Source organism: Methylorubrum salsuginis, from assembly GCF_900114375.1.
Classification (GTDB): Bacteria; Pseudomonadota; Alphaproteobacteria; order Rhizobiales; family Beijerinckiaceae; genus Methylobacterium; species Methylobacterium salsuginis.
Map to the genome: position 1 here is coordinate 55,562 of NZ_FOSV01000017.1, position 47,863 is coordinate 103,424.

At 69.3% G+C, this 47,863-nt stretch carries 53 protein-coding genes; 15 read left to right on the forward strand and 38 right to left on the reverse strand.

The window, feature by feature from the left end; all coding sequences use genetic code 11:
* Positions 1-298 precede the first annotated feature (298 nt).
* The 3 genes from eutC to BM140_RS18185 all read right to left on the reverse strand — a co-directional run bounded on the left by eutC (position 299) and on the right by BM140_RS18185 (position 3,395).
* Positions 299-1,078, reverse strand: a complete 780-nt coding sequence (gene eutC, locus BM140_RS18175) for an ethanolamine ammonia-lyase subunit EutC (protein WP_091949661.1) — start codon at positions 1,076-1,078, stop codon at positions 299-301.
* Positions 1,075-2,457, reverse strand: a complete 1,383-nt coding sequence (locus BM140_RS18180) for an ethanolamine ammonia-lyase subunit EutB (protein ID WP_091949665.1) — start codon at positions 2,455-2,457, stop codon at positions 1,075-1,077. The genes eutC and BM140_RS18180 overlap by 4 nt, the downstream gene beginning before the upstream one ends.
* A 77-nt stretch (positions 2,458-2,534) precedes the next feature.
* On the reverse strand, positions 2,535-3,395 hold the full coding sequence (locus BM140_RS18185; RefSeq protein WP_091949668.1) for a transglutaminase-like domain-containing protein: 861 nt from the start codon (positions 3,393-3,395) through the stop codon (positions 2,535-2,537).
* 252 nt (positions 3,396-3,647) lie between these two features.
* Between BM140_RS18185 and BM140_RS18190 the strand changes: the two genes are divergently transcribed.
* Positions 3,648-4,124: a hypothetical protein gene (locus tag BM140_RS18190; protein ID WP_091949671.1), complete on the forward strand. Its 477-nt coding sequence runs from the start codon at positions 3,648-3,650 to the stop codon at positions 4,122-4,124.
* A gap of 50 nt (positions 4,125-4,174) precedes the next feature.
* On the opposite strand, the gene BM140_RS18195 is transcribed toward BM140_RS18190, so the two are convergent.
* The 6 genes from BM140_RS18195 to BM140_RS18220 all read right to left on the reverse strand — a co-directional run bounded on the left by BM140_RS18195 (position 4,175) and on the right by BM140_RS18220 (position 8,759).
* Complete coding sequence (locus BM140_RS18195; protein ID WP_091949675.1) at positions 4,175-4,783, reverse strand: LutC/YkgG family protein; 609 nt, start codon at positions 4,781-4,783, stop codon at positions 4,175-4,177.
* Complete coding sequence (locus BM140_RS18200) at positions 4,780-6,345, reverse strand: lactate utilization protein B (RefSeq protein WP_091949678.1); 1,566 nt, start codon at positions 6,343-6,345, stop codon at positions 4,780-4,782. The genes BM140_RS18195 and BM140_RS18200 overlap by 4 nt, the downstream gene beginning before the upstream one ends.
* A complete protein-coding gene (locus BM140_RS18205) occupies positions 6,342-7,085 on the reverse strand; it encodes a (Fe-S)-binding protein (RefSeq protein WP_091949681.1) in 744 nt (247 codons plus the stop codon). Before BM140_RS18205 ends, BM140_RS18200 begins: the two co-directional genes overlap by 4 nt.
* Positions 7,086-7,208: 123 nt before the next feature.
* Positions 7,209-7,808, reverse strand: coding sequence for a DsbE family thiol:disulfide interchange protein (locus BM140_RS18210; RefSeq protein ID WP_091949684.1), 600 nt, complete (start codon positions 7,806-7,808; stop codon positions 7,209-7,211).
* Positions 7,805-7,948: a heme exporter protein CcmD gene (gene ccmD / locus BM140_RS18215; protein WP_091949687.1), complete on the reverse strand. Its 144-nt coding sequence runs from the start codon at positions 7,946-7,948 to the stop codon at positions 7,805-7,807. Before ccmD ends, BM140_RS18210 begins: the two co-directional genes overlap by 4 nt.
* Before the next feature lie 10 nt (positions 7,949-7,958).
* The gene (locus BM140_RS18220; protein WP_091949690.1) at positions 7,959-8,759 is read right to left on the reverse strand and encodes a heme ABC transporter permease; all 801 of its coding nucleotides are present in this window, start codon (positions 8,757-8,759) and stop codon (positions 7,959-7,961) included.
* Between the two features lie 266 nt (positions 8,760-9,025).
* Between BM140_RS18220 and BM140_RS18225 the strand changes: the two genes are divergently transcribed.
* Positions 9,026-9,865, forward strand: coding sequence for a transglutaminase-like domain-containing protein (locus BM140_RS18225; protein ID WP_091949693.1), 840 nt, complete (start codon positions 9,026-9,028; stop codon positions 9,863-9,865).
* 132 nt (positions 9,866-9,997) lie between these two features.
* On the opposite strand, the gene ilvD is transcribed toward BM140_RS18225, so the two are convergent.
* Together ilvD and BM140_RS18235 are read right to left on the reverse strand one after the other, a co-directional pair.
* On the reverse strand, positions 9,998-11,833 hold the full coding sequence (ilvD, locus tag BM140_RS18230) for a dihydroxy-acid dehydratase (RefSeq protein WP_091949696.1): 1,836 nt from the start codon (positions 11,831-11,833) through the stop codon (positions 9,998-10,000).
* Positions 11,834-11,990: 157 nt separating this feature from the next.
* A complete protein-coding gene (locus BM140_RS18235; protein WP_091949699.1) occupies positions 11,991-13,547 on the reverse strand; it encodes a 2-isopropylmalate synthase in 1,557 nt (518 codons plus the stop codon).
* Positions 13,548-13,939: 392 nt separating this feature from the next.
* Between BM140_RS18235 and BM140_RS18240 the strand changes: the two genes are divergently transcribed.
* On the forward strand, positions 13,940-14,269 hold the full coding sequence (locus BM140_RS18240) for a hypothetical protein (protein WP_091949702.1): 330 nt from the start codon (positions 13,940-13,942) through the stop codon (positions 14,267-14,269).
* 1 nt (position 14,270) lies between these two features.
* Here the strand turns inward: BM140_RS18240 and BM140_RS18245 are convergent, their stop codons facing one another.
* From BM140_RS18245 to pdxY, 3 genes are read right to left on the reverse strand one after another with little or no spacing between them, the layout of a single operon-like run.
* Positions 14,271-15,002 carry an NUDIX hydrolase gene (locus tag BM140_RS18245; protein ID WP_091949705.1) on the reverse strand — a complete coding sequence of 244 codons (732 nt, stop codon included), beginning with the start codon at positions 15,000-15,002 and terminating at the stop codon, positions 14,271-14,273.
* Complete coding sequence (locus BM140_RS18250) at positions 14,992-15,909, reverse strand: PhzF family phenazine biosynthesis protein (RefSeq protein ID WP_091949708.1); 918 nt, start codon at positions 15,907-15,909, stop codon at positions 14,992-14,994. Before BM140_RS18250 ends, BM140_RS18245 begins: the two co-directional genes overlap by 11 nt.
* Before the next feature lie 13 nt (positions 15,910-15,922).
* A complete protein-coding gene (gene pdxY / locus BM140_RS18255; RefSeq protein WP_091949711.1) occupies positions 15,923-16,774 on the reverse strand; it encodes a pyridoxal kinase PdxY in 852 nt (283 codons plus the stop codon).
* A 119-nt stretch (positions 16,775-16,893) separates the two neighbouring features.
* On the opposite strand from pdxY, the gene BM140_RS18260 reads away from it, so the two are divergent.
* The 3 genes from BM140_RS18260 (at position 16,894) to BM140_RS18270 (ending at position 18,840) form a co-directional block, all read left to right on the forward strand.
* On the forward strand, positions 16,894-17,415 hold the full coding sequence (locus BM140_RS18260) for a DedA family protein (protein WP_091949714.1): 522 nt from the start codon (positions 16,894-16,896) through the stop codon (positions 17,413-17,415).
* A 62-nt stretch (positions 17,416-17,477) separates the two neighbouring features.
* Positions 17,478-18,254 (forward strand): cobalamin-binding protein, encoded by a 777-nt coding sequence (locus tag BM140_RS18265; RefSeq protein ID WP_091949717.1) that lies wholly within the window; start codon positions 17,478-17,480, stop codon positions 18,252-18,254.
* Positions 18,255-18,339: 85 nt separating this feature from the next.
* Positions 18,340-18,840, forward strand: coding sequence for an MmcB family DNA repair protein (locus tag BM140_RS18270; protein ID WP_091949720.1), 501 nt, complete (start codon positions 18,340-18,342; stop codon positions 18,838-18,840).
* 63 nt (positions 18,841-18,903) lie between these two features.
* On the opposite strand, the gene BM140_RS18275 is transcribed toward BM140_RS18270, so the two are convergent.
* From BM140_RS18275 to fumC, 4 genes are all read right to left on the reverse strand, one after another.
* The gene (locus BM140_RS18275) at positions 18,904-19,236 is read right to left on the reverse strand and encodes a hypothetical protein (protein ID WP_091949723.1); all 333 of its coding nucleotides are present in this window, start codon (positions 19,234-19,236) and stop codon (positions 18,904-18,906) included.
* Positions 19,237-19,416: 180 nt separating this feature from the next.
* Positions 19,417-19,659 carry a ribbon-helix-helix domain-containing protein gene (locus BM140_RS18280; protein WP_091949726.1) on the reverse strand — a complete coding sequence of 81 codons (243 nt, stop codon included), beginning with the start codon at positions 19,657-19,659 and terminating at the stop codon, positions 19,417-19,419.
* A complete protein-coding gene (locus tag BM140_RS18285; RefSeq protein ID WP_091949728.1) occupies positions 19,656-19,844 on the reverse strand; it encodes a DUF4169 family protein in 189 nt (62 codons plus the stop codon). Before BM140_RS18285 ends, BM140_RS18280 begins: the two co-directional genes overlap by 4 nt.
* A gap of 64 nt (positions 19,845-19,908) precedes the next feature.
* A complete protein-coding gene (gene fumC, locus BM140_RS18290) occupies positions 19,909-21,339 on the reverse strand; it encodes a class II fumarate hydratase (protein ID WP_091949730.1) in 1,431 nt (476 codons plus the stop codon).
* Between the two features lie 123 nt (positions 21,340-21,462).
* Here fumC and BM140_RS18295 point away from each other — a divergent pair, with 123 nt between their 5' ends.
* The 5 genes from BM140_RS18295 (at position 21,463) to BM140_RS18315 (ending at position 27,133) form a co-directional block, all read left to right on the forward strand.
* Positions 21,463-22,854, forward strand: coding sequence for a cytochrome P450 (locus BM140_RS18295; protein WP_091949733.1), 1,392 nt, complete (start codon positions 21,463-21,465; stop codon positions 22,852-22,854).
* 25 nt (positions 22,855-22,879) lie between these two features.
* Positions 22,880-23,263 carry a CopM family metallochaperone gene (gene copM, locus BM140_RS18300; RefSeq protein WP_091949736.1) on the forward strand — a complete coding sequence of 128 codons (384 nt, stop codon included), beginning with the start codon at positions 22,880-22,882 and terminating at the stop codon, positions 23,261-23,263.
* Positions 23,264-23,362: 99 nt separating this feature from the next.
* Positions 23,363-23,854: a (2Fe-2S)-binding protein gene (locus BM140_RS18305; RefSeq protein WP_091949811.1), complete on the forward strand. Its 492-nt coding sequence runs from the start codon at positions 23,363-23,365 to the stop codon at positions 23,852-23,854.
* Positions 23,851-24,897, forward strand: coding sequence for an FAD binding domain-containing protein (locus tag BM140_RS18310; protein ID WP_091949739.1), 1,047 nt, complete (start codon positions 23,851-23,853; stop codon positions 24,895-24,897). Before BM140_RS18305 ends, BM140_RS18310 begins: the two co-directional genes overlap by 4 nt.
* Positions 24,890-27,133 (forward strand): xanthine dehydrogenase family protein molybdopterin-binding subunit, encoded by a 2,244-nt coding sequence (locus tag BM140_RS18315; protein WP_091949742.1) that lies wholly within the window; start codon positions 24,890-24,892, stop codon positions 27,131-27,133. The genes BM140_RS18310 and BM140_RS18315 overlap by 8 nt, the downstream gene beginning before the upstream one ends.
* 108 nt (positions 27,134-27,241) lie before the next feature.
* On the opposite strand, the gene BM140_RS18320 is transcribed toward BM140_RS18315, so the two are convergent.
* Positions 27,242-27,907: a hypothetical protein gene (locus tag BM140_RS18320; RefSeq protein WP_091949746.1), complete on the reverse strand. Its 666-nt coding sequence runs from the start codon at positions 27,905-27,907 to the stop codon at positions 27,242-27,244.
* 195 nt (positions 27,908-28,102) lie between these two features.
* Here BM140_RS18320 and cysC point away from each other — a divergent pair, with 195 nt between their 5' ends.
* Positions 28,103-28,744, forward strand: a complete 642-nt coding sequence (cysC, locus tag BM140_RS18325) for an adenylyl-sulfate kinase (protein ID WP_091949813.1) — start codon at positions 28,103-28,105, stop codon at positions 28,742-28,744.
* Here cysC and BM140_RS18330 read toward each other — a convergent pair.
* The 8 genes from BM140_RS18330 to BM140_RS18365 form a co-directional block, all read right to left on the reverse strand.
* Positions 28,704-29,699 (reverse strand): MaoC family dehydratase, encoded by a 996-nt coding sequence (locus tag BM140_RS18330; protein ID WP_091949748.1) that lies wholly within the window; start codon positions 29,697-29,699, stop codon positions 28,704-28,706. The two genes, cysC and BM140_RS18330, sit on opposite strands and share 41 nt — an antisense overlap.
* A gap of 233 nt (positions 29,700-29,932) precedes the next feature.
* Positions 29,933-30,379 carry a hypothetical protein gene (locus BM140_RS18335; protein ID WP_091949753.1) on the reverse strand — a complete coding sequence of 149 codons (447 nt, stop codon included), beginning with the start codon at positions 30,377-30,379 and terminating at the stop codon, positions 29,933-29,935.
* Positions 30,380-30,385: 6 nt separating this feature from the next.
* The gene (locus BM140_RS18340) at positions 30,386-30,715 is read right to left on the reverse strand and encodes a flagellar protein FlgN (RefSeq protein WP_091949756.1); all 330 of its coding nucleotides are present in this window, start codon (positions 30,713-30,715) and stop codon (positions 30,386-30,388) included.
* A gap of 2 nt (positions 30,716-30,717) precedes the next feature.
* The gene (locus BM140_RS18345; RefSeq protein ID WP_091949759.1) at positions 30,718-31,194 is read right to left on the reverse strand and encodes a rod-binding protein; all 477 of its coding nucleotides are present in this window, start codon (positions 31,192-31,194) and stop codon (positions 30,718-30,720) included.
* 74 nt (positions 31,195-31,268) lie between these two features.
* Positions 31,269-31,682 carry a hypothetical protein gene (locus BM140_RS18350; RefSeq protein WP_091949762.1) on the reverse strand — a complete coding sequence of 138 codons (414 nt, stop codon included), beginning with the start codon at positions 31,680-31,682 and terminating at the stop codon, positions 31,269-31,271.
* A gap of 3 nt (positions 31,683-31,685) precedes the next feature.
* On the reverse strand, positions 31,686-32,456 hold the full coding sequence (gene fliR, locus BM140_RS18355; protein WP_091949765.1) for a flagellar biosynthesis protein FliR: 771 nt from the start codon (positions 32,454-32,456) through the stop codon (positions 31,686-31,688).
* Positions 32,453-34,534 carry a flagellar biosynthesis protein FlhA gene (gene flhA, locus BM140_RS18360; RefSeq protein WP_091949768.1) on the reverse strand — a complete coding sequence of 694 codons (2,082 nt, stop codon included), beginning with the start codon at positions 34,532-34,534 and terminating at the stop codon, positions 32,453-32,455. The genes fliR and flhA overlap by 4 nt, the downstream gene beginning before the upstream one ends.
* A 76-nt stretch (positions 34,535-34,610) precedes the next feature.
* Entirely contained in the window at positions 34,611-35,513 is a 903-nt protein-coding gene (locus tag BM140_RS18365; protein ID WP_091949772.1) for a LysR family transcriptional regulator, read from the reverse strand.
* Between the two features lie 97 nt (positions 35,514-35,610).
* Between BM140_RS18365 and BM140_RS18370 the strand changes: the two genes are divergently transcribed.
* Complete coding sequence (locus BM140_RS18370) at positions 35,611-36,555, forward strand: alpha/beta fold hydrolase (protein ID WP_091949775.1); 945 nt, start codon at positions 35,611-35,613, stop codon at positions 36,553-36,555.
* A gap of 269 nt (positions 36,556-36,824) precedes the next feature.
* On the opposite strand, the gene BM140_RS18375 is transcribed toward BM140_RS18370, so the two are convergent.
* The 11 genes from BM140_RS18375 to BM140_RS18425 form a co-directional block, all read right to left on the reverse strand.
* Complete coding sequence (locus BM140_RS18375; RefSeq protein ID WP_091949778.1) at positions 36,825-37,091, reverse strand: flagellar biosynthetic protein FliQ; 267 nt, start codon at positions 37,089-37,091, stop codon at positions 36,825-36,827.
* Between the two features lie 66 nt (positions 37,092-37,157).
* On the reverse strand, positions 37,158-37,574 hold the full coding sequence (gene flgD, locus BM140_RS18380; protein ID WP_091949780.1) for a flagellar hook assembly protein FlgD: 417 nt from the start codon (positions 37,572-37,574) through the stop codon (positions 37,158-37,160).
* Positions 37,571-38,095, reverse strand: coding sequence for a flagellar biosynthesis repressor FlbT (gene flbT / locus BM140_RS18385; RefSeq protein WP_091949815.1), 525 nt, complete (start codon positions 38,093-38,095; stop codon positions 37,571-37,573). Before flbT ends, flgD begins: the two co-directional genes overlap by 4 nt.
* Positions 38,096-38,148: 53 nt before the next feature.
* Entirely contained in the window at positions 38,149-38,499 is a 351-nt protein-coding gene (gene flaF, locus BM140_RS18390; RefSeq protein WP_091949782.1) for a flagellar biosynthesis regulator FlaF, read from the reverse strand.
* 47 nt (positions 38,500-38,546) lie between these two features.
* A complete protein-coding gene (locus tag BM140_RS18395; protein ID WP_091949784.1) occupies positions 38,547-39,581 on the reverse strand; it encodes a flagellar hook-associated family protein in 1,035 nt (344 codons plus the stop codon).
* An 8-nt stretch (positions 39,582-39,589) separates the two neighbouring features.
* The gene (gene flgK / locus BM140_RS18400) at positions 39,590-41,059 is read right to left on the reverse strand and encodes a flagellar hook-associated protein FlgK (RefSeq protein ID WP_091949786.1); all 1,470 of its coding nucleotides are present in this window, start codon (positions 41,057-41,059) and stop codon (positions 39,590-39,592) included.
* Positions 41,060-41,185: 126 nt separating this feature from the next.
* The gene (locus BM140_RS18405; RefSeq protein ID WP_091949788.1) at positions 41,186-42,379 is read right to left on the reverse strand and encodes a flagellar hook protein FlgE; all 1,194 of its coding nucleotides are present in this window, start codon (positions 42,377-42,379) and stop codon (positions 41,186-41,188) included.
* Between the two features lie 91 nt (positions 42,380-42,470).
* The gene (gene fliI / locus BM140_RS18410; protein ID WP_091949790.1) at positions 42,471-43,808 is read right to left on the reverse strand and encodes a flagellar protein export ATPase FliI; all 1,338 of its coding nucleotides are present in this window, start codon (positions 43,806-43,808) and stop codon (positions 42,471-42,473) included.
* 4 nt (positions 43,809-43,812) lie between these two features.
* On the reverse strand, positions 43,813-44,538 hold the full coding sequence (gene flgF / locus BM140_RS18415) for a flagellar basal-body rod protein FlgF (RefSeq protein ID WP_091949793.1): 726 nt from the start codon (positions 44,536-44,538) through the stop codon (positions 43,813-43,815).
* A gap of 9 nt (positions 44,539-44,547) precedes the next feature.
* Entirely contained in the window at positions 44,548-45,771 is a 1,224-nt protein-coding gene (locus tag BM140_RS18420) for a DUF1217 domain-containing protein (RefSeq protein ID WP_091949795.1), read from the reverse strand.
* A 118-nt stretch (positions 45,772-45,889) separates the two neighbouring features.
* Positions 45,890-46,483, reverse strand: a complete 594-nt coding sequence (locus BM140_RS18425) for a hypothetical protein (RefSeq protein WP_091949797.1) — start codon at positions 46,481-46,483, stop codon at positions 45,890-45,892.
* A 151-nt stretch (positions 46,484-46,634) separates the two neighbouring features.
* On the opposite strand from BM140_RS18425, the gene BM140_RS18430 reads away from it, so the two are divergent.
* Both BM140_RS18430 and BM140_RS18435 read left to right on the forward strand, forming a co-directional pair.
* On the forward strand, positions 46,635-46,904 hold the full coding sequence (locus BM140_RS18430) for a PilZ domain-containing protein (protein ID WP_091949799.1): 270 nt from the start codon (positions 46,635-46,637) through the stop codon (positions 46,902-46,904).
* Positions 46,905-47,407: 503 nt separating this feature from the next.
* A partial coding sequence (locus BM140_RS18435; RefSeq protein WP_483127902.1) for a flagellin N-terminal helical domain-containing protein occupies positions 47,408-47,863 on the forward strand: 456 nt, incomplete at its 3' end.

The window sequence follows — 47,863 nt, forward strand, 5'->3', positions numbered from 1 at the left end:
GACGCCCTCGAAACTCCGCGATAAATCGTTGGAGCGACTGCATTTACCGCGACCCCGGAAGTCGTCCCGGTTTATGGTGGGATTGCGGCGCTCGAAGGCACTCCCCAAGGCAAAGTCGGGTTGGTTTCGCGGTGTGTCGGGCTCGCAACAGCCACGCTTCGGGCAGGTCACGGCAGAGCATGGCCGCGGTCGGGCGAGCCGGCGTTTGCAGGCTTCGCGGACAGCCGAACCCTCACCCGTGCGATGCCTCAGGACGAAGCCTCGTCCGCGCGAGCTGCTCGGGCGGGGAACGCGTGGCTCAGCGCGATTCGATCGCGGCGGCGGCCTCGCCCGATTCGATCAGGCGGTCGCTCTCGTCCTTGAGGTTCACACCCGTCAGCCCGCGTGAAAAGGCCTGGCTCAGCAGCCAGTTGAGCTTGAACGCGGCAAGATCGTGCGAGAGCCCGGCCGGGCGGACGTTCGAGATGCAGTTGCGCTCCGCGTCCGAGCGACCGGGTCTGGGGTCGAAGGTGACGTAGAGACCGAGACTGTCGGGCGAGGACAGGCCGGGGCGCTCGCCGATCAGCACCGCGACGGCGCGGGCCTTCAAGGCCTCGCCGGCCTCGTCGCCGAGGGCGACGCGGGCTTGGGCGGCGATGGTCACCGGGGCGAGGCGCCAGCCGGCCTTGTCCGCATGCGGCTTGAAGGCTTTGAGCATGGCCGCCGCGCCCTCGTGGACCGCGCGGGCCGAGAGGCCGTCGGCGACGACGAGGGCGAGGTCGGCGGGCTCGCCTGCGGCCTCCGCGAGCGCCTTGCGGCTCTCGGGAGAGAGGCGGCGACCGTAATCGGGGCGGCGCAGATAGGTCGCCCGGTCCTCAACGCGGGAGGCGACGGTGACGGTCGCGAACCCCAAGGCCTCGATCTCGGATGCCACCTGCGCCGCCTCCAGCGGCGTGTGAACGGCGTCGCGGGCCTGGGCGTGGGCGAGACCGAATTTCAGCACCTCGCGGGTCGGCAGGCCGGCGCCCGCGCGTCCGAGGCCGATCCGGGCCGGGGTCAGCCCGGCAAGGCGCTGCCAGAGATCGTCGGTCTCACTCATGCGGCGAGGTCCGGCGCGGCGGTGAGCAGGCGGGCGGCGGCCCCGCCGGGAAGCAGGGTGCCGGCGGCATCGGTCAGGCCGATGCGGGCGAGCCATTCCTCGAATTCCGGCGCCCGCTTCAGCCCCAGCACCTCGCGGATGTAGAGCTGATCGTGAAACGAGGTGGACTGGTAGTTCAGCATCACGTCGTCGGCGCCGGGGATGCCCATCACGTAGGTGCAGCCGGCGGCACCCAGGAGCGTGAGCAGGGTGTCCATGTCGTCCTGATCGGCCTCGGCGTGGTTGGTGTAGCAGACATCGACGCCGAGCGGCACGCCCATCAGCTTGCCGCAGAAATGGTCCTCCAGCCCGGCCCGGATGATCTCCTTGCCGTTGTAGAGATATTCCGGCCCGATGAAGCCCACCACCGTGTTGACCAGAAGCGGCCGGTAGCGCCGGGCCACCGCATAGGCGCGGGCCTCCAGGGTCTGCTGGTCGATGCCGTGATGGGCGTCGGCCGAGAGCGCCGAGCCCTGACCGGTCTCGAAATACATCACGTTGTCGCCGAGGCTGCCGCGCTTGAGCGCGAGTGCCGCCTCGTGCGCCTCCTGCAGGATCGGCAGGGTGACGCCGAAGCTGGCATTGGCCTTCTGCGTACCCGCGATCGACTGGAACACGAGATCGACCGGCAGCCCCCGGTTCATCGCGTCGAGGGTGGTGGTGACGTGGGTGAGCACGCAGGCCTGCGTCGGGATCTCCAAGCGAGCGATGATCCCGTCGAACAGCCGCAGCAGGCCCCCCATGGTCTGGATCGAATCGGAGACCGGGTTGATGCCGATCACCGCATCGCCGCAGCCGTAGGAGAGGCCGTCGAGAATCGAGGCGGTGACACCGGCCAGATTGTCGGTCGGATGGTTGGGCTGGAGCCGCACGGCCAGCGTGCCGGGCAGGCCGATGGTGTTGCGGAACTTCGTGACGACGCGACACTTGCGGGCGACCAGGATCAGGTCCTGGTTGCGCATGATCTTCGAGACCGCCGCCGCGATCTCCGGCGTGACGCCGGGCGCGATGCGGGCCAGCGTCTCGGACGAGGCCGTGAGCAGGAACTCGCGGAAGTCGCCGACGGTGAGATGCGCGATCTCGGAAAACGCCGTCTCGTCGTGATCGTCGAGGATCAGGCGGGTGACGTCGTCGTCCTCGTAAGCGATCAGCGGTCGGGCCAGGATGTCCTTCAACGGCACCTCGGCGAGGCACCAGCGCGCCGCCATGTTCTCCTCCGCCGAATCCGCGGCGATGCCGGCGAGACAATCGCCGGAGCGGATCGGCGTCGCCTTGGCCATCAGGGACGCGAGGTCGGCGAAGACGTGGGTGCGCGGGCCGACGGTGTGGCGATAGGGCATTCCGGGTCGCTCCTGCCTCTGATCACAGGATGCAAGGATCGGGGGAGATGTCGAGGTGTCCGACGTGGACGATCCTCTTACGCCGCCCCGGCATGGGGCGCCGGCTCCTCCGTCGAGATCGCATCGACCGTGCGCTCGGTCGCCTCCGGGCCACCGTCGGCGCGGTCGATGCGGATTTCCATGCCCGTCGGCTCCATCTCGCCGTAGGGCGTGGCGAAGGCGATCTCGGCGGCGTCGCGGCCGATGCCGATGCGCACGAGCCCGTCGAGATGGGCTTGGCGCGTGGCGTCGAACAGCCACCAGCGCCCGTCGAGATAGGCCTCGAACACGGCGTGGAAATCCCTCGGCACGAGGCCGTAGGCATAGCAGCTCACGAACCGGGCCGGGATGCCCAGCGCGCGGCAGAAGGCGGTGCCGAGATGGGCGAAGTCGCGGCACACCCCCGCCCGCTTCAGCAGGCTCTCGTCGGCCGTGGTCTCGCCGTCGCTGGCGCCGCGCCGATAGGCGATGTGGTCGTGGATCCAGTTGCAGATCGCGGTGACGCGCTTGTGTCCCTTGGGCAGGTGGCCGAACTCGGCCTCGGCGAAGGGGGCCAGCCGGTCGGACGAAACGAAGCGGCTCGGCAGCAGGAACGGCAGGATGTCGATCGGCAGTTCCGAGACCGGCGTTTCGGAAATCGTTTCCGGATCGGCGCGCACCACCTTGAGTTCGACTTCCGCATCGTATTCCAGCGAAAACGGGCCGGGCAGCACGTTCACGCCGAGATAGCGGTTCCTGAGATCCGGCGTGATGGTTCTCCGGCGGGAGAGGTCGGGCGCGAGCGTGAGGGTCTCGCTCATCACCGCGAGGCTCTTCAGGTGGGCGACCTCCACATTGAAGATGAAGGTCGTGGGCGTCTTCACCTCGTAGGCGAGGCTGCAGCCGAGCTTGAAGCGCAAAGGGTCGAGTCTCCGGATGGGCGACGATCCAGGCGTCTGCAAGGTTTACGCCTGTCCACTCGACGGGTGGACCGACCGCCGCGCTCACACGATTTCAAAAAATTAACTCTAGGTTGATTTATCTCTTCAAGTCGTGCGATGCTTCGAATCGCGGCGCGAGGGCGCCGAGACTGACTTTCCAACACTTCGCGTGCGGAACGATCGCGCTGCCGTCGTCCTGACGGACGGCCGGTCAACTCGTGGGAGGTTTCCGTGGCTGTCAATTTTCAGGTCGTCGGAATTTTTTACAAAACCCAGGTCGATCTCGGTCAGGTCGGCGGGAATACGGTCGGAGACATCATTGAATATCTCTACAGAGCCGATCCGACCTTCTATCGTTCGTATATGATTGCGGATGGCAACCAGATTATCAGCATGCTCGGCGTAAGGCAGGTCAACCCCTTCTCGGGGCGGACCGGGATCCAGTATCCGGCCGGCTTCTATGGGCTGACACAGACCTTCACGTCGCCGACACCGAACCCCTACACGGTCTGGCAATATTATCTTTCGGACCAGAACAACGTGCGCCAGCCGACGTCCGGCGACCTGTCGTACACCCAGGCCCAGGTGCAGGACGGATGGTCGATCATCTGGCGGCTCGTGACGATTCTGAACGGGCCGGGCAACCTGTCGAAGCGCCTGAAGCAGTTCGATACGAAGCTCGTCACGGACCTGACGGGCACGCCTTGAGATCGGCGGTCCGCCTGTCGCATCCCCTCGGACGTGACGGGCGGATCCTGTCAGATGGGGCCCGGTGCCGTTCTCCGCAGCAGCAGCACCGTCAGCGAGCGCACGCCCTGCGCCCCGTGGATCAGCACGCCCTCGATGTCGGCGGTCGCCGAGGGGCCGGTGTGCAGCACCGCGTAGGCAGATTGACCGAATTCGGGCCGCTTGTAGGCGGCCTGGATGTTGGCGAGGAGGTCGGCGGGGTCGAGCAGCACGATCAGGTGCTGGGCGAGGTAGGCGACCGAGTTCACGATCAGGTCGCTTTCCGTGAACAGCACCGAGCCGGTCTCGGCGACACCGAAGCGGGCGCGCACGATGGCGACATCGACGTCGGCCATGTCCTGCGGGCGCTGCGCCGCGCGGAGATCGCGGTTACCGCTGTATTCCGGAACGGCGGAGGCGATGACGGCGGCGCCCGCCAGCCGCGAGCGCACGGGGGCGAACGGATCGGCCGGGCTGCCGGCACGCTCGACGCGGCCGCCCATCCGGGCCAGCCGCTCGGTGAACTCGGCCACGAGATCGTCGCCGACCAGCGGGGCGAAATCCGGCACCGCGGGCAGCGGGTAATCGCCCGCCGGCCGGTTCGCCTTAAGCCGGGCGAAGATGGCTTCGCGCGCGCTCACGATTGCCCGTCCTTGTTCATGCGGTTCTGCCGGTACCACGCGTGGAAACTCTGGCGCGGGGCGTGGGGCATCTCGCGCTTCTTCCCCCAGGTGTTGGCCGGGTTGTAGACGGCAAAGCGCGGCAGGGCGCGCAATGCCGAATCCGCGGTGGAGATCGCAGCGCGGTAGGCGGCGGGACGGCTGAGCACGGCGCCGGCGGCCTTCATCATGCCCTGCTTCAGGAGCGGGATCTGGTGTTCTTCCGCCAGCACCTTGCGCCACGCGAAGATCTGCTCGTGGATGTTGATCTTGACTGGGCAGACGTTGGTGCAGGAGCCGTTCATGGTCGAGGAGAACGGCAGGGTCGAGTATTTCCGCTTGTTGAAGGTCGGATCGATGATGAGCCCGATCGGCCCCGAATAGGTCGCGCCGTAGGAGAGGCCGCCCGAGCGCCGGTAGACCGGACAGGTGTTCATGCAGGCGCCGCAGCGGATGCATTTGAGCGAGGTCCAGAACTCCTCCATCCCGAGGCGCTCGGAGCGGCCGTTATCGACCAGCACCATGTGCATCTCGGTCCCGGCGCGGGGCGCGCGGAAGTGGGAGGTGTATTGCGTGATCGGCGAGCCCAGCGCCGAGCGCGACAGGAGGCGAATGAAGACGCCGAGATGCTCGACCTTCGGGATGATCTTCTCGATGCCGATCGAGTGAATCTGCAGCGGCGGCACGTTGCCCGAGAGGTCGGCATTGCCCTCGTTGGTGCAGGTTACCACCGTGCCGGTCTCGGCGATGGCGAAGTTGCAGCCGGTGAGCCCGGCATCGGCCTTCAGGATCAGCGGGCGCGTGGTCTCCCGCTGGCTCTCGGCGAGGTAATGGGCGTCGTCGTTGTCCGGGTCGGTGCCCAGCGTCCGGGCGAACACGTCGGCGACATCCAGGCGCGTCTTGTGGACGGCGGGCATCACGACGTGGCTCGGCTCCTCCTCGTCGAGCTGCTGGATGCGCTCGCCGAGATCGGTCTCGATGATGTCGATGTCGTGGGCCGCCATGAAGTGGCGGAAGCCGCACTCCTCGGTGAGCATCGACTTCGATTTCACCAGCGACTTGGCGCCGTGCTTCTGCAGGATGTCGAGGACGATGCGGTTATGCGCCGCCCCGTCCTCGGCCCAGTGGACGTGAACGCCGTTGGCCTTCGCCGCCGCCTCGAACTGCGCGAGGTAATCGTCGAGATGGGTGAGGGTATGCGCCTTGATCTGCGAGGCGATCTCCCGCAGCTCCTCCCATTCGGGGATGCCGTGAGCGGCCGCGTCGCGCTTCTTGCGCACGTCCCACAGGCGCTCGTCATGGGCCTTCTGGTGCAGCGGCGCGGCGAGGAAGCGCTCGGCGGCCTCGCCCTGATCGATCGGGCGGTTGCCCTTGATCTTGGCGCCGCGGGGCTGCGGCTCGCGCGGGGCGTCGGCGCGGATCGGCTTCGAGGCGGCTTCCGCGTGCTGGAGGCGTCGGCCGTCGGGGCCGCGCTCGCTCTCGTCGCTCGGAGCGCGGACTTCGGGGTGGATCACGCCCTCGCGCGGATTCAGCTCCTCGCTCATGAAGCGGCTCCGTTCAGCACCTGGGCGATGTGGATGTATTTCAGCGGCACGCCGAGGCGTTCGGCGCAGCCCTTCTGATGCATCAGGCAGGAGGAATCGGCCGAGACGACGTAGTCGGCCCCGGCACGCGCCTGATCCGTCACCTTGTCGTAGCCCATCTTGGCCGAGACCGCGGGCTCGAACACCGAGAAGGTGCCGCCGAAGCCGCAGCACTCGTCGGGACGGGCCAGATCGACGATCTCGAGGCCCTTCACCTTCCTCAGGAGGTTGAGGGGCTTGGAGAAGTACGGCCGGTTCAGTTCGGACGGACGGGCATGGCCGATGCCGCGCAACGCGTTGCAGTTCGAGTGATAGGCGACCTTGTGCGGGAAGGCCGCCCAGGGCAGCGCCTCGATCTTCAGCACGTCGTGAAGGAACTCGACAAGCTCGAAGGTCTTGGCGCGCACCGCCTTGACCTCGTCGGTCTGCGGGATGGCGGTGAGGTGCTCGCGCACCTGATGCACGCAGGAGCCGGACGGGGCGACCACGTAGTCGAACCCGGAAAAGTTCTTGACGAACAGCGCCTCGGTGGCGGCGGCCTCGGCGTGGCAGCCGGTGTTGGTCATCGGCTGGCCGCAGCAGGTCTGATCGAACGGGTACTCGACGTCGAGGCCGAACCGTTCCAGCAATTCCAGCGTCGCGATGCCGACCTCCGGCTCGAACGCATCGACGTAGCAGGGGACGAACAGCCCGATCCGCATGGCGCTTCTGTGCTTGTTTTGAACCGCGAGCGCCGCTTGGTCCCCTGGAACGGTTACAAGCTGACGCTCAGGGTGCAATACGCCCCTGAGAGGACGGTTCCAAGCGCCGGCCCGACAGCCCGGTCAGTTCGTCACGGGGGCGGGGCGGCCGGCGGCGCGGATGCGCTCCAGGACGCTGGCGTAATTTTCCGGCGTCAGGATGCCGACGAGCTTGTCGCGGATCGTGCCGTCGGGGCCGATGATGAAGGTCTCCGGCACGCCGTAGACGCCGAGATCGATCCCGGCCCGGCCGCTCGCGTCGGCGCCGACCGCGGAGAAGGGCAGGCCGTGCCGCTCCAGCCAGCGGCGCCCGGCGTCGCCGGGGTCCTTGTAGTCGATGCCGACCAAGCGGATGCCGGGCTCCTGCGCGAGCCGCATCAGCATCGGGTGTTCGATCTGGCAGGGGGCGCACCACGAGGCGAACACGTTGAGCACCGTGACCCCACCCTTCAGGTCGGCGCTCGTCAGCCCCGGCACCGGCTGGCCCTTGGCCTGGAGGCCCGGCACGGGGCCGAGGGCGAAGGCCGGCACCGGCTTGCCGATCAGCGCCGAGGGCAGGGCCTGCGGGTCGGCGCCCGAGCGCAAGCGAATGAAGAACACCACCGCCAGCACCGCGAAGACGACGACCGGCAACAGGACGAGGAACGAGCGCCGGGGGCGCTCGGCGGCCGGATTGGTGCTCATCGCTGATCGCCCTGCAACTCGGCCAGCGCCCGCTTCTGCGCCCGCCCGTCCCGCCAGCCGTGGAGGATCAGCGCGGCGAGCACCAGGGCGGTGAAACCGAAGGCGCCCGCGATGTAGGGGGTGTAATGTCCGAACTCCATCGCGCGCCCCTCAGATCGCCTGTCCCACGGGCAGGGGCGCGGCGGCGCGGGTGACCGGCGCCTGCGCCCCGGCATCCAGCCGCTCGGCCTGCCGGATCAGCAGGCTGCGCACCCGGCGGCGATAGATTTCGGTGCGCATCGCCTGGAGATGCAGCGTCACGCCCAGCAGCGTCATCGCCAGGATCATCTCGAGCAGCGGGTAGAGCATCGAGGAATAGACGGTCGGCCCGCCCATGCGCAGGATCGAGGCCGGCTGATGCAGCGTCGACCACCAGTTCACCGAGAACTTGATGATCGGCAGGTTCACGGCGCCGACAAGGGTGAGGATTGAGACCGCGCGGGCCGCCCGGCTCGGGTCCTCGATGGTGCGCCACAGGGCGATGATGCCGCAATAGAGCAGGAACAGCACCAGCATCGAGGTCAGCCGCGCGTCCCAGACCCAGTAGGTGCCCCACATCGGCTTGCCCCAGAGCGAGCCGGTGACGAGGCAGATCAGGGTGAAGGCCGCCCCGATCGGCGCGGCGGCGCGCTGCGACACGTCGGCGAGCGGATGGCGCCAGACCAGCGAGCCGATCGCCGACAGGGCCATCGCCCCGTAGAAGCCCATGCCGAGCACGGCGGCCGGGACATGGATGTACATGATCCGCACCGTGTCGCCCTGCTGGTAGTCCGGCGGCACGGTGAAGAAGGTCATGTACAGCCCCGCCGCCAGAAGCACGGCCGACAGCCCGGCGAGCCAGGGCAGGGCCGCGCCCGACCAGCGCAGGAAATGGCCCGGTTGGGCGAGGCGGTTCCAAAGGGCGGTCCACATGCGCCTTTCCATACCGCGTGCCGCGCCGCACCAGCAATGCGCGCGTTTCGCACGGGGTCCGAGCATGTGGACGAGGCCAGCGTCCGCGGGCGCACCGACCCGAAAGGCGGCGATACCATCGGCCAATCGTTGCGCTGCGCAACATTTGTGCAGCGCGGAGCGGAACGACACGTTCGGTTCAGTCTTTTGGGCTCACTCGCGCTGCGGTCGCGTTGTTACCCAATGCCCGGCCGTGCGCAAAGCAGTCCAAACCCCAAGGCAGGGCCATGCTGATCCGCACCGGCTACGACATCACCTTCGAGACCTTCGCTCCGACGCCGATGTCGCTGCTCCTGAACGTGCACCCGTCGCGCAAGAAGGACCTGCGCAGCCCCGAGACAATCCGAATCGACCCGGCCGTCCCACAGCGCCAGTCGCTCGACGCGTTCGGCAACGTCTGCACCCGCATCCTCGCACCGGCAGGCCACATCACGCTCTCGGCCGACTTCCTCGTGGAGGATTCGGGCCTGCCCGACGCGGTGGTGCCGGAAGCCCGCCAGATTCCGGTGCAGGAGCTGCCCGACGACGTGATGCCGTTCCTGCTCGGTAGCCGCTACTGCGACACCGACCGGCTCTGCCCCACCGCGTGGGAGCTCTTCGGCCACACGCCCGAGGGCTGGGCGCGGGTACAGGCCATCGTCGATTACGTCCACGACCGCATCCGCTTCGACTACCAGCTGGCGGACGCGACCCGCACGGCCTTCGACGGCTACACCCAGCAGGTCGGCGTCTGCCGCGACTTCGCCCATCTTGCCATCGCGTTCTGCCGCTGCATGAACATCCCGGCGCGCTACTGCACCGGCTATCTCGGCGATATCGGCGTGCCCGCCGTGCCGGACCCGATGGATTTCTCCGCGTGGTTCGAGGTCTATCTCGATGGCCGCTGGTACACCTTCGACGCCCGCCACAACACGCCGCGCATCGGCCGCATCGTCATGGCGCGCGGCCGCGACGCCACCGACTGCGCGATCTCGACCAGCTTCGGCTCGGCCCGGCTGGTGAAGTTCGAGGTGCATACGGACGAGGTGACGGCGGCCGATGCCGTTCAGCTCGGCCGGGCGGCGTAAACCGCGACGGGCTCTCCTCCCCCTCGTGGGGAGGAGTTGGAGGTGGGGGTGGTTCAGGATGGGGCGGAGCGGTGCCTTCTGCACCACCCCCACCCCTGACCCCGCCCCGCAAGGGGGAGGGGAACTTCCGCCTTATTCTTCCAACCGCCGCACGGCCCCCTTCGCCGCGCTCGTCGCCAGCATCGCGTAGGCCTTCAGCGCCGTGCTCACCTTGCGCTTGCGGGGTGCGGCCGGCTTCCAGCCCTCGCGATCCCGCATGGCCCGCCGCTCGGCCAGCACCGCCTCGTCCACGGCGAGATGAATGCGGCGGTTGGGGATGTCGATCTCGATCCGGTCGCCCTGCTCCACGAGCCCGATCAGCCCGCCCTCGGCCGCTTCCGGCGAGACGTGGCCGATGGAAAGCCCCGACGAGCCGCCGGAGAAGCGCCCGTCGGTGACCAGCGCGCAGGCTTTTCCGAGGCCCTTCGATTTCAGGTAGCTCGTCGGATAGAGCATCTCCTGCATGCCGGGGCCGCCGCGGGGGCCCTCGTAGCGGATCAGCACCACCTCGCCAGCCTTGACCCGGCCGTTGAGGATCGCGTCCACCGAGGCGTCTTGGCTCTCGAAGACGTGGGCCGTGCCGGTGAAGGTCAGGATCGAGGCGTCCACGCCCGCGGTCTTCACGATGCAGCCATCCTCGGCGAGGTTGCCGTAGAGCACCGCGAGCCCGCCGTCCCGCGAATAGGCGTGCTCACTGTTGCGGATGACACCGGCCTCGCGGTCGAGGTCGAGTTCGTCCCAGCGCGAATCCTGGCTGAAGGCGACCTGGGTCGGCACGCCGCCGGGCGCCGCCCGGAAGAATTTTTGCACGGACTCGCTGCGGGTGACTTTGACGTCCCAGCGGTCGAGCGCCTCGCCGAGCGTGCCGGCGCTCACGTTGCCGACGCTGCGGTCGATCAGGCCGGCGCGGTCCAGTTCGCCCAGGATCGCCATGATGCCGCCGGCCCGGTGCACGTCCTCCATGTGGACGTTGGCCACCGCCGGGGCGACCTTGCAGAGCACCGGCACGCGGCGCGACAGCCGGTCGATGTCCGCCATGGTGAAGGGCACCTCGCCCTCATGCGCGGCGGCGAGCAGATGCAGCACCGTGTTGGTCGAGCCCCCCATGGCGATGTCCAGCGTCATCGCGTTCTCGAACGCCTCGAAGCTCGCGACCGAGCGCGGCAGCACGCTCGCGTCGTCCTGCTCGTAGTAGCGCCGGGCCAGATCGACGATCAGGTGTCCGGCCTCGACGAACAGGCGCTTGCGGTCGGCATGCGTGGCCAGCGTCGAGCCGTTGCCGGGGAGCGACAGGCCGAGCGCCTCGGTGAGGCAGTTCATGGAATTCGCCGTGAACATGCCCGAGCACGAGCCGCAGGTCGGGCAGGCCGAGCGCTCGATCACCGCCACGTCCTCGTCCGACACCCGGTCGTCGGCCGCTGCCACCATGGCGTCCACGAGGTCGAACTTACGGGTGATGCCGTTCATCACGACCTTGCCGGCCTCCATCGGCCCGCCGGAGACGAACACCGCCGGGATGTTGAGGCGAAGCGCCGCCATCAGCATGCCGGGGGTGATCTTGTCGCAATTCGAGATGCAGACCATGGCATCCGCGCAATGCGCGTTGACCATGTACTCGACCGAGTCGGCGATGAGTTCGCGCGAGGGAAGCGAGTAGAGCATCCCGTCATGGCCCATGGCGATGCCGTCATCGACCGCGATGGTGTTGAATTCCTTCGCGACGCCGCCCGCCTGCTCGATTTCCCGCGCGACGAGCTGGCCGAGATCCTTCAGGTGGACGTGGCCCGGCACGAACTGCGTGAACGAGTTCACCACCGCGATGATCGGCTTACCGAAATCCGAATCCTTCATGCCGGTGGCACGCCACAGGCCGCGGGCGCCGGCCATGTTGCGGCCGTGGGTGGTGGTGCGGGAGCGATAGGCGGGCATATTTTTGGGACTTTTCGACTTCAGAATTTTGAACGGCGGCATCGACTCTCACACCGTCACTGCGAGGCGAAGTCGAAGCAAACCAGGGCTCCGCACCTTCCGAAAAGGTCGCGCTACTGGATCGCTTCGCTTCCGCTTGCAATGACGGTCGAGGCTGTCACACCACCGCGGCGTGCTGCGCGTGCAGCCGGACGGAGGCCGCCGAGAGCTTGTTGAGCGCCGACAGATACGCCTTGGCCGAGGCCACCAGCGTGTCCGGGTCGGCGCCGCGCGCCGTCACCGAGCGCTCACCGGCCTTGAGCCGCACCGAGACCTCGGCCTGCGCGTCGGTCCCCTCGGTCACGGCGTGGACCTGATAGAGTTCGAGGGTCGTGTCGTGGGGCACCAGCCCGCGGATGGCGTTGAACACCGCGTCCACCGGCCCGTTGCCGTCGGCTTCCTCGGTGAAGGTGCGCCCGTCCATCTCGATCTTCATCGTCGCGCGCTGCGGTCCCCGCGTGCCCGCAATCACCGAGAGCGAGACCAGCTTGATCCGGTCGTGCGCGGTGGCGAGATTCTGATCGACCAGCGCCTCGATATCCTCGTCGTAGACGTGCTTCTTGCGGTCGGCCAGATCCTTGAAGCGCTCGAACACGTCCTGAAACTGGTTGTCGGACAGCGAGATGCCGAGTTCCGTCAGCTTCGACTTGAACGCCGCCCGGCCCGAATGCTTGCCCATCACCAGCGAGGTCTTGGCGAGGCCGACGGAAGCCGGCGTCATGATCTCGTAGGTCTCGGCGTGCTTGAGCATGCCGTCCTGATGGATGCCGCTCTCGTGGGCGAAGGCGTTCCGGCCGACGATGGCCTTGTTGTACTGCACTGGGAAGTTTGCCGCGTGGCTGACGAGCTTCGAGGCCCGCGTCAGCATCGTGGTGTCGATACCGGTGTCGTAGGGCATCACGTCGGCCCGCGTGCGGATCGCCATGACGATCTCTTCGAGCGCCGCGTTGCCCGCCCGCTCGCCGATGCCGTTCATGGTGCACTCGATCTGGCGCGCACCGCCCTCCAGACCCGCCAGCGAGTTCGCCACCGCGAGCCCGAGATCGTTGTGGCAATGCACGGAAAAGATCGCCTTGTCGGCATCCGGCACGCGCTCGCGCACCTGTCGGAACATCGCGCCGTATTCCTGCGGCGTGGCGTAGCCCACCGTGTCGGGCAGGTTGATCGTGGTGGCGCCCGCGCGGATCGCCGCCTCGACGCAGCGGCACAGGTAGTCGATGTCGGTGCGGGTCGCGTCCATGGCCGACCATTCCACGTCCTCGACGAGGTCGCGGGCCTGGGCCACGGTCTTGAGGATGATCTCGATCACCTCGTCCTGCGTCTTGCGCATCTGGTGGGCGAGGTGGATCGCCGAGGTCGAGACGAAGGTGTGGATGCGGCCCCGCTGCGCGTGGCGCACGGCCTCGCCGGCGCGGGCGATGTCGGCGGGAATCGCGCGGGCGAGCCCCGCGACGGTCGCCCGTTTGGTGCGCCGGGCGATCTCGGAGACCGCCTCGAAATCGCCGTTCGAGGCGATGGGGAAGCCCGCCTCGATGATGTCGACGCCCATCCCGTCGAGGAGCTCGGCCACGGCCAGCTTCTCGTCGAGCGTCATGGTGGCGCCGGGGCATTGCTCGCCGTCGCGCAGCGTCGTGTCGAAGATGACGACGCGATCCTTAGCCGAAGTGTTCGCCATGGGTCTTCCCTCGCGGCCGGCGCGCTCGACTCAGGTCAAGGAGCGGCGCCGGAATAAGCCTGTCGTTCCGGGTTCGAGCGGCATCCCCTGAGAGCCCAGGCGCATGCCCGGACGGCCCTCAGGGGCGGCTAAGAAGCAGGCCGACGAGGATGAGCGCGCAGGACGAAGCGGCCGCATGAGCGGCGCCGTCGATCGTCTGCACGGAGCGGCCAGGGGCCACGCTCGGTCTCCTCAGGGGCTGACTCGCCGGCAAGGGCCCGCGACCAGGGTTCGCGTGTGTATCGATTGGTGGGGAGTGTGACAAGCGCGACGCCGCGCCGTGATTGACCGCCCCCGCCTTCGCGCCGCACAAGCTTGGCCTTACCTGAACGCGCCTGCCGGGAGACTTCGTCGTGCCCTCGACCCGTTCCGCCGTCCTTCTCGCCATCCTCGGGGCTTCGCTCGCCGCTTGCCAATCGAGCGCGCCGCCGCCGGTCGCGGCGGTCGCCGCCGCACCCGCGCCGGTGATCGCCGACCTTGCGCCCGGCGCCGGCTGCGGCCCGACCATCGCCCGGACGCAATCCATCGTCGCGGGCGACGTGCAGACCGGCGACCTGTCGGAGCCGGTCGGCCAACGCTTCGGCGCCGATCTGGCCAAGGCGGCCGATGCCTGCGCCGCCGGTCGCGATGCGGAGGCGCTGCGCCTGCACGCGGCGGCCAAGGCCCGGTACGGCTACCGGTAGCTCACCCCGGAAACACGCTCGCCAGATAGGCCTGGACGAAGCCCGGCATCCGTCCGGCGTCGATGTCGGCGCGCGAGCGGGCGATGACGGTGTGGGCGAGTTCGGGCTCGTCCTCGTGGCCGCGATGGGCGTCGATCTTGGCCTTCAACGCCTCGGCGTCGCCATCGAACCGGACCGGACGCAGGAAGGCGAGTTGACCGTCGCCGCGCAGAAGCACCCAATCCTGCGCCGCCCCCTTCGGCAGGGACAGGCCGGTCTCTTCGAGAAATTCGCGCTCGGCGCTGCCGGCGAGATCGACCACGTCCCCGTCGCGCAGATCGCCCGGATCGGGCGTGCCGCAAGGAAAATAGATCTGGCCGGCATTGGCGGTGTGGGTGCCCATCACGCCGAGGACGACGGCGCCGTCCGACGTATGCGGAACGATGGCCGCGAAGGCGTTGGCGACCAGCGCGTCGGGCACGCCCGCATCGCGGAACGCGATGAAGCGCGAGTAGCGCGCCTCGAAGAACGCCGCCTCGCAGGCCCCGTCCGCGATGGTGCAGCCGCTCGCGAGATAGACCGGGCCGTCGAACAGGCCCGGAGTCTTCTCGAGCCGCCGCCGCCAGTTGCGGTCGATCGCCTCCGCGTTGTCGCGGGCCCAGGCCCAATCATACGGCGCGAGGCGGGCCGCGATGCGGGTGAGCGGGGTCAGGGTGAAGCCGGGCGCGGGCTGGGTCTCACCCTCAATCGACATGCAACGTGCCCTCGGAGACCACCACGGCGCTGCCGCCGATTTCGACGGAGCGCAGCGCCCCCTCGGTGATGACGAGTTGAAGATCGATGGCGCTCGGGCGGCCCATGGCGACGCCTTGCCGGATCGACACGTCGTGGGTGCCGTCGCCGAGCGGCTCGAACTGCATCAGCACACCCGCGAAGGCCGCTGCGGCGCTGCCGGTGGCCGGGTCCTCCCGCACGCCGAGGCGCGGGGCGAACATCCGCGCCTGATACTGCCGCCCGATTCCCTCGGGGTCGAGGGTGTAGAGGTAGAGCGCGTCGGCCTCTCGCGGAAAGAGCCGGGCGAGGGCGGCTTCGCTGATCCACGCCCGGTCCAACGCCTCGCGGCTCGCCAGCGGCACGAAGGTGAAGTGCGGGCCGGCCCCATGGCGGCTGGGCTGATGGCGGTTGAAGCCGATATCGGACGGATTCAGCCCCAGGGCCGATGCGAGGGCGGCGGGCTTGGCCGCCTCGCCGAGATAGCGTGGCAGCACCGGCAGCTTGAACCGGGCATGGCCGGAGCGCCCATCCGCGCCGGGCTCGACCACGCAGGGCACGGTGCCGATCCGCTCTTCCAGTCCGAACGCCACGGCGTCGGCACCCGGCCGCTCGGCGCGGTCGTGCAGAGCCAACAACACGGCCGTGCCGACGGTGGGGTGGCCGGCGAAAGGCAGTTCGTGGGCGGGGGTGAAGATGCGCAAGCCCGCCCGGTGGCGCGCCTCGCTCGGTGGCGTGACGAACACCGTCTCGGACAGGTTGAACTCGCGGGTGATCGCCTGCATCGCCGCCTCATCCAGTCCGTCGGAATCCAGCACCACCGCGAGCGGGTTCCCGGCGAGCGCCCTGTCGGTGAACACGTCGAGGGTCGCGAAGCGGCGTTTCGGCATGCGGGAATCCTTGTCAGACCGTCTCGACCGGGAAGGCGCTGGTCGGCGCGACGAATTCGTCCTGCGCTTCGACCGTCAGAAGCTCCTCCGCCCCGGCCTCTGCCGTGCGGCGGAGCAATCCGTGGATCGAGGCCGCCGCCATGCCGAGCGCCAAGGCCGCCGAGCGCGTGCGCCAATAATGCACGAGGTAGAGCGCGGCCACCGCATCGCCCGCGCCAGAGACCGCCTTGAGGTCGAGCCGCGGCGTGCGAACCCGCCAGAACGAACCGCCTTCGCCGGCCATCATGTCGATGGAATCCGCAGGCGTCTCGGCGGTGGCGAGCGAGGTGACGAGCACCACCTTCGGCCCCAGCGCCTGCACCGCACTGACCGCCGCCTTGGCACCGTCGAGCGTGTCGGTCGGGCTTCCGGCGATGAGATCCAGCTCGAACTGGTTCGGGGTGAGGATGTCGGCGGCCGGCACCGCTTGGTCCCGCATGAAATCGGCGATGCCCGGCCGCACGTAGACGCCGGCATAGGTGTCGCCGATCACCGGATCGCAGCAATACAGCGCCTCGCGGTTGGCCGCCCGCACGGCGGCGACCGCCCGCAGGATCGCCGTGCCGATATCGGCCGAGCCCATATAGCCGGAGAGCACCGCGTCGCAGTGCTTCAGCGCGCCGCGCTCGGCCACGCCCTGCACCACCTCCTCGACGGCGGGCCCGTCGAACACCCGGCCCCGCCACGCCCCGTAGCCGGTGTGGTTGGAGAACTGCACCGTATGCACCGGCCAGACCTCGACGCCGAGCCGCTGCATCGGGAAGACCGCGGAGGCGTTGCCGACATGGCCGTAGGCGACGTGCGACTGGATCGACAGGACCTTCATGACGCTCCGAATGTGCCGTCTTGCACGGCTTTCGTAACCCGCCGACGCGCATGACGCATCCCATGCGCGCGCCGTGCGTTGCGGCTCGGACGACGTAGCGCCACAGCAACGGGGACGGCATGGACTTCGAGACGATCAAGACGACCGTGCTGACCTTCGTGGAGACCCACAAGGAATGGGCGCCGGTCGTGACCGCGGTGATCGCCTTCTGCGAATCGCTGGCCTTCCTCTCGATCCTCGTGCCTGCGACCTTCATCCTGCTCGCCATCGGCGCGCTGATCGGATCGAGCGACCTGCCGTTCTGGCCGATGGTGATCGGCGCGGGCATCGGTGCGGGCCTCGGCGACTGGGTGTCCTACGAGGTCGGCCACTACTTCAAGGACGACGTCAAAAAAGTCTGGCCGATGAAGCGCTACCCGGAGATGACCGACAAGGCGGAAGACTTCCTGCGCCGCTGGGGCGCGGGCGCGGTGGCGATCGGGCGGTTCATCGGCCCGGCCCGTGCGGTGGTGCCGCTGGTGGCCGGCTCCTTCGGCGTCAACCGCATCCCCTTCCAGATCGCCAACTGGCTCTCGGCCTTCGTCTGGGCCTTCCTCATGCTCGCCCCCGGCGCCGGGCTGCTGACGTGGTTCAAGCACTGAGCGCTTTCCGACGAAGTGGATGCCGGTTCGTCGAAAGAAAGCGCGGCAAAGCAGAGACTGAAATGCGCCGCTTCCCGCCCGAACGCATCGTCTGCCTGACGGAAGAAACCGTCGAGACGCTGTATCTGCTGGGCGAGGATCACCGCATCGTCGGCGTCTCGGGCTACGCGGTGCGCCCGGCCCGCGTCCGCAAGGAAAAGCCGCGGGTCTCGGCCTTCACCAGCGCCGACATGCCCAAGATCCTGGCGCTCGAACCCGATCTCGTGCTGGCCTTCTCCGACCTCCAGGCGGAGATCGCGGCGAACCTCGCCCGCGCCGGCATCGCCGTCCACCTGTTCAACCAGCGCGACCTGGCCGGCTGCCTGGCGATGATCCGCACGCTCGGCGCCCTCGTCGGCGCGGGTGAGCGGGCCGAGGCGCTGGCCCGCTCCTACGAGGCGCGGCTGAGCGCAGTCGCCGCCGAGAGTACCGGGCGGACGCCGCTCAAGGTGTATTTCGAGGAATGGGACGAGCCGATGATCTCCGGCATCGGCTGGGTCTCCGACCTGATCGGCCATGCCGGTGGGCACGACGTGTTTCCGGACTTGAGCCGGATGCAGGCCGCCAGAGATCGCATCGTCACCTCCGACCAGGTGATCGCGGCGGCGCCCGACGTGATCCTCGCCTCGTGGTGCGGCAAGCGCGTGAACATCGACCGCATCCGCGCCCGGCCGGGCTGGGACGCGATTCCCGCGGTGGCGGCCGGGCGCATCCACGAGATCAAGTCCCCGCTGATCCTCCAGCCGGGGCCGGCGGCGCTGACGGAGGGGTTCGAGGCGATCCGGGCGGCGTTGGGGTGAGACATCGCCACAGGTGACAGCGGCGTGGGGCGCCTGCCAGACTGCGCGTCACGATTCGGCCTCACCCGCAAGCCATCGCCCCGCCATGTCCACAGCCCTCGCGTCGCCGGCCCTCGCGCATGTCGTCCTGCCGCCCGACCGGCGGCAATCACCGACCGCGCTCAACATCCAGCGCGGGGTGCGCCGGCTGTTCGCCGAGATGGGCTGCGTGACGCTCCCCGAGTTCTCGCTCGCCAACGGGCGCCGCGCCGACGTGATCGCCCTGTGCGGGGCGGGCAAGCTCACCATCGTCGAGATCAAATCGAGCGTCGCTGATTTCCGCGCCGATCGAAAATGGCCGGATTACCGCGATTATTGCGACCGCTTCTTCTTCGCGATCCCCGAGAGCGTGCCGGAAAGCCTGATCCCGGAGGAATGCGGCCTCATCGTCGCCGATTCCTTCGGCGCCGCCATCCTGCGCGAACCGGCGGCCCACCCCCTGAGCGGCCCGCGGCGCAAGGCCGTGACCCTGCGCTTCGCCCATTTCGCCGCCGGGCTCTTGCACGCGCTGGCCGATCCTGGCGCGATCCGCGAGGGCGCGCTGTAATCGTTTGGCAACAACCCAATCGGCTCGGCTCTGTGAATGGCCGCTGAGGGTGAGGAGCGTACCTCAAGCAGACCATGGGCGGCCGTCCCAGTAACGCATCTCCAGAGTCTCGTCGTCTTGGAATGTATCCGCCTCAGACGCGGGGTCATCCATGATCCAGGCGTCCACGATTGTACCGCCCCTGCGCCGAATGCCGACGACGGCGACGCCATTCAGCAAGCGGTCGATGTAGGCGCTCAAAGCGGCGTCGTCCGTGGCCCCTTCATCGCGGTCGAGGAGGTTGGGGTGGGTGTGCCACTCGTACCCCACAAACCCAATCAGGATCACGCCGTCGTCGAGGCGCTCGATGACCAAGTCAAGCACACCGTCCGGGCTAACATGGCGCTCGACGACCATGATTCTAACCTCCGCATCAGGCGACAGCGCGCCGTTTTGGCTACATGGCCAAAGCTCGCGAGGCCCGCAACATGTCGAAAGCAGTTCTTGGCACGGTCAGGCTGGTTGAGTTTCAGCCCTCGGACATCGGCGCAAAAGATGGCCGCCGGTTTTTAGAAAAAGCCGATACGACACGAGAACCTAGCCCTCGGTCTGTTCCTGCACCGTGCGCAGCACGTGCACGCGGATCGCCGAGGACAGGTTGCGCCCGGCCCGCTCCGCATCGATGCGACCGATCAGCGCCTGCACCGAGAGGCCTTCCGCCCGCGCGATCCCCTGGAGCGCCTCCCAGAACTCCGCCTCCAGCGAGACGCTGGTGCGGTGGCCCGCGATCATCACCGAGCGCTTAGTGACGCCCTCCGGCGCGGGCCGCCCGTCGCTCATTCCTTGTCAGGATCGGTCAGGCGGTGGCCCTCATGGCGGGAGGCCTCGATCGCCTTGCGGGTCTCGGCGAGCGTCTTGGCCTTCTTCGGGCGGCCGAACAGCACGCGGTTCTCGGCGGCCTTGGCCTCGCGCTCGGCCTTCTCGCGGGCCTTGCGCACCTGCCGCAGGTTGATGATCTCGGCCACCGAATCGTCCTCCGCCAGGGTGTCGGCGCGGGCTGGAAACCCGCGCCGAAACAGGAGTTTGCGCCTATTCCGCGCCGGGCGCCAGCATGGTTTCGGGCCGCACCACGCGCTCGAACTCCTCGTCCGTGACGTAGCCGAGCCGCAGCGCCTCCTCCTTCAGGGTGGTGCCGTTCTTGTGCGCGGTCTTGGCGATCTCGGCGGCCTTGTCGTAGCCGATCGAGGGGGCGAGCGCCGTCACCAGCATCAGCGAGCGGCTCATCAGGTCGGCGATCTTGTCCTCGTTGGCCTTGATGCCGACGACGCAGTTATCGGTGAAGCTGACTGCGGCATCCGCCAGCAGACGCACCGATTGCAGCACCGCGTTGGCGATCACCGGCTTGAACACGTTGAGCTCGAAATGGCCCTGGGAGCCGGCAAAGCTGACCGTGGTGCCGTTGCCGATGACCTGCGCGCAGACCATCGTCAGCGCCTCGCACTGGGTCGGGTTGACCTTGCCCGGCATGATCGAGGAGCCGGGCTCGTTCTCCGGCAGCGAGAGTTCGCCGAGGCCCGAGCGCGGGCCCGAACCCAGCAGACGGATGTCGTTGGCGATCTTGAACAGGCCGGACGCCAGCGCCGAGAGCGCGCCCTGGAGGAAGACGAGGGCGTCGTGGGTGGCGAGCGCCTCGAACTTGTTGTCGGCGGAGGTGAAGGGCAGCCCGGTCAGTTCCGCGACCTTGGCGGCGAAACGCTCGGCGAATTCGGGATGCGCGTTCAGGCCGGTGCCGACGGCGGTGCCGCCCTGCGCCAGCGCCAGCACGCCCGGCAGCGTCGCGGCGATCCGGGAACCGCCGAGCGCCACCTGCGCGGCATACCCTGAGAATTCCTGACCGAGCGAGACCGGGGTCGCGTCCTGGAGGTGGGTGCGGCCGATCTTGACGATGCCCTCGAACGCCTTCGCCTTGGCGTCGAGCGCCCCGTGCAGGTGGGTGAGGGCTGGCATCAGCCGGCCCGAGACCTCGCGGGCGACCGCGATGTGCATGGCGGTCGGGAAGGTGTCGTTGGAGGACTGGCCGCGGTTGCAATGGTCGTTGGGATGGACCGGCGATTTGCCGCCGCGCTTGCCGCCCAGCCGCTCGTTGGCGAGGCTGGCGATGACCTCGTTGGCGTTCATATTGGACTGGGTGCCCGAACCGGTCTGCCAGACCACCAGCGGGAACTCGTCGTCGTGCTTACCCGCGACGACCTCGGCGGCGGATTCGGCGATGGCGTCGGCGACCTTGGCGTCGAGTCCGCCGAGATCCTTGTTCACCAAGGCGGCCGCTTGCTTCACGATGCCGAGCGCGTGGACCAGCGGCGCCGGCTGGCGCTCGGTGCCGATCTTGAAGTTCTGGATCGAGCGCTGGGTCTGCGCGCCCCAGTAGCGGTGGGCCGGCACCTCGATCGGGCCGAAGGTGTCGGATTCCGTGCGGGTCTCGACGCGGGACTCGGCGGCTGGGGACTCGTGCGGCGACATCGTGGCCTCTTCGTTGGCTCGGATCGGCCCCTACTTAACGAAGCCGAGGCTTGAGCGCGATGGCGCCCCGCGAGGGAGCGTGACGCAATTTCTTCACCGTCACCGTGAAGGTTTTGAGTGCCGATGCAGGACACGGCTCTTCTGACGGCGCGAGCGCCGTTCCGCCCGAAGGTGCCGCCGCCGCTGACCCGGCCGCTCGGCCTGTTCGCCTTCCTCAAGGCGGTGCGCGAGAACCCCATCGCCACGTGGATGCAGGCGCATTTCGAGGAGTTCGTCGTCGCGGGCGAGGGCGCGATGGGGCGCATCACCGTGGTGAGCGACCCCGACCTCGTGCGCTACCTGCTGGTCGAGAACGGCGCCAATTACCGTAAGGACGATCTCCAGCGCCGCGTCCTGGCGCCGGGCCTCGGCAACGGCCTGCTCACCGCGGAGGGCGACGAGTGGCGCCTGCAGCGGCGCACCATGGCGCCGATCTTCTCCGCCCGCCACGTCGCGGGCTTTACCGCACAGATGGATGCGGCGGGGTCCCGCGTCGCCAAGCGCCTCGCACGGCGGGATGGGGCCGGCGTCGATGTGGTGCTGGAGATGACCCGCACGACCCTCGATGTGCTGGAACGGACGATCTTCACGCAGGGGCTTCCGGGGGACCCGGACGCCCTCGGGCGGGCGCTGACGCGGCTCCTCGAATCGATCGGGCCGATCGACCCGCTCGACGTGTTCGGCGTGCCGGGCTTCGTGCCCCGCCTCGGACGGCTGAAGGCGCGTCCGGCTTTGCGCTACTTCGCCGAAGTCGTCGATGAGCTCTTGGACCGGCGCAAGGCCGCGCTCGCCCGCGGCGAGGCGCCCCACGACCTGATGACCCTGTTGCTCGCCGCCCAGGACCCGGAATCCGGCAAGGGCCTCTCCGATTTGGAGGTGAAGGCCAACATCGTCACCTTCATCGCCGCCGGCCACGAGACCACCGCCAACGCGCTCACCTGGGCGCTCTACTGCGTCTCGCAGGACGAAGGCGTGCGGGATCGCCTCGAAGCGGAGGCCGACTCGGCGCTTGCCGAAGACGGGACGATGGCGCTCGAAAAACTGCCCTTCGCCAAGGCGGTGATGGAGGAGACCATGCGGCTGTTTCCGCCGGTGCCGTTCCTCAGCCGTCAGGCCCTGCGCGACGACCGGATCGGGCGGGTGAAGATTCCGCGCAACTCCACCGTCATCATCGCCCCATACGTGCTCGGGCGGCACAAGAAACTGTGGGAGGCGCCCGACGCCTTCATCCCCGACCGGTTCCTCGGTGAGCGACGGGACGCCGTGCGGCGCTTCTCCTACCTGCCGTTCGGGGCCGGACCGCGCATCTGCATCGGCCAGAGCTTCTCGCTGCAGGAGGCGACGCTGGTGCTGGCCCACGTGGTCCGCTCGGTGCGCCTCACCCTGCCGCCGGACCATCCGCCGGTGACGCCGCTGCACCGGGTGACGCTCAGGCCGAAGGAGGGCTTGCGGATGATCGCCGCGCGGCGGCATTGAGCCCGCCGCCAACACGGGAGACACGATGAAGACCCTGCCGATCCTCGCCGCCCTGACCGCCGCCTGCGGGCTCGCGAGCCTCGCCTTCGCGCAAGGTTCGCACCACCATCACGACCACGGAACCAAGCCATCCGCGGGCGAGACACCGGCCACCCGCGCCTTCCGCGAGGCCGATGCCCGAATGCACGAGGAGATGGCGATCCGCTACACCGGCGATGTCGATGTCGATTTCGTGCGCGGAATGATCCCGCACCATCGCGGCGCGGTCGCCATGGCGAAGGTCGCGTTGGAGCACTCGAAGAACCCCGAAATCCGCAAGCTCGCCGAGGACATCGTCCGCTCGCAGGACGCGGAAATCGCCTTCATGGAGCGGTTCCTGAAGGAGAAAGAGGCCGCCAAACCGCGCTGACACGCTGCGACCGTTTCGCATCGCACTGGCCGGGCGGGTCCCAGGGGCTAATTGAAACGCTTCCAGAGTGGGAGCCCGCCCGTGGAAGCACCATCCAGCCTGTCCCTGTCGCTCAGCATCAACGGGACGCGGCACGACATCGCCCTCGACGATCCCCGCGTCACCCTCCTCGATCTCCTGCGCGAGCGCCTCGGGCTGACCGGCTCGAAGAAGGGCTGCGACCGCGGCCAGTGCGGCGCCTGCACCGTTCTGGTGAACGGGCGCCGGGTGAATTCCTGCCTCAGCCTCGCGGTCAGCCTCGACGGCGCCGAGATCACCACCATCGAGGGGCTGGCGCAGGGCGACGCTCTGCATCCGGTCCAGGCCGCCTTCATCGCCCATGACGGGTTCCAGTGCGGCTTCTGCACGCCGGGCCAGATCATGAGCGCGGTCGGCCTGATCCGCGAGGGCCATGCGGGCGACGATCCCGAGCGCGTGCGCGAGGCGATGAGCGGCAACCTCTGCCGCTGCGGCGCCTATATCGGCATCACGCAGGCCGTGCTCGACGCGCAGGCCAAGATGGCGAGCGAGCAGCAGGGAGAGGCCGCGTGAACCGCTTCGACTACGTCCGCGCCTCGACCGTCGCCGAGGCGGTGGCGGCGGCCTCCGCGCCGGGCGCGGCCTATCTCGCCGCCGGCACCAACCTGCTCGACCTGATGAAGGGCGGCGTCACCCGGCCCACCCGCCTCGTCGACGTCACCCATCTGCCCGATCTCGACCGGATCGAGCGCCTGCCCGAGGGCGGATTCCGCGTGGGCGCGCTCGTGCGCAACAGCGATCTGGCCTACGATAGCGGCTTCGCCCGCGCCCACCCCTCGGTGGCCGAGGCGCTGCTGTCGGGCGCCTCCGCTCAGCTGCGCAACGCCGCAACCGTCGCCGGCAACCTGATGCAGCGCACCCGCTGCCCTTACTTCTACGACCCGGCCAGCGCCTGCAACAAGCGCCAGCCCGGCGCGGGCTGCGAGGCGCAAGGCGGCGAGACGCGGCTGCACGCCGTGCTCGGCTGGAGCGAACACTGCATCGCCACCCACCCCTCGGACTTCTGCGTGCCGCTGGTGGCCCTCGACGCCGTCGTGGAGATCGCCGGAAGGGACGGGCCGCGGACCGTGCCGCTCGAAGCTTTCCACCGCCTGCCGGACGACGCGCCCGAGCGCGAGACCGTGCTGGAACCGGGCGAACTGATCGTGGCGGTCCGCCTGCCAGACGAGGCCGCCGCCTTCTCCGGGCATTCGCGCTACCTGAAGATCCGCGACCGCACCTCCTACGCCTTTGCGGTGGTCTCGGCGGCAGCCTCGCTGCGGCTCGACCAGGGGCGCATCGCGGAAGGCCGCCTCGCGCTCGGCGGCGTCGCCCTCAAGCCCTGGCGGGCTCGGGAGGCGGAACGCGTGCTCGCCGGCGCCGAACCGAACGAGACGACCTTCCGCCAAGCCGCCGACGCGGCCTTGGCGTCGGCAAAACCCTCCGGCGACAACGCCTTCAAGATCGAACTCGCCCGCCGCCTCATCGTCCGCACGCTCGTCCGCGCCGCCGCGGGCACGCCGGAACGCATGCCCGCCCTGCCGGCCTCCGCCTTCGAGGAGACGCTCCATGCCTGACATCGCCTATGAGCAGGCCCGGCACGGGTCGAGCATCGGCCAGCCGCTCACCCGCCGCGACGGTTTTTTGAAAGTGACCGGTGGCGCTACTTTTGCGGCCGATAATCGGCCCGAAGGCATGCTGCACGCGGTCATCGCGGTGAGCCGCATCGCCCGGGGCCGCGTCACCCATCTCGATGTCGCGGCGGCGAAAGCCCATCCGGGCGTGGTCGACGTGATGGTCCCGGGCAACGCCCCCAAGCTCGCCGCCGACCCGGACGCCAAGAACGACCCCTTCACCTTCCGGCTCGACCTCCTGCAGAACGACCGCGTCCGCTACGCCCACCAGCCGATCGCGGTGGTGATCGCGCAGACTCTGGAGGCCGCGACCGAGGGCGCCGAGCTGCTGGCGCCGCGCTACGAGATCGAGGCACCGCGCATCGGCCTCGACACGGCGGAAGCCCATAAGCCGCAGGCGGTGGGGGCGGGCGACAAGACCGCCGCGACCAAGGGCGACGTGGAAGCGGGGCTGGCGAACGCCGAGCGCCGGATCGAGGCGGTCTACGAGACGCCTGCGCAGTACCACAACGCCATGGAGCCCCACGCCATCGTGGCGCAGTGGGACGGGGACCGGCTCACCGTCGATACGCCGAGCCAGGGCATGGCGATGGCGACGATGCGGCTCGCCGGCCTGTTCGGCATCGATCCGAAGAACATCCTGGTGCGCTCGCCCTTCCTCGGCGGCGGCTTCGGCTCGAAGGGCTTCCTCTCCGGGCCCCAGGTGCTCGGCGTCATGGCGGCCAAGCATGTGGGTCGGCCGGTGAAGCTGGTGCTGCGGCGCGAGCAGATGTTCGGACCCGTCGGCCACCGGGCCGAGACGCGCCAGACGCTCCGTCTCGGCACCGACGGATCGGGCGCGCTGACCGCCCTCGACCACCACACGCTCACCGCCACCAGCAGCTTCGACGACTTCTACGAGCCGGCCAGCGCCCTCTCACGCTACCTCTACAAGGCGCCCGCGCTCGCCACCACGCATTCCGGCGTGCGGCTCGATACCGGCACGCCGCTGTTCATGCGCGCCCCCGGCGAAGCCTCGGGCAGCGCGGCGCTGGAAGCCGCCATCGACGAGATGGCGGAGGCCTGCGGCATGGATCCGCTCGCGTTCCGCTTCGCCAACTACGCCGAGGCCGAGCCGATCTCGGAGCGGCCGTTCTCCTCGAAGGCCCTGCGCGAATGCTACGAGCAGGGCGCGGCCCGCTTCGGCTGGGAGCGGCGCTCCTCGGCGCCGCGCTCCATGCGCGACGCGGCCGGTCGCCTCGTCGGCTGGGGCGTCGGCACCGCCCTGTTCCCGGCCCTGATGATGCAGGCGGAGGCCCGCGCCGAAATCCGCGCCGACGGCTCCGGCACGGTGGCGATCGGCGCCCACGACATGGGGCAGGGCGCCTGGACGGCGCTCGCCCAGATCGGCGCCGACGGCCTCGGGATCGACCTCGACCAGCTCGACTTCCGGAGCGGATCGTCGGACCTGCCGAACGGCGGCATCGCCGGCGGGTCGGCCCACACCGCGACCGCCGGCGCGGCGATCCATTCGGCGGCGGCCGCCGTGCTGGCGCAGCTGTCGGATCTCGCCACCGGCGACGAACGCTCTCCGCTCTTCGGTGCCGGCAATGCCGGCGTCTACGCAGCCGGCGGGCGCCTGATCCGCCGCGACGACGAGAGCCGAGCCGAATCCTTCTCCGACATCCTGGCGCGAGCCGGAAAGGATTCGATCTCGGCTTCGGGGAAGGGCGCGCCCGATCCGGCCTCGCGTGAGTCCTATGCCATGCACGCCCACGGCGCGGTCTTCGCCGAGGTCACGGTCGATCCCGATCTCGGCCAGATCCGGGTGACGCGCCTCGTCGGCGCCTTCGCCGCCGGCCGCATCGTCAACCCGCGCCTCGTCACCAGTCAGTATTACGGTGGCATGATCTGGGGCGTGTCGTTCGCGCTGCACGAGAACGCCGTGGTCGATCCCCGCTCGGGCCGGGTGATGAACCCCAATCTCGGCGAGTACCACGTGCCCGTGAACGCCGACGTGCCCTCGATCGAGGCGATCCTCGTGGAGGAGCACGATCCGCACGTGAACCCGCTCGGCATCAAGGGCGTGGGCGAGATCGGCATCACCGGCACCGCCGGCGCCATCGCCAACGCGGTGTATCACGCCACCGGCGTGCGGGTGCGGAAGATGCCGATCACGCTGGATAAGGTGCTGGGGTAGTCGCGGAGGCGACCGCGCATCCCCTCTCCCTGCGTGCGGGGAAAGGGGATGCGCACCACGCTCATCGCGTCACCGAAACTGCGGCGGCGCTCGGTATCGTCTGAGCGATTATTCCCCCATATCCCGCCGCCAGCGCGCCTCGGCGCGGCGGTAAAGCTCCACATCCTCCGGGTTCAGCGCCTCCAGCCGCGCCCGCGCCGCATCGTCCAGCGTCGGCCCGGTCAGCCGGCTGACGATCGAGCGCTTGTTGCGGTGAAGCACCGGGAAGGTCGTGCCGAAGCGCTCGTTGAGGCGTGCGACGAAGCGGTCGTAGTCCGACAGGATGCCGACGACGCCGACCGTCTCCAAATCGGCGATGCCGAACGACTTCGACTGGATGTTCCGGTTCTCCGGCTTCTCGGTGAATGCCTCGAAGCTCTCCGAGGTACGCCCCTGCGCCTTCTGGAAGGCGTAGTAGGACAGAACCTGATCGGGCACCGGGCGGAACAGCGCGAAGGCGCGGGCCGGGTCGTAACAGGGCAGGTAGGCCGCGCTCATGTGGCTGGAGAAGAAGGCGATGTCGTTCTCGACGACATGGGTCGCCAGCGCCACGAGCTTCTGCTCGATCGGCATCTCCGGGCTGTAATGCATGATCCGGTTGGCGAACGGGCTCGTGGTCTTGGCGTCGCGCCCGTAGGCCATCAGCAGCTTGTCGGCCGGAAAGATCTGCGCCGCCGCGTGGCGCAGGCTGGTGCCGCCGGTTTTCGGCAAGTGAATGAAGAACAGGGGCGCCATGCGTCTGTTTCTACGAACTCCGCGAAAGCGCGGGCTCCGGTGCGGGGAAGAAGGGGCCGGCCGAGGCGCGGCAGTTGGGCGACGACATCCTTTGTCGAGCGGGCGCAAATAGGGCATTCTGCTCCGAACGCCATTCGCCGGAGGACGATCCGCTTGGCCGTACCGAACCGCAAGCCGAAGGTCGCCCCGGAGATCATGGCTTCCGACCTCGCCTCCAACGTCGCCTCCAACGTCACTTGGCAGACGCTTCAGCCGCGCGAGCGGCGCTGGCAGCGGATGGGCCAACGGCCGGTGATCGCGTGGTTCACCGGCCTGTCGGGAGCCGGCAAATCGACCATCGCCGATGCCGTCGACCGCGCCCTGACGGAAGCCGGGCGCCACACCATGGTCCTCGACGGCGACAACCTGCGCCACGGGCTCAACCGCGATCTCGGCTTCACCGCCGCCGACCGGGTCGAGAACATCCGCCGCGCCGCCGAGACCGCCCGGCTGATGGCGGAGGCCGGCCTCGTCGTGATCGTCTCGCTGATCTCACCGTTCCGGACCGAGCGGCAGACGGCGCGGGACATCGCCGGCGACGTGCCGTTCCTCGAGGTGTTCATCGATACGCCGCTGTCGGTCTGCGAGGCGCGCGATCCGAAGGGGCTCTACGACAAGGCCCGCGCGGGTGCGATCCCGAACTTCACCGGCATCTCGGCGCCCTACGAGCCGCCGGAAGCCCCCGACCTGATCCTCGCCACCCGCGGACTCGCCGTGACGGATTCGGCTCATCCGCTGATCGAGACATTGCTCGCCCTCAGCGCGGCGGAGCCCATTGCCAGAACACCGAGCCGGTGAACTCGAAGACCGGTTCGCCCCGCTGGTTATGCGCGGTGTTGTGGTGGGTGGCGATGCCCCAGCCGGGGCGCGAGGCCGAGGCGCGCCGGTCGGTCAAGCGGCAGGCATAGCTCAGAGTGTCGCCCGCATAGACTGGACGCAGCCAGCGCATGTCCTTGAAGCCGGGCGACGGCCCGAGCTGCGGCACCGGGCCGGAGCGGGCGGTGAGCGCGATGTCGCGGGCGAAGGTGGCGTGCAGCCGCTTCATCCACACGGCCGCCGTCTGCCAGCCGGAGGCGCAGAGCGCGCCGAAATGCGTGGCCCGCGCGGCCTCGGGATCGAGATGGAAGACTTGCGGATCGTATTGCCGGGCGAAGGCCACGATGGCGTCCGCCTCGAAGCGGTGGGCGCCGAGCGGCCGAACCCGGCCGATCTCGGCCTCGCCCAGATAGGGAAACGTCTCGGCGTCCTGCGCCTCCGGGCGGGGTGCGGAGGCGGTGTCCACTACGACGGGGCGCGGCTCCGGGGTCGCCCCGGCGCGGGCGAACATCACGGCGAAGGCCTGCGTCATCACCGCCTCGCCGCCGGCATCGGTCAGCGTCATCGACAGGCGGGCGATGCCGCGGTCGGGCTTCGAGGCGGAGGCACGGGTCTCCTCGACCCGAATCGTCGCCGAGAGCGCGTCGCCCGGCAGCACCGGCTTGAGCCAGCGCAGGCGATCGATGCCCGGCGAGCCCATGGAGGTCGCCCGCGAGACCAGCGCCTCGGCGAGGAGCCGCATGCCGACGGCCGCCGTCTGCCAGCCGGAGCCGATCAGCGTGCCGACGAAGGTCTCCTTCGCCGCCGCCTCGTCGAGGTGGAAGGGCTGCGGATCGTACTCGCGGGCGAAGGCGATCATCGCCTCGCGGGTGACGGTGACCGGGCCGGCCTTGTATTTCTGGCCGGGCTTGAGATCGTCGAAGGTGAGAAGAGCCATGGGCTGCCGCGCGGCGTGACGGTTTCCAGCCGGGCTAGCACGCCGATGACTGGCTTCCGAGTCCAAGCACGCAACGCACCGGCGCGCTGCGCGCGGCTTCCTCTCATCACGCCGTCGTTCCCGGGCGCGCCGAAGGCGTGCAATCCGCGACTGGCCGCGACACCATTTCCATCCGCCGCGTCACGGATGGATTCCGGGTTCCGCTGCGCGGCCCCGGAACGACGGCGGAGCGGTTACGAACGCACCTCGCGCTTGGCGACGAAGTTCAGCTCGTCCACCAGCACGTCCTTGACCACGTCGGAACCGAGGCGCTCGTTGACCTTGGCGCGGATCTGCGCGAGCCGGGCGTTGATGTCGTAGCGGGCTAGCTTTCGGAAATCGATCGTCGGGTCGCCGTAGATCTGGCGGAAGGCTTCGTCGACCACGAAGCTATTGGGGGGCACCGGCAGGGTGTGCATCAGCTTGGCATCCGCCGTGAAGACCAGCACGGCGATGACGTAGCCCTGGACCTTGCCGTCCGCCACCATCGGAATGTTGATCGGCGCGAGTTTTTGATATTGCAGGCCTTCCAAGTAAGGCTCGGTCGGCTTGGAAAAAAAGCCGCCGCCGAAGGTCACCGCCGCGTAGCAGGAGGCGATGGTGACGGCGCAGATCCACAGGCCGGTGACGAGGACTTTCATGACCCGTCAGCGCCCGATCCGCGCCGAGTAGGTGCCGTCGGACTCAGCCGCCCGCAGGGTCGCCGCCAGCGTGTCGCCGATCTCCTCCACCGCCCGCAGATGCCGGGCGACCGCCACCTGATTGCGGGCGAGCTTGTCGTGGAGGCGCGCCAGCACGATGCCGGTGGTGGCGTCGATCTCCTCGGCCGAGACCGTGCGGGCAAGGCGCGTGAGTTCGAGCAGGCTCTGGCTCTTGGCGCGGTTGACCGCCTCCAGATCGATCTCGGCGTTGGTGTCGAGCGCCTCGGTCTCGGCCTCGATCGTGGCTTCCAGGCGCTTGAGGGAATCGAGCAGCATCGTCAGACCTTTCCGGCCACGCCCGTCGCCGCGGCGGGCAGATTCGGCACCGTGTTGGGTTTGGCGTTCTCCAGCATCCGGGCGATGCCGATGCCGCCGGACTTGGCGATCTGCTGGCCGATCTGGTCGGCGAGCATCGACTTCCACAGGTTGCCGGTGTTGCCCTTACCGTAGACGGCCTCGGACTTGTCCGGCAGCATCGTCTCGATGAATTGAGCCAGCACCTGCCCCTCGAACTTGCGGTAGGGATCGGCACCGCCCTTCAGCGTGGTGTCGTTCTTGAGGCTGGTCAGCGCGCCGCGGGCGTCGATCGGCATGTGCAGGCTGTAGCCGGCATCGCGGGCGGCGTCGGCCGCGGCACTCGCGAAGGCGGCCGGGTCGCCCGGCTGAGACAGCTTGGCCGCCGCCTCCTGATAGCGAGCCGGATCGGCGGCGCGAGCGACGTCCATGACGATGTCGGAGGGAGGGGTGATGCTCATCGCGAGGCCGGTCCTGACGGGGGGCGGCGATCGCGGTTCGCCACCTGTATTGCCGAGATCTTAAAGCCCCTGGCTTACGGGAGGCTTGCGTCCCTGCGCTGGGCCAGCCCGTCGAGGCGCTCGATACCCTCGACCCGCTCGCGCTCGCGCCGCAGCAGCTCGCCGACGCGCTCGGCGCCGAGTTCGGCCCGTTTCTGCGCGAGACCTTTCTCGCGGACATCGTCGCTCTGCCGGGCGGCGGCCTGCTCGAGTTCGGTGGCGCGGGAGGCCAGCGCCCGCAGGCGGCGGTTGGCGGCCTCCAGGAACAGGTGGCCGTGGCTGTCGCCGCCGAGAGCACTCAACAACGCTGCCCGATCCTGCTCGACGGCCTCCGCGTCGCGGCGGATCGCGGCGAGCTGCCACTCAGCGGCGCGGCGCATCTGCTCCTGCACGGCGGTCAGCCGCTCGGCGCGCTTGAGGCGTTTCGCCAGGTCTCCGGTTGCCGCCACGGTTCAGCCCCGCCTCAGCCATTGCGCGTAGCCCGCGAGGAACTGCGTCATGAACTCGCCCGCGACCGCGTAGAGCAGGATCAGCGCGCCGAACATGATGAAGGGCGTGGCCACGAAGTAGACGGGAATCGTCGGCGTGAGCTTGTTCACGAAACCCGCCGCGAGGTTGACCGCCACCGCGTAGATCACGAACGGGGCGGCGATCCTGAGCGAGAGCGCGAAGGCCTCGCCGATCTGGTCGGTGAGGCGAACGAGCGCGGTCTGGGTGCCGAGGCCCTCGCCCGGCGGGATGCGGGAATAGGAATCGATCAGCCCGCGAAACAGCTCCCAGTGCAGGTCGGCGGCGAACATCAGGGCGACGGCCGAGAAGACAATGAACGATTCGACCGCCGGGATCGCGTCGGTGCCCTCCACCGGGGTGCCCGGCATGGAGCCGAAGCCGACCATGGTCGAGGTCGCGTTCATCACGGTTTCCAGCACGAAGACGAAGATGCGGCCCAGAAGCCCGATCAGCAGCCCGGTGAAGGTCTCGCTGGCGATCCAGGCGAGCGTCTCGGTCGGCGCCTGGCCCGAGACCTTCGCCTGGAACAGCGGCAGCAGCAGCGGCGTCACCGCGAGCGAGACGCCGCCCGCGATCATCAGGCGGACCTGCGCCGGCACCCGCGGGCTCGACAGGCCCGGCACGATCAGCAGGCAGGCGCCGACGCGGCAGAAGATCAGGAAGGTGGCGAGCGCCGCATCCCCGCCGAGCAGGCTGCCGGCGAGCGGGATCACGAAATGGTGCCCAGCGACTTGATCTCGACGCCGCGGGCGATCTCGAGATGCGAGAGCACCGGCAGGGTCGGGAAGATGCGCTCGATGATCATGCGGACATAGGGCCGGGCATCGGGCGCGGTGACGAGGGCGAAGCTGTGGACCTGCCGCATCCGGTCGCGGATCGCGGTGCCGGCCTCGGTGCCGAACTGCTCGACGAGGCGCGGATCGATGTCGAACTCGATCACCTCGCCCTTGGCGTCGCGCTTGAGGCTCTGGTGGAAGGTGAGATCCCAGTTGGCGCCGAGCCTGAGCACGTGGAGCGTGCCGTCCTCGGCCAGATCGCCGCAGATCTGTTGCGCCACGCGCATCCGCACATGCTCGGCGATCTGCTCGGCGCGGCGGGCATGCGGGGTGATCTCGGCCACCGCCTCCAGGATCAGGTGCAGGTTGCGGATCGAGACCCGCTCGGACAAGAGCAGCTTCAACACCGCCTGAAGGCCGGAATGCGAGATCTGGGACGGGCTGATCTCGTCGAGCAGGCGCTTGTATTCCGGGTCGAGCCGGTCGAGCAGGGCGCGCATGTCCTTGTAGGACAGGAACTGGGGCAGGTTGTTGCGGATCACCTCCGAGAGGTGGGTCAGCAGCACGGACGCGCCGTCGATGGCCTCGAAACCGGAGCGGCGCACCTCGCCGGCATAGGCATCGACCACCCAGAGCGCCTTCATGCCGAAGGCGGGCTCGCGCACCTCCTCGCCGGGCACGTCGGGGCGCGGCCCCTCGCCGACGACGACCAGAAGCTCGCCCGGCCGCATCTCCTGCGTCGCCGTCGCGGTGCCGTGGATGCGGATCTGATAGCTCTTCGGCGGCAGGGTCAGGCTGTCGGTGAGTTTGATCTCGGGGACGACGAAGCCGTACTGGCGCGCGAACTTGCGGCGCATCTTGGCGACGCGGTGCTGCAATTCGGCGTGGCTGGTCTGGATCTGCGCCGAGACCTGACGGCCGAGGCACAGCTCGATCTCCGGCGTCTTGAGCTGCTCCTTGACCGAATCCTTCACCTCGGCCTGCTTCGTCTCGGCCTCTTGCCGGGCCTTCGCCGCGGCGAGCGCGGCCTGGGCGGCGCGGCGCTTCGGGATGGTGATGGCGACGAAGCCCATCAGGCCGGACAGGGCGACGAAGGGCAGGAACGGCAGGCCGGGGACCAGCGCGAACATCAGCATGAGCGCGGCCGCGACCATCAGGGCGCGGGGATAGGCGCCGAGCTGGCCCATCACCGCCTCTTCCGCGGTGCCGCGGGTGCCGCCCTTCGACACGAGGAGGCCGGCGGCGAGCGAGACGATGAGCGCCGGGATCTGCGAGACGAGGCCGTCGCCGACGGACAGCTTCACGAACACGTCCGCGGCCTGGCCCAGCGGCATGCCGTGGCGCGTCGTGCCGATGATGACGCCGCCGAACACGTTGACCGCGATGACGATGAGCGAGGCCACCGCCTCGCCGCGCACGAATTTAGAGGCGCCGTCCATCGAGCCGAAGAAGGCCGATTCCTCTTCGAGCTCCCGGCGGCGGCGCTGCGCCTCCTTGTCGTCGATCAACCCGGCATTGAGGTCGGCGTCGATCGCCATCTGCTTGCCGGGGATGGCATCCAGCGTGAAGCGGGCGCCGACCTCGGCGATACGGGTCGCGCCCTTGGTGATGACGAGGAAGTTGACCGTGATCAGGATCACGAAGACGACGATTCCGATGACGAAATCGCCGCTCATCACGAATTGGGAGAAGCCCTGGATGACGTGGCCGGCGGCGTCCACGCCCTTCTGACCGTTGGCCAGGATCAGCCGCGTGGTGGCGATGCCGAGGGCCAGCCGCAACAGCGTGGCGATCAGCAGCACGGTCGGGAAGGCGGAGAATTCGAGGGGCTTCTGAATCCAGAGCGCCACCATCAGGATCAGCACGGAGAGCGCGATCGAGAAGGCGAGCCCGACGTCGATCAGGACGGCGGGCACCGGCAGGAACAGAACCGCCAGGATCGCGACGATGCCGGCCGCGAAGCCGAAATCCCGCCGCGACTTCTTCTCCAGGACGAGCGCCTCGCTCACCGCCATGACGACACCGCTTCCCGCATCATGGGGCCGTGATGGCGGAGGAAGCTTGCGCGGGGATGGGTCCTCCCAGGTGCGGTCAGACGATCCCGTCGATCCGTCGTAGTTCCGGGATCAGAAAGTCGATGAACGCACGGACGACCGGCCTCAGGAACTTGGCGGAGGCGTAGGTCAGAAAAAGTTCGCTCGCCTCGACTTCGTCCTGCGGCAGGGCGCGGACGAGGCGCCCCGATGCCAAGTGATCGGCAACGAGCAGGTGCTGCGCCGTTCCGATGCCGCGCCCCGCTTCGAGGGCCCCGACCAGCACCTGGGGGTTGTTGGTCGTAAGAACCGGATGGACCTGGACCTCCGTCGTCGAGGGGCCGCGGCACAGCGTGATCGTGCCTTGTCTGGACAGGATCGTGGTCGAGACGATCAGTCCGTGGCGAACGAGGTCGAGATGGTTGCCGGGCGTTCCGTGCCGCGCGAGGTAGTCGGGGGCTGCGACCAGTATGCGACGGCTCGCTCCGACGCGCCGTGCGATCAGGTTCTGCGCTTCGGGGCGCCCGACACACAAAGCGAGGTCGATGTTGTCCTCGATGAGATTGATCGCCCGATCCTCGAGCGTCAGCGACACCCGCAACTGGGGGTGACGGCTCTGAAAGTCGAACACGATCCGGCTCAGATGCCGCTCACCGACGCAGACCGGGCCATGGATGTGCAGGTCACCCGTGATCGAGCCGGCGCCGTTCCGGACATCCTCGATAGCGGCGTCGATGGTCGACAAAGCGCCGCTCGTCGCATCGTAGAGGAGACGACCCGGCTCGCTGAGCTGCATCGCCCGTGGGCTTCGATGCAGGAGGCGCGTGCCCATGTGCCCTTCCAACTCGCGCAGGATCTTGCTGACGGCAGGCTGGGAAATCCCGAGGTCGCGGGCGGCGGCGGTCATGGAACCGCGCTCGACGACGCGGATGAACACCCGAAGCGCGGCCACCGTGTTCATCGATAACCTGCGGTTATGGAAACCATGCCCCCATCACCGATAGGCGGGGTCTCGCAAATCCGCAAACTCGTGCCGTCAGACCGGACGGAGCGCGGACATGAATCAAGGACGTCGAACCCTGCTGCTCGGCGCGGCCGCCGGGGCTCTCCTGCCGCGCGGACAGGCCAGCGCCGATCCGGCTCGAGATCGAACGGACGCCGCATTGTTGCCCCCGGGCGGCACCCGCCACTTCGTCGCCGCGAACGGCGTCCGTCTGCATGCCGTCACGGCCGGGAGCGGCCCGCCGGTGGTCCTGCTGCACGGGTGGCCGCAGACGTGGTATGCGTGGCGCGACACGATGGAGCGGCTGTCCGACCGCTTCACCCTCATCGCGCCCGATCTGCGCGGCATAGGTCTCTCCGAGCGGACCGCGTCGGGTTACGAGAAGCGCACGCTCGCCGCCGATATCGCGGCGCTCATCGTCCAAAGAGCCGGGGGCCGGGCGCGCGTCGTCGGGCACGACATGGGCGGCAAGGTCGCCCTGGCTCTGGCCTACCTCCATCCCGAATGCGTGGAGCGGCTCGTCCTGGTCGATTGCGCGGTGCCCGGCACCGAAAGCGGCGACGCCTTGAACGGAGGCGCGTGGCATTACGGTTTCCACATGGCGCCCGGCTTCCCCGAAATGCTTACGCGGGGTCGCGAGCGCGACTACATCCGCGCGCAGATCAGGACATGGTCGCATCGCAAGGACGCGGTGACGGAAGCCGCGATCACGGAGCATGCCCGGCACTACGCGACGTCGGGCGGCATGACGGCCGGGTTCAATCTCTACCGGACTCTGCCGCAGGATGCCGAACTCATCGCGTCGTTCGGCGAGCGTAAGCTCGACATTCCCGTGCTGACGATCGGCGGTCGCTACAGCGTCGGGAATCGTCTCGCGGCCGCGATGCGCCCGCGCGCGACGAAGTTGGAAAGCGTGATCGCGCAGGAGAGCGGGCATTTCGTGCCCGAAGAGGAGCCGACGTTCTTCTGCGATCAGGTCGCCCGGTTCCTGTCGGCATAGGTCGGGCGCTACCGAGGGCGCTGGCGCACTTGCGAGCTCTCAAGGGGAACGCGAAACGGGAACCCTTGGCCCACCTTGGCCATTGAAAGCGGTGAACAGGCCGCACACGCATTGCGGCAAATCGGTGATCGCGCTCACGGCGGTTCCGAATTCGTGATATGGACCAAAGTCGAAGCTTTTGCCCTTCCCAAGGTCGAGGCTTTGAAGGGACCGGGCGGCTCAAGTCTCGACAGCTTTTCCGCCCGGTCCCGCCCTCTTTTTCAGCCGCCTCAGAATCCGGTCGCGATCTTGCCGTAGGTCATCTCGGCGAAGGCGTGGATCTGGCCGCCGACGAAGGTGCCGGTGACGAGCAGCACCAGCAGGATCGCGACGATCTTCGGCACGAAGGTGAGCGTCACCTCCTGAATCTGCGTCAGCGCCTGCACCAGCGCCACGACGATGCCGATCAGCATCGCGGCGCCCACGGAAGGACCGGCGCCGATCAGCACGGTCCAGATCGCCGCGCGGACCAGTTCGAGGGCGTCGACCTCGTTCATGAAGCGTCGGTCCGAAAGGGGGCCGCGGCTTCCAAAAAAGCCGAGGCGGAACGAGACTCTGGAGAATTAGCTGATCGAGAGGCCGGAGGCGAGGAGCATCTCCCGGCCGTCCTTGAGCTTGGCCACCGCGCCGTCGCTCGTCACCCGCACCGATTCGACGATGCCCGACACCGTGCCGTCGTCGGAGGTGATGGTGCGGCCGATGATGGCGTCGGCTTGGTCGAGGAAGCTCGCCGAGAGCAGCGAATCGAGCTTCTGGTTGGTCTTGGTCGCCTGTTCCACCTGCGAGAAGGTGGCGAGCTGGCCGACATACTCGGTGGAATCCATCGGCTTGGTCGGGTCCTGATTCTGCAGCTGGGCCATCAGCAGGGTCAGGAAGGTGTCGGCGTTCATCTTGGAGGCGACCGAGGTGGCCGCCTTGGCGGCCGCGCCGGTGGTGGAGGTGACGCCGGTGGTCGGGACCGTGGTGTTGACGACGCTCATGGGATCACCTTCGCCGCCATCGTGTCGGCCTTCGGGTCGGGGGAACGGGGCTGGCGCCGCGGGCGCTCCGCCGGGGAGCGGGGGGCGCGGGTGTCGGCAGGCGGCTCGGCGGTTTGGGCGAGGGGTGGGGCCTCGAGACCGGCGCCCTCGATCAGGGCCGATTCGGCGGCGTAGAGTCCGCGGATCACCTTGAGCGCCTCGTAGGGGCGCCCGGCATCGACGAGGCCGCTGGCCGCCTTCAGCCCGGCCAGGATCGCCGGCTCGTCGGTGGCGGCCAGGATTCCGTCCTGCAGAGTGCTGTAGACCGTGCGGGCGAGGTCGGCCTGGCCCGGCTCGATCAGCATGGTCTGGGCGGCGAAGTAGAGCTGGCGCAGCGGGGTCGTGGCCGCGTCGGGCTGAAGGACGTGGCCTTCAAGGAGGAAGGTCGCGTCGTTCATCAGCTCCAGCGAGACCTTGCGGTCGGCCCGCACCACGGCGCCGTTGATGTAGACGCGCTCGCCCGCCCTCAGGTTGAGGTGCATGGTGCGGGCGGTGGGCCTCTCCACCTTTGCGGCGTCGCGGGGCATGGCGTGCCTCACCGCAGCCCGTCGCGGATCGAGGCGTTCACCTCGATCAGCGCGGAAAGGCTGCGCTCGGGCGCGCTCAGGACTTCGCCGGCCTCGCGCATGGTCCAGATGCCGATCGAGACGAGATCGGAGCGCAGCCCCTCGGGCAGGCCGTTCTCGGGATCGAGCAGGTCGCGCACCAGCAGGTTCCACAGGTTCTGGACGTAGCCGACCGCCTCCGAGCGCTCGGCGACGGCCGCGGGGCCGCGCGCTTCGGCCGAGCGGAGCAGACCGATCGCCCGGTCGAAGGCCTCGCGCTCGCGCTCGCGGCCGAGATCGGGCGCATCCTCCAAGATCTCGGAATAGGACAGGCGGTACATCGGGGCCGATACTCCATGAATTCGGTCGAGATGTGAACAGAAACCGTTTAGGAAACGTAATTGATCAGACTCAGACGGCGCAGCTGCGAGGTCAGCCCGTAGGACATCTGGATCTGTGTCGTCAGCGCATCGACGCGAGATTTGGCTTCCACCGGATCGACGCCCTCCAGGGTGTTGATCCGGGCGGTGAACAACGCCGTCTGCTTCTCCATCCTGGCATTGGCCTCGGTGATCCGGCTCTGGCTGAGGCCGAGATCGGCCTGCATCTGCACGAGGCCGCGGCTGGCGCTGCCGAGGAGGTCGCTCATCCGCGCCGTCGCCACCGCCTGCGCGTCGGCCGAGAAGCCCGACAGGCCGATCCCGGAGCCGATCACGTAGGCCATGGCGAGGTCGCGCAGGGGCGCCGCGTTGGCCGAGGCCGAGGTGGTCGCGGTCTCGGTCAGCGAGATCCGGCTGTCGAGGGTGCGGTTCGAGGCCCCCGAAAACCGGCTCCAGCCGTTCTCGTCGAACAGGCTTGCGTGGAGGTTGTCGAGGAAGGCCGTCATCTGGCCGGCGGTAGCGTTCGCCGTGCCCGTGGGGAAGGCGGCCGCCAGCGCGGCCTGCACCGCCGTTTTGGCGGGAGAGGCGGGGCTGCCCTCGTAGGCGGTCAGCGGCGCGGCGCCCGTATCGGTCCCGCCGAACACGAACTGGCCGCCGACGCTGGTGTTGAGGGCGGCGGTCAGGGTCGAGAGCCGGGCCGCCGAGGTCGAGGCGATCGCCGCCGCGCGCTTGTCGGCGGGCAGGCCGGTCAGTTCCTTGAGCATCGCGTCGGCGTCGGACTGGACCGCCTTGAGCGCGGTCTGGCTCGCGTCGAGCCGGAGCGAGGCCGCGCTGTTGCTCTGGGTGAGGGCCGCCAGCACCGCGCTCTGGCGGCGCAGGCCGAAGGACTCGGCGACCCCGCCGCCCAGCGTCGCGCCGATATCGGCATGGCGCAGCGTGGCGATCTCGCGGGTGGCGTCGGCGAGCTCGCCCTGGAGCCGGGCGGCGCCGGTGCGCGGCGCGTTCCACAGGTTGAGGCTGGAGATGAAGCCGGTGGTCATCATGGCTGTCTTCACCGCACCACGTCGAGGAGGGTCTTGAGGAGGTCGTTGATGACCGAGATGACCTTGGCGGAGGCCGTGTAGGAGCGCTCCAGCTGGAGCGTCAGGGCGGTCTCGTCGTCACCGTTCACGCCCGCGACGTTCGACAGCGCCTCGTTGGCCCTCGACAGCAGCGTCTTCTGGTAGGAGGCCGTCTCCGAGGCGTCCTTGCGCTGGCCCTCGATCCAGCCCGCCGCATTCGCGGCGAAGTCGGCGAGGCTGAGCGCGGTGCCGAGCCCGAGACCCGGATCGAAGCTCTGGGTGGCGGTGAGGTTCGAGACCAGGGTGCGCAGACGCCCGGCGTAAGCGGCGTCGGTTCCGGCGGCGAGGTCGCGGTAATCGGTGCCGTTCATGCCGCCCGTGCGCAGCAGCGGCAGCTGGCCGCCCTGGCTCGGATCGACCGCGGCGTTGACCCGGATCCGCGCGGCGAGGCCGAGGCGGCCGGCGGCGGTGCCGTCGGGCAGCGTGGCGCTGCCGCCGGCGGTGAACAGGCCGGCGCGCGGGCCGCTGTCGACGCCGAGGGCGTCGGTCTCGGCGAAGGCGTCGATCAGGCCGCCCGCCATCGTATCGAGCTGCGCCTCGTAGGCCGGGGCGACGGTGTCGCGGAAGGCCGCGAGGCCGGCGAGCCGGCCCGAGGCGAGCGGCATCGGCGAATTGGGTCCGGTGACCTGCACGTTGTCGATCACGACCACCCCGCCCACGGTGCCGGCGGCGAAGGGGGTGGTCGGGGTGAAGCGCACGGAGCGCGCCCCGCGGTCGAAGAGCGGCACGCCGCTGTCGGTGTAGAGGGCGACGTCGCCGCCCTCGCGGGCGACCGCGGTGACGCCGATCTCGGCCGAGAGGGCGGTCAGCACGCGGTCGCGGTCGTCGAGGGCGTCGGTGGCGTCGGCGCCCGTGGCGAGGCCGCGCGTCACCGCGGCATTGGCGCGGTCGAACTGGCCGAGCAGATCGTTGATGCGGGCGACCGAGGCGGCCATGCCGGCATCGGCCTCGGCGCGGGCGGCATGGACCGCGTTCGACGCGTCGTTGAGGCTGCCGGCCAGCGCCTTGGCGGCCTCGACCGCGGCGCGGGCGAGATCGGTCGAATCCGGCTGGTTGGCGGCGGCCTGGAGCGCGGCCTCGAAGCCGGCGAAGCGGGCGGCGGGCGAAGTCGCGTCCTCGGTGTCGCCGACGGTGCGCGACAGCGTCGTAAGGCCGTTGAGCAGGGCGTCGCCGTAACCGGCCGACGAACTCGCCGACAGGGTACGGGCGTAGAGCGCCGCGTCGGTGGCGCGGGTGATGTTCACCACCGCGCCGCCGCTGCCAGTCGCCACCAGCGCGGCGATCTTGCGCGAATAGCCGGGATCGCTCGCCCCCGCGACGTTGCGCGCCGAGACCGCGATCTGGTTCGAGGAGGCGGCGAGCGAGGCGCGCGCCGTGTTGAGCGCGAGGGAGAGACCCATCGTCCGTGTCCAGCAGGTTCTTCGACAAGGCGGGCGCGCCGCGGGTCTCCGGCGGCGCGCCTGTTTTCGGTTGCCTCGATGGCGCGACGCCGGGTCTCGGCGATGGCGGCTTCGAGCGGAAGCGCCTCAGCGCTTCAGGTTCATCAGGGTTTCGAGCATCTCGTTGCCGGTCATGAACACCTTGGAATTGGCGGTGTAGACCGTCTGCGACTCGATCATCGTGGTCAGCTCGGTGCTGACATCGACGTTCGACTGCTCCAGCGCCCGCGACTTGATCGCGCCGCGGCCGTTCTCCCCGGCGAAGCCCACCTGGATGTCGCCGGAATCGTTGGAGGGGATGAAGACGTTGCCGGCCCGCGGGCTCAGGTTGTCCGGGCTCGCGACGTTGGCGAGCGGCACCTTGAAGGCGGCCTTGCGGGTGCCGTCGGCGAAGGTCGCGTAGACCGTGCCGTCGCTGCCGAAGGCCGTGCCGGTCACGGCGGTCGGGGCCGAGCCGTCGGCGGTGCCCGACAGCGCGGTGTTGCCCGACAGCTGGGTCATCGCCGACAGGTCGATCGTCATCGCGCGGCCGTTGGGGACGGTCAGCGTGGCCGAGCCGCCGCTGGCCACCTTGCCGTTGGCGTCGAAGGTGAGCGTCGTCGAGGCGAGCGTCGTTCCCGGGGCGGCCTGGTCGGCGAAGCTCACCGTCCACGTCGTGGCGCCGGTCTTCGTCATGGTGACGTCGAGGATCTTGGCCTGGCCGACATTGTCGAAGACCTTGAGCGAGCTCTTCTTCGAGACGGCACCGGTCGAGACCGGGGTCTCGAAGGAAAGATTGCCGTCGATGGTGCCGTTGAGCGTCGGGCGCGCCTGCTGGCCGAGGCTCGACACGTTGATCGGCTGCAGATCGGCGATGCCGTTGAGCACGGGGTTGGGCTCGCCGTTGGCGAGGCTGTAGCCCTGCAGGGTGAAGCCGCCCGCGTTGACGAGGTTGCCGGTCGGGCCGTCGACCACGAAGTTGCCGGCCCGCGTCAGGAACGGGGCACCGCCCGCGTCCTTCACCACGAAGAAGCCGTTGCCGCTGATGGCGAGGTCGCTGTCGGAGGTGGTGGAGGCGATCGGGCCGTCCTGGCCGACCGAGCGGCGGATCGTGGTCTCGACCGCACCCGAATTGTAGTCGCCGACCGCGTTGGATTCCACGAGCAGCGACGAGAATTCCGTCGATGTGCGCTTGTAGCCGGTGGTGCTGGCGTTCTGGATGTTCTCGGCCACGGTCGAAATACGGTTCGACTGGGCATTCATCCCGGAGACGCCGGTGCGGAGCACGCCGATGAGACTCATGAGGAGACCTCGTTGATTGTCGAATTGGGGCGCAGTGGACACGCGGTCGCTTGCGCGGGGCTGAGACGGAGGGTGGGAGACGGTTCGGCGCTCATCCCCGCAGGGATTGGGCGAGTTCGAGGAAGGCGTCGCGGCTCGGGGCCTGTCCGGGCTCCTGGCGCATCGCCTCGTAGATGCGCGGCACCAGGGTGATGGCCTGATCGAGCTCGGGGTCGGTGCCGGCGCGGTAGCCGCCCATGAGGCGCAGGTCCCGCGTCTCCTCGAAGCGGGCCATCATGCTCTTGAGCTTGCGCACCAGTTCGCGCTGGTCGCCGGTCCAGACCTCGCCGGCCAGCCGCGAGATCGAGCCGAGCAGGTCGATCGCCGGATAGCGGCCCTGCTCGGCGATGGCCCGGTCGAGGACGACGTGGCCGTCGAGCGTGCCGCGGATCGAGTCGGCCACCGGATCGTTGTGGTCGTCGCCATCGACCAGCACCGAGAAGATGCCGGTGATGGTCCCCGCGCCCTCGGCGCCGGGCCCCGCCCGCTCCAGCAGGCGCGGCAAGTCCGAAAAGACGCTCGGCGGGTAGCCGCGGGCCACCGCCGGCTCGCCGGCCGCGAGCGCCACGTCACGGGCGGCGTGGGCGTAGCGGGTCACCGAATCGACGATGAGCAGCACCGACTCGCCGCGGTCGCGGAAGGATTCGGCCACCGCCAGCGCCACCTTCGGGGCCTGGCGCCGCATCATCGGGCTCTCGTCGCCGGTGGAGACGACGATGACGGCGCGCTCCCGCGCGGCGGCGATCGGGCCCTCGAGGAACTCGCGCACCTCGCGCCCGCGCTCGCCCACCAAAGCCACCACGACGCTGTCGAAGCCTTGCGCGCCGGCGAGCATGGCCAGCAGCGTCGACTTGCCGACGCCGGAGCCGGCGAAGATGCCGATGCGCTGGCCGGCGCAGAGCGGCGTGAACAGGTCCATCGCCCGGACCCCGGTCGGCAGGGGCTTGCGCACCCGGGCGCGGGTCATGGCGGCGGGCGGGTCGGCATCCAGGGGTACGTCGGCCGCCCCCTCTTGCAGGGGGCCGAGGCCGTCGGCAGGGCGCCCCAGCGCGTCGATGACGCGGCCCTTCCAGGCGGGGGAGGGGCGAAGCCGGGCCGGGCCGATGCGGTGGGCGCGGGCGCCGATGCCGACATCGATCCGGCTCTCGAACGGCTTCACCGTCGCGCCGCTGCCGTCGATGCGCACCACCTCGCCGATCTGAGTGCGGCCGTCGGCGGTGAAGCCCATGCGGTCGCCGAGCCGCACGAAGGCGGAGACGCCGCCGACGCGGGCGGCGCTCGCGGTGATCTCGCGCACCGGCCCGCCGACCCGCATCACGGCGAGGTCGCGGCGGCCGGCCTCCATGGCGCGCGCCAGGCGCTCGATGGCGTTCGTCTTCGGCTCGGCCATCGGATCAGCCCTGCGGCCCCAGCGTCTTGATCGCTTCGGAGAGCGTGTTTTCCGATTGCGAGGTCTGGGTCGCGGCGCTCTCGAAGGCGCGCTGGATCGCGATGAGCCGCGTCATCTCCATGATCGGATTGACGTTGGCGCCCTCGACATAGCCCTGAGCGATGCCGAGGCGGGTGAAGTCCTGTACGGCGCGGGCCGGAAGGCTCGACGACACCGTGTTGTCGGTCGCGCGCGAGAGCGCCGCCTTCGGATCGATCGTGAACAGGCCGATGGCGCCGACCTGCTGGCGGTTCTGGTAGATGCTGCCGTCGCGCCCGATCGTCGGCGGGCCGGCCTGCGGGTCGAGGGTGACCGGGCCGCCGCCGGGATCGACGATCGCCTTGCCGGTCAGCGTGCGCAGCTGCCCGTTGGCATCCATCGTGAGGCGCCCGTCGCGGGTATAGAGCGTTCCCTTCGGGCCCGTGACGCCGAACCACGCATCGCCCTGCACCGCCAGATCGAGGGGCGAGTCGGTCTTGGTGGTCGGGCCGGCGACCCGCGAGATCGTGTTGGTGCCGGGGCCGACGAAGGCGACCTCGCCGCGGGTCGAGCGGCCGAGCAGTTCGGAGAACTTGATCTCCTCGGCGCGGTAGCCCGCCGTCGCCATGTTGGCGACGTTGTTGGCGGTGGTGGTCAGCCGCTTCTCCAGCGCGATTTGGCTGGAGAGCGAGACGTAGAGGCTCGGCTGCATCGGTCTGCCTCAGGAGAACAGCGCCAGCACGGGCGCGCTCTGAGTGTTGTTCTGCGAATCCCAGATCGCCGCGAAGCGCCGCACGAAGGCGTCGAGCTTGGCGGGGTCCTGGAAGCTCGGGATGTCGATCTTGGAGGAGATCAGCCGCACCCGCCGGGCCAGCGCCTCGCTGGTGGCCGCGCCGCTGGTGGCGGGCAGGCCGATCACCGTGTTGGCGACTTGGCTCAGTGCCGGATCGCCCAGGATGTCGTAGGCGCTGCTGATCGTGGGCGCCTTGCGGGCGAAATAGAGGGCGAGGCGCACGCCCGTGTCCTCGACACCCGCCTCGCTCTCCAACGCCTGGCGCAGATAGGCGTCGGTGACGGTGCGGGCCGAGGCGTCGGGGCCGAGGCCGGTGCCGAAGCCGACATTGACCGCGACCTTGTCCTCGCCCGTCAGCGGGACGTTCCGGATCGACAGGGTGCGGGCCTTGCCGCCCGCATAGACGGTCACGTCGGCGTTCCGGCCGGTACCGCCCACCGCGCCGTCCGCACCGAGGCTGTCATAGGCGGTGGTCTCGAAGAACAGGGAATTGCCCACGCCCACGCCGACCTGGACCTTGCCCTTGAGGCCGGTCTCGCCCGTGATCTCGTCCTCGCCCGAGGCGGTGATCTGCGCGTTGATCGCCTTCGCGATCTCCTCGGCGGTGACCTTCGTGACATCGGCGGCGAGGCCGGCGAGCGTCTCGGCGTTCAGCGTCACCGTGACCGACTTCGTGGTGGTCGCGTCGATCCGGGATTCGATGAGGAAGCGGGCCTCGTTCGCACCGCTGAAATCCGTGGTCGCGGCGAGCGCGGCGGGGGCGGTGATGCCGGCCCGTCCCCCGGCCTTGCCGAAGCTCTCCGGGTCGGTGCCCGCGGCCGAGACGGTGGCGGCGAAGTTGAAGGCGCGGGCGAAGGCGACGTAGCGCTCGTCCGCCAGCCGGTTGGCGAAGCTCGCGGCGCTGCCCGTGCCCTCCGTCAGGACCTTGCGCATGAAGGCCTTGGCGTAGGTCATGTCCTCCAGGCCGTAGGCCTTCATGGCATAGGTGTAGAGGCGCCGGTCCGCCATCAGGTCGTCGACCGTCTTCACCTTGCTGATATTCGCCTCGTAATAGGCGGTCTCGCGCGCGAGCGCCGGGTCGGCCGCCTTCCGCTTGAGGGAGGCGCTGAGGTCCTTGGCGATCAGCCGGTAGCTCGTGAGGGTGTCGGTCACGGGCGGACTTTCAAGCAGGATGCCGGGGCGACCCCGGTCGTCCGCGGGCCTTGCTGCATCGTCGGCTCTAGCGGGGGACGCTTGTCCCAGGCTTGTCCGGCGAGGGGGCTAGCGCGGTTCACAGCGTCTGCGGCCCGATGATCGTCTCGGTGGTGATCACCACCCAGCCGGCGCCGGTGCGGCGGATCGACAGGACACGGCCGGCGCCGGGCAGCATGCTGCCGAGCACCACCTGCCGCTGGCCGTCCGGCCCTTCGAGGGTCGCGACCCCGTCGGCGACCCGGCGCAGGGCGTAGCCGCCCGGCGACGGGGCGGCCGGACGCTCCACCGGGCCGGCGGCGGCCGGAGCCGCCGCGATCTGGACGGGCGCCGGCCTATCGGGCAGCGAGCCGGTGGTGACGGGATCGAGGTCGGCGCTGGCGAGGCGCCCGTCGGCCACCGTCTTCTTCCAGGCGAAGGGGAGGGCGATCTCGGGGAGCACGGCGCGCACGTCGTAGGCGCGCTCACCCGTGGCGATGCCGTAGCCGGCAAATCCGCTGACCGTGAAGGCGAGGAGCACGAGGCCGGCGAGCAGCCCCCGCTCCACCGCCGCCTCGCGGGCGCGCCGGGCGGCGATCAGGCTGGCGAAGGACCGTTCCGCGGGCGGGGCGACCGGCCGGGCCGTGGGCCGGGCCATCGTGCGGGGGGCGGGTCGCCGGGTCTGTGTGGTCATGTCCGTCTCGCCGGCCGGCGCCCGCGAACGCGGGATCGTACCGGTTCACGAACCGTGAACGGACATGGTTACCGAAGTCTTAACACCTCCTCCCTCGGTGACAGGCGGGCGGACGCCTGTATAACCGCCGCGACGGGAGCCCGAGACGACGATGGCCGAGACGAAGGACGGGGCTCCGGTGGAACGCGCGGGCAAGCGCCACCGCGTCGTCCAGCAGGGCCGCATCGTGCTCGGCCCCGAGCGGCTGGTGGGCTGCGTGGTCCGCGACCTGTCCCGCACCGGGGCCAAGCTCCGGGTCGATCCGGAGGTCGCCCTGCCCGAGACCTTTTCCCTCGTCATTGCCGCCCACGACCTGCGCACGCTGACGGTGCGCCTGCGCTGGCGCCGGGGGGATTTCGCGGGCGTGACGTTCGAGGGATGAGGCGGCTTCCGGCGCGGACGCGCAGACAGGCCGGGATGTTGCGTGCCGGCTGTTCCTCCCTGGCACATCCGGCCGCGGGTGCCACCGCTCGGCAAGACAAGAGTTAACGCTTTCCCCAACAGCGCCAGACTTTCCGACGCCGGACAGGCCGAAGACCCAGTCTCCGGCGATGATCTGTCCGATTGTGGAACAGCCCCGGCGGGACAGAGCCGGCCTCGTCTGCTTAATCGCTTCGTAACACGATACCGTCATTCTCACGACATCGAGAAGAGGCGCCGCGAAAACGGTGACTTCATCCGAGAACAGGCCGGCGGGTGGGTCTCTTCGAGGCTCATGGACATGATGTCCGTCCCGCCGATCCGGTGCGAGTCCGGAGGTGTGATGCGCGGTGCGGACGGGTCTCGTGAGGCTCGCCACGGCTCTGGTCGGAGCCGCAGACGCCGCACCGGTGTGAGCCCGGTTCCACGAACCCTCCCTGTCCTTCTTTTGCCGGAAGTCTCTCCGTGACCAGCCTGCTGACCAACATCTCCGCCATGACGGCGTTGACGACCCTCAAGGGCATCAACAGCCAGCTCGACGCGACCTCGAACCGCGTCTCGACCGGCCAGCGCGTCTCGGCCGCCTCGGACAACGCCGCCTACTGGTCGATCGCCACCACGGTGCGCACCGACAACGCCTCGCTGTCGGCCGTGAAGGACTCCCTCGGCCTCGGCTCCTCGGCGGTCGACACCGCCTATAACGGCCTGAACTCGGTCCTGTCCGACCTGCAGAACATGCGCGCCAAGCTGCAGACCGCGCTGCAGCCGGGCGTGGACCGCGCCAAGGTCCAGACCGAGATCAAGGCGATCCAGGACAAGATGCGCTCGACCGCAGATTCCTCGACCTCCTCGGGCCAGAACTGGCTCTCGGTCGATTCCTCGGCCACCAACACCGCCTACCAGGCGACCCAGAACGTGGTC

Bases quoted from the DNA above. Each gene is read 5' to 3' on its own strand.
- eutC (WP_091949661.1), bottom strand. From the start codon at position 1,078: ATGAGTGAGACCGACGATCTCTGGCAGCGCCTTGCCGGGCTGACCCCG.
- BM140_RS18180 (WP_091949665.1), bottom strand. From the start codon at position 2,457: ATGCCCTATCGCCACACCGTCGGCCCGCGCACCCACGTCTTCGCCGAC.
- BM140_RS18200 (WP_091949678.1), bottom strand. From the start codon at position 6,345: ATGAGCGAGGAGCTGAATCCGCGCGAGGGCGTGATCCACCCCGAAGTC.
- BM140_RS18205 (WP_091949681.1), bottom strand. From the start codon at position 7,085: ATGCGGATCGGGCTGTTCGTCCCCTGCTACGTCGATGCGTTCGAGCCG.
- BM140_RS18210 (WP_091949684.1), bottom strand. From the start codon at position 7,808: ATGAGCACCAATCCGGCCGCCGAGCGCCCCCGGCGCTCGTTCCTCGTC.
- ccmD (WP_091949687.1), bottom strand. From the start codon at position 7,948: ATGGAGTTCGGACATTACACCCCCTACATCGCGGGCGCCTTCGGTTTC.
- BM140_RS18220 (WP_091949690.1), bottom strand. From the start codon at position 8,759: ATGTGGACCGCCCTTTGGAACCGCCTCGCCCAACCGGGCCATTTCCTG.
- BM140_RS18225 (WP_091949693.1), top strand. From the start codon at position 9,026: ATGCTGATCCGCACCGGCTACGACATCACCTTCGAGACCTTCGCTCCG.
- ilvD (WP_091949696.1), bottom strand. From the start codon at position 11,833: ATGCCCGCCTATCGCTCCCGCACCACCACCCACGGCCGCAACATGGCC.
- BM140_RS18235 (WP_091949699.1), bottom strand. From the start codon at position 13,547: ATGGCGAACACTTCGGCTAAGGATCGCGTCGTCATCTTCGACACGACG.
- BM140_RS18245 (WP_091949705.1), bottom strand. From the start codon at position 15,002: ATGTCGATTGAGGGTGAGACCCAGCCCGCGCCCGGCTTCACCCTGACC.
- BM140_RS18250 (WP_091949708.1), bottom strand. From the start codon at position 15,909: ATGCCGAAACGCCGCTTCGCGACCCTCGACGTGTTCACCGACAGGGCG.
- pdxY (WP_091949711.1), bottom strand. From the start codon at position 16,774: ATGAAGGTCCTGTCGATCCAGTCGCACGTCGCCTACGGCCATGTCGGC.
- BM140_RS18260 (WP_091949714.1), top strand. From the start codon at position 16,894: ATGGACTTCGAGACGATCAAGACGACCGTGCTGACCTTCGTGGAGACC.
- BM140_RS18265 (WP_091949717.1), top strand. From the start codon at position 17,478: ATGCGCCGCTTCCCGCCCGAACGCATCGTCTGCCTGACGGAAGAAACC.
- BM140_RS18270 (WP_091949720.1), top strand. From the start codon at position 18,340: ATGTCCACAGCCCTCGCGTCGCCGGCCCTCGCGCATGTCGTCCTGCCG.
- BM140_RS18275 (WP_091949723.1), bottom strand. From the start codon at position 19,236: ATGGTCGTCGAGCGCCATGTTAGCCCGGACGGTGTGCTTGACTTGGTC.
- BM140_RS18280 (WP_091949726.1), bottom strand. From the start codon at position 19,659: ATGAGCGACGGGCGGCCCGCGCCGGAGGGCGTCACTAAGCGCTCGGTG.
- fumC (WP_091949730.1), bottom strand. From the start codon at position 21,339: ATGTCGCCGCACGAGTCCCCAGCCGCCGAGTCCCGCGTCGAGACCCGC.
- BM140_RS18295 (WP_091949733.1), top strand. From the start codon at position 21,463: ATGCAGGACACGGCTCTTCTGACGGCGCGAGCGCCGTTCCGCCCGAAG.
- copM (WP_091949736.1), top strand. From the start codon at position 22,880: ATGAAGACCCTGCCGATCCTCGCCGCCCTGACCGCCGCCTGCGGGCTC.
- BM140_RS18315 (WP_091949742.1), top strand. From the start codon at position 24,890: ATGCCTGACATCGCCTATGAGCAGGCCCGGCACGGGTCGAGCATCGGC.
- BM140_RS18320 (WP_091949746.1), bottom strand. From the start codon at position 27,907: ATGGCGCCCCTGTTCTTCATTCACTTGCCGAAAACCGGCGGCACCAGC.
- cysC (WP_091949813.1), top strand. From the start codon at position 28,103: ATGGCTTCCGACCTCGCCTCCAACGTCGCCTCCAACGTCACTTGGCAG.
- BM140_RS18330 (WP_091949748.1), bottom strand. From the start codon at position 29,699: ATGGCTCTTCTCACCTTCGACGATCTCAAGCCCGGCCAGAAATACAAG.
- BM140_RS18335 (WP_091949753.1), bottom strand. From the start codon at position 30,379: ATGAAAGTCCTCGTCACCGGCCTGTGGATCTGCGCCGTCACCATCGCC.
- BM140_RS18340 (WP_091949756.1), bottom strand. From the start codon at position 30,715: ATGCTGCTCGATTCCCTCAAGCGCCTGGAAGCCACGATCGAGGCCGAG.
- BM140_RS18345 (WP_091949759.1), bottom strand. From the start codon at position 31,194: ATGAGCATCACCCCTCCCTCCGACATCGTCATGGACGTCGCTCGCGCC.
- flhA (WP_091949768.1), bottom strand. From the start codon at position 34,534: ATGGCGGTGAGCGAGGCGCTCGTCCTGGAGAAGAAGTCGCGGCGGGAT.
- BM140_RS18365 (WP_091949772.1), bottom strand. From the start codon at position 35,513: ATGAACACGGTGGCCGCGCTTCGGGTGTTCATCCGCGTCGTCGAGCGC.
- BM140_RS18370 (WP_091949775.1), top strand. From the start codon at position 35,611: ATGAATCAAGGACGTCGAACCCTGCTGCTCGGCGCGGCCGCCGGGGCT.
- BM140_RS18375 (WP_091949778.1), bottom strand. From the start codon at position 37,091: ATGAACGAGGTCGACGCCCTCGAACTGGTCCGCGCGGCGATCTGGACC.
- flgD (WP_091949780.1), bottom strand. From the start codon at position 37,574: ATGAGCGTCGTCAACACCACGGTCCCGACCACCGGCGTCACCTCCACC.
- flbT (WP_091949815.1), bottom strand. From the start codon at position 38,095: ATGCACCTCAACCTGAGGGCGGGCGAGCGCGTCTACATCAACGGCGCC.
- flaF (WP_091949782.1), bottom strand. From the start codon at position 38,499: ATGTACCGCCTGTCCTATTCCGAGATCTTGGAGGATGCGCCCGATCTC.
- BM140_RS18395 (WP_091949784.1), bottom strand. From the start codon at position 39,581: ATGATGACCACCGGCTTCATCTCCAGCCTCAACCTGTGGAACGCGCCG.
- flgK (WP_091949786.1), bottom strand. From the start codon at position 41,059: ATGGGTCTCTCCCTCGCGCTCAACACGGCGCGCGCCTCGCTCGCCGCC.
- BM140_RS18405 (WP_091949788.1), bottom strand. From the start codon at position 42,379: ATGAGTCTCATCGGCGTGCTCCGCACCGGCGTCTCCGGGATGAATGCC.
- fliI (WP_091949790.1), bottom strand. From the start codon at position 43,808: ATGGCCGAGCCGAAGACGAACGCCATCGAGCGCCTGGCGCGCGCCATG.
- flgF (WP_091949793.1), bottom strand. From the start codon at position 44,538: ATGCAGCCGAGCCTCTACGTCTCGCTCTCCAGCCAAATCGCGCTGGAG.
- BM140_RS18425 (WP_091949797.1), bottom strand. From the start codon at position 46,483: ATGACCACACAGACCCGGCGACCCGCCCCCCGCACGATGGCCCGGCCC.
- BM140_RS18430 (WP_091949799.1), top strand. From the start codon at position 46,635: ATGGCCGAGACGAAGGACGGGGCTCCGGTGGAACGCGCGGGCAAGCGC.